54 protein-coding genes (1 of these 54 cut by a window edge) are annotated in these 56194 nt (G+C 68.0%); 34 read left to right on the plus strand and 20 right to left on the minus strand.

Annotated features, from left to right (window positions below; translation table 11 throughout):
• Positions 1 to 241 precede the first annotated feature (241 nt).
• The gene (locus QMO56_RS21300; RefSeq protein WP_283529157.1) at positions 242 to 1180 is read right to left on the minus strand and encodes a LysR substrate-binding domain-containing protein; all 939 of its coding nucleotides are present in this window, start codon (positions 1178 to 1180) and stop codon (positions 242 to 244) included.
• 115 nt (positions 1181 to 1295) lie between these two features.
• Here QMO56_RS21300 and QMO56_RS21305 point away from each other — a divergent pair, with 115 nt between their 5' ends.
• The 4 genes from QMO56_RS21305 to QMO56_RS21320 all read left to right on the plus strand — a co-directional run bounded on the left by QMO56_RS21305 (position 1296) and on the right by QMO56_RS21320 (position 5723).
• Complete coding sequence (locus QMO56_RS21305; RefSeq protein WP_283529159.1) at positions 1296 to 2804, plus strand: catalase; 1509 nt, start codon at positions 1296 to 1298, stop codon at positions 2802 to 2804.
• A gap of 84 nt (positions 2805 to 2888) precedes the next feature.
• Positions 2889 to 3851, plus strand: coding sequence for a hydroxymethylbilane synthase (hemC, locus tag QMO56_RS21310; protein WP_283529161.1), 963 nt, complete (start codon positions 2889 to 2891; stop codon positions 3849 to 3851).
• Positions 3848 to 4894 (plus strand): ferrochelatase, encoded by a 1047-nt coding sequence (gene hemH / locus QMO56_RS21315; protein WP_283529163.1) that lies wholly within the window; start codon positions 3848 to 3850, stop codon positions 4892 to 4894. Before hemC ends, hemH begins: the two co-directional genes overlap by 4 nt.
• A 361-nt stretch (positions 4895 to 5255) precedes the next feature.
• Positions 5256 to 5723, plus strand: coding sequence for a hypothetical protein (locus QMO56_RS21320; protein ID WP_283529165.1), 468 nt, complete (start codon positions 5256 to 5258; stop codon positions 5721 to 5723).
• Between the two features lie 229 nt (positions 5724 to 5952).
• Here QMO56_RS21320 and QMO56_RS21325 read toward each other — a convergent pair whose 3' ends face one another.
• Positions 5953 to 6333, minus strand: coding sequence for a helix-turn-helix domain-containing protein (locus QMO56_RS21325; protein ID WP_283529168.1), 381 nt, complete (start codon positions 6331 to 6333; stop codon positions 5953 to 5955).
• Positions 6334 to 6373: 40 nt separating this feature from the next.
• On the opposite strand from QMO56_RS21325, the gene QMO56_RS21330 reads away from it, so the two are divergent.
• A complete protein-coding gene (locus QMO56_RS21330; RefSeq protein WP_283529171.1) occupies positions 6374 to 7231 on the plus strand; it encodes an NmrA/HSCARG family protein in 858 nt (285 codons plus the stop codon).
• A gap of 97 nt (positions 7232 to 7328) precedes the next feature.
• Here QMO56_RS21330 and msrQ read toward each other — a convergent pair whose 3' ends face one another.
• Together msrQ and msrP are read right to left on the minus strand one after the other, a co-directional pair.
• Entirely contained in the window at positions 7329 to 7979 is a 651-nt protein-coding gene (gene msrQ, locus QMO56_RS21335; protein WP_283529173.1) for a protein-methionine-sulfoxide reductase heme-binding subunit MsrQ, read from the minus strand.
• A 59-nt stretch (positions 7980 to 8038) separates the two neighbouring features.
• Positions 8039 to 8977, minus strand: coding sequence for a protein-methionine-sulfoxide reductase catalytic subunit MsrP (gene msrP, locus QMO56_RS21340; RefSeq protein WP_283529175.1), 939 nt, complete (start codon positions 8975 to 8977; stop codon positions 8039 to 8041).
• An 803-nt stretch (positions 8978 to 9780) separates the two neighbouring features.
• Between msrP and QMO56_RS21345 the strand changes: the two genes are divergently transcribed.
• Entirely contained in the window at positions 9781 to 10095 is a 315-nt protein-coding gene (locus tag QMO56_RS21345) for an HU family DNA-binding protein (protein WP_075800909.1), read from the plus strand.
• Here QMO56_RS21345 and QMO56_RS21350 read toward each other — a convergent pair.
• The 6 genes from QMO56_RS21350 to QMO56_RS21375 all read right to left on the minus strand — a co-directional run bounded on the left by QMO56_RS21350 (position 10092) and on the right by QMO56_RS21375 (position 16111).
• On the minus strand, positions 10092 to 12014 hold the full coding sequence (locus QMO56_RS21350; protein ID WP_283529258.1) for a DEAD/DEAH box helicase: 1923 nt from the start codon (positions 12012 to 12014) through the stop codon (positions 10092 to 10094). The two genes, QMO56_RS21345 and QMO56_RS21350, sit on opposite strands and share 4 nt — an antisense overlap.
• 173 nt (positions 12015 to 12187) lie before the next feature.
• Positions 12188 to 12619, minus strand: coding sequence for a hypothetical protein (locus QMO56_RS21355; protein ID WP_283529179.1), 432 nt, complete (start codon positions 12617 to 12619; stop codon positions 12188 to 12190).
• Between the two features lie 83 nt (positions 12620 to 12702).
• Positions 12703 to 13176, minus strand: a complete 474-nt coding sequence (locus QMO56_RS21360; RefSeq protein ID WP_283529181.1) for a hypothetical protein — start codon at positions 13174 to 13176, stop codon at positions 12703 to 12705.
• Between the two features lie 218 nt (positions 13177 to 13394).
• Positions 13395 to 14723: a plasmid replication protein RepC gene (repC, locus tag QMO56_RS21365; protein ID WP_283529183.1), complete on the minus strand. Its 1329-nt coding sequence runs from the start codon at positions 14721 to 14723 to the stop codon at positions 13395 to 13397.
• 319 nt (positions 14724 to 15042) lie between these two features.
• A complete protein-coding gene (locus tag QMO56_RS21370; RefSeq protein WP_283529185.1) occupies positions 15043 to 15417 on the minus strand; it encodes a hypothetical protein in 375 nt (124 codons plus the stop codon).
• A gap of 289 nt (positions 15418 to 15706) precedes the next feature.
• Positions 15707 to 16111: a hypothetical protein gene (locus QMO56_RS21375; protein ID WP_283529186.1), complete on the minus strand. Its 405-nt coding sequence runs from the start codon at positions 16109 to 16111 to the stop codon at positions 15707 to 15709.
• Positions 16112 to 16708: 597 nt separating this feature from the next.
• On the opposite strand from QMO56_RS21375, the gene QMO56_RS21380 reads away from it, so the two are divergent.
• Genes QMO56_RS21380 through QMO56_RS21395 form a run of 4 tightly spaced genes read left to right on the plus strand, consistent with a single transcriptional unit; the run spans position 16709 to position 19795 of the window.
• Positions 16709 to 17122, plus strand: a complete 414-nt coding sequence (locus QMO56_RS21380; protein ID WP_283529188.1) for a hypothetical protein — start codon at positions 16709 to 16711, stop codon at positions 17120 to 17122.
• 48 nt (positions 17123 to 17170) lie between these two features.
• Positions 17171 to 18022, plus strand: coding sequence for a hypothetical protein (locus QMO56_RS21385; protein WP_283529190.1), 852 nt, complete (start codon positions 17171 to 17173; stop codon positions 18020 to 18022).
• A gap of 60 nt (positions 18023 to 18082) precedes the next feature.
• Positions 18083 to 19228, plus strand: a complete 1146-nt coding sequence (locus QMO56_RS21390) for a hypothetical protein (protein WP_283529192.1) — start codon at positions 18083 to 18085, stop codon at positions 19226 to 19228.
• 3 nt (positions 19229 to 19231) lie between these two features.
• A complete protein-coding gene (locus tag QMO56_RS21395; protein WP_283529194.1) occupies positions 19232 to 19795 on the plus strand; it encodes a hypothetical protein in 564 nt (187 codons plus the stop codon).
• 3 nt (positions 19796 to 19798) lie between these two features.
• Here the strand turns inward: QMO56_RS21395 and QMO56_RS21400 are convergent, their stop codons facing one another.
• From QMO56_RS21400 to QMO56_RS21435, 8 genes are all read right to left on the minus strand, one after another.
• Positions 19799 to 20110, minus strand: coding sequence for a hypothetical protein (locus tag QMO56_RS21400; protein WP_283529196.1), 312 nt, complete (start codon positions 20108 to 20110; stop codon positions 19799 to 19801).
• Between the two features lie 59 nt (positions 20111 to 20169).
• Positions 20170 to 20490 carry a hypothetical protein gene (locus QMO56_RS21405; RefSeq protein WP_283529198.1) on the minus strand — a complete coding sequence of 107 codons (321 nt, stop codon included), beginning with the start codon at positions 20488 to 20490 and terminating at the stop codon, positions 20170 to 20172.
• Positions 20490 to 22754, minus strand: a complete 2265-nt coding sequence (locus QMO56_RS21410; RefSeq protein ID WP_283529200.1) for a DotA/TraY family protein — start codon at positions 22752 to 22754, stop codon at positions 20490 to 20492. The genes QMO56_RS21405 and QMO56_RS21410 overlap by 1 nt, the downstream gene beginning before the upstream one ends.
• Positions 22755 to 22907: 153 nt before the next feature.
• Complete coding sequence (locus QMO56_RS21415; protein ID WP_283529202.1) at positions 22908 to 24326, minus strand: hypothetical protein; 1419 nt, start codon at positions 24324 to 24326, stop codon at positions 22908 to 22910.
• Positions 24327 to 24350: 24 nt separating this feature from the next.
• Entirely contained in the window at positions 24351 to 25523 is a 1173-nt protein-coding gene (locus tag QMO56_RS21420) for a hypothetical protein (RefSeq protein ID WP_283529204.1), read from the minus strand.
• Complete coding sequence (locus QMO56_RS21425; protein ID WP_283529206.1) at positions 25520 to 26053, minus strand: hypothetical protein; 534 nt, start codon at positions 26051 to 26053, stop codon at positions 25520 to 25522. The genes QMO56_RS21420 and QMO56_RS21425 overlap by 4 nt, the downstream gene beginning before the upstream one ends.
• The gene (locus tag QMO56_RS21430) at positions 26053 to 26523 is read right to left on the minus strand and encodes a hypothetical protein (RefSeq protein WP_283529208.1); all 471 of its coding nucleotides are present in this window, start codon (positions 26521 to 26523) and stop codon (positions 26053 to 26055) included. The genes QMO56_RS21425 and QMO56_RS21430 overlap by 1 nt, the downstream gene beginning before the upstream one ends.
• 56 nt (positions 26524 to 26579) lie before the next feature.
• Positions 26580 to 26984: a hypothetical protein gene (locus QMO56_RS21435; RefSeq protein ID WP_283529210.1), complete on the minus strand. Its 405-nt coding sequence runs from the start codon at positions 26982 to 26984 to the stop codon at positions 26580 to 26582.
• Positions 26985 to 27164: 180 nt separating this feature from the next.
• On the opposite strand from QMO56_RS21435, the gene QMO56_RS21440 reads away from it, so the two are divergent.
• The 23 genes from QMO56_RS21440 to QMO56_RS21550 all read left to right on the plus strand — a co-directional run bounded on the left by QMO56_RS21440 (position 27165) and on the right by QMO56_RS21550 (position 50381).
• Positions 27165 to 27743, plus strand: a complete 579-nt coding sequence (locus QMO56_RS21440) for a helix-turn-helix transcriptional regulator (protein WP_283529212.1) — start codon at positions 27165 to 27167, stop codon at positions 27741 to 27743.
• Positions 27744 to 27902: 159 nt separating this feature from the next.
• Positions 27903 to 28784: a hypothetical protein gene (locus tag QMO56_RS21445; RefSeq protein ID WP_283529214.1), complete on the plus strand. Its 882-nt coding sequence runs from the start codon at positions 27903 to 27905 to the stop codon at positions 28782 to 28784.
• 57 nt (positions 28785 to 28841) lie between these two features.
• Positions 28842 to 29471 (plus strand): DotI/IcmL/TraM family protein, encoded by a 630-nt coding sequence (locus tag QMO56_RS21450; protein WP_283529216.1) that lies wholly within the window; start codon positions 28842 to 28844, stop codon positions 29469 to 29471.
• A gap of 14 nt (positions 29472 to 29485) precedes the next feature.
• Complete coding sequence (locus QMO56_RS21455; RefSeq protein WP_283529217.1) at positions 29486 to 30475, plus strand: DotH/IcmK family type IV secretion protein; 990 nt, start codon at positions 29486 to 29488, stop codon at positions 30473 to 30475.
• Positions 30475 to 31755, plus strand: coding sequence for a DotG/IcmE/VirB10 family protein (locus tag QMO56_RS21460; protein ID WP_283529219.1), 1281 nt, complete (start codon positions 30475 to 30477; stop codon positions 31753 to 31755). Before QMO56_RS21455 ends, QMO56_RS21460 begins: the two co-directional genes overlap by 1 nt.
• Positions 31756 to 31825: 70 nt before the next feature.
• Entirely contained in the window at positions 31826 to 33163 is a 1338-nt protein-coding gene (locus QMO56_RS21465) for a hypothetical protein (protein WP_283529221.1), read from the plus strand.
• A 9-nt stretch (positions 33164 to 33172) separates the two neighbouring features.
• A complete protein-coding gene (locus tag QMO56_RS21470; RefSeq protein WP_283529223.1) occupies positions 33173 to 33706 on the plus strand; it encodes a hypothetical protein in 534 nt (177 codons plus the stop codon).
• 154 nt (positions 33707 to 33860) lie between these two features.
• Positions 33861 to 34304: a hypothetical protein gene (locus tag QMO56_RS21475; protein ID WP_283529225.1), complete on the plus strand. Its 444-nt coding sequence runs from the start codon at positions 33861 to 33863 to the stop codon at positions 34302 to 34304.
• A 6-nt stretch (positions 34305 to 34310) separates the two neighbouring features.
• Entirely contained in the window at positions 34311 to 34937 is a 627-nt protein-coding gene (locus QMO56_RS21480; RefSeq protein ID WP_283529227.1) for a hypothetical protein, read from the plus strand.
• Between the two features lie 11 nt (positions 34938 to 34948).
• The gene (locus tag QMO56_RS21485; protein ID WP_283529229.1) at positions 34949 to 38026 is read left to right on the plus strand and encodes an ATP-binding protein; all 3078 of its coding nucleotides are present in this window, start codon (positions 34949 to 34951) and stop codon (positions 38024 to 38026) included.
• Positions 38027 to 38156: 130 nt separating this feature from the next.
• The gene (locus tag QMO56_RS21490) at positions 38157 to 38813 is read left to right on the plus strand and encodes a DotD/TraH family lipoprotein (protein ID WP_283529230.1); all 657 of its coding nucleotides are present in this window, start codon (positions 38157 to 38159) and stop codon (positions 38811 to 38813) included.
• Positions 38806 to 39759 (plus strand): type IV secretory system conjugative DNA transfer family protein, encoded by a 954-nt coding sequence (locus tag QMO56_RS21495; protein ID WP_283529232.1) that lies wholly within the window; start codon positions 38806 to 38808, stop codon positions 39757 to 39759. The genes QMO56_RS21490 and QMO56_RS21495 overlap by 8 nt, the downstream gene beginning before the upstream one ends.
• Positions 39760 to 39781: 22 nt before the next feature.
• Entirely contained in the window at positions 39782 to 40933 is a 1152-nt protein-coding gene (locus QMO56_RS21500; RefSeq protein ID WP_283529233.1) for a type IV pilus twitching motility protein PilT, read from the plus strand.
• Positions 40933 to 41181 (plus strand): IcmT/TraK family protein, encoded by a 249-nt coding sequence (icmT, locus tag QMO56_RS21505; RefSeq protein WP_283529234.1) that lies wholly within the window; start codon positions 40933 to 40935, stop codon positions 41179 to 41181. The genes QMO56_RS21500 and icmT overlap by 1 nt, the downstream gene beginning before the upstream one ends.
• Positions 41178 to 41621, plus strand: a complete 444-nt coding sequence (locus tag QMO56_RS21510) for a hypothetical protein (RefSeq protein WP_283529235.1) — start codon at positions 41178 to 41180, stop codon at positions 41619 to 41621. Before icmT ends, QMO56_RS21510 begins: the two co-directional genes overlap by 4 nt.
• 101 nt (positions 41622 to 41722) lie before the next feature.
• Complete coding sequence (locus tag QMO56_RS21515; RefSeq protein WP_283529236.1) at positions 41723 to 42154, plus strand: lytic transglycosylase domain-containing protein; 432 nt, start codon at positions 41723 to 41725, stop codon at positions 42152 to 42154.
• A 2-nt stretch (positions 42155 to 42156) separates the two neighbouring features.
• The gene (locus QMO56_RS21520; RefSeq protein ID WP_283529237.1) at positions 42157 to 43341 is read left to right on the plus strand and encodes a hypothetical protein; all 1185 of its coding nucleotides are present in this window, start codon (positions 42157 to 42159) and stop codon (positions 43339 to 43341) included.
• Between the two features lie 70 nt (positions 43342 to 43411).
• Complete coding sequence (locus QMO56_RS21525; RefSeq protein WP_283529239.1) at positions 43412 to 43921, plus strand: hypothetical protein; 510 nt, start codon at positions 43412 to 43414, stop codon at positions 43919 to 43921.
• Positions 43922 to 43924: 3 nt separating this feature from the next.
• Entirely contained in the window at positions 43925 to 46228 is a 2304-nt protein-coding gene (locus QMO56_RS21530; protein ID WP_283529241.1) for a type IV secretory system conjugative DNA transfer family protein, read from the plus strand.
• A 14-nt stretch (positions 46229 to 46242) separates the two neighbouring features.
• Entirely contained in the window at positions 46243 to 46710 is a 468-nt protein-coding gene (locus QMO56_RS21535) for a hypothetical protein (protein ID WP_283529243.1), read from the plus strand.
• Positions 46711 to 46771: 61 nt separating this feature from the next.
• Positions 46772 to 47512 (plus strand): GntR family transcriptional regulator, encoded by a 741-nt coding sequence (locus QMO56_RS21540; RefSeq protein ID WP_283529245.1) that lies wholly within the window; start codon positions 46772 to 46774, stop codon positions 47510 to 47512.
• A gap of 41 nt (positions 47513 to 47553) precedes the next feature.
• Positions 47554 to 49965 (plus strand): DNA mismatch repair protein MutS, encoded by a 2412-nt coding sequence (gene mutS / locus QMO56_RS21545; RefSeq protein WP_283529246.1) that lies wholly within the window; start codon positions 47554 to 47556, stop codon positions 49963 to 49965.
• An 83-nt stretch (positions 49966 to 50048) separates the two neighbouring features.
• On the plus strand, positions 50049 to 50381 hold the full coding sequence (locus QMO56_RS21550) for a hypothetical protein (RefSeq protein ID WP_283529248.1): 333 nt from the start codon (positions 50049 to 50051) through the stop codon (positions 50379 to 50381).
• A 289-nt stretch (positions 50382 to 50670) separates the two neighbouring features.
• On the opposite strand, the gene QMO56_RS21555 is transcribed toward QMO56_RS21550, so the two are convergent.
• The gene (locus tag QMO56_RS21555; RefSeq protein WP_283529250.1) at positions 50671 to 51237 is read right to left on the minus strand and encodes a hypothetical protein; all 567 of its coding nucleotides are present in this window, start codon (positions 51235 to 51237) and stop codon (positions 50671 to 50673) included.
• A gap of 318 nt (positions 51238 to 51555) precedes the next feature.
• Between QMO56_RS21555 and QMO56_RS21560 the strand changes: the two genes are divergently transcribed.
• Complete coding sequence (locus QMO56_RS21560; protein ID WP_283529252.1) at positions 51556 to 53121, plus strand: MDR family MFS transporter; 1566 nt, start codon at positions 51556 to 51558, stop codon at positions 53119 to 53121.
• A 24-nt stretch (positions 53122 to 53145) separates the two neighbouring features.
• Here QMO56_RS21560 and mobF read toward each other — a convergent pair whose 3' ends face one another.
• Positions 53146 to 56194: the 3' portion of a MobF family relaxase gene (gene mobF, locus QMO56_RS21565; RefSeq protein WP_283529254.1), read on the minus strand. It continues 92 nt past the right edge of the window; the window shows 3049 of its 3141 coding nt (coding positions 93-3141); its start codon lies beyond the right edge, outside the window; its stop codon occupies positions 53146 to 53148.

The raw sequence follows: 56194 nt of genomic DNA on the forward strand, positions 1-56194 counted from the left end.
TCGCTCGGGCGGCAACAGCGGCTCAATGACCAACCAGAGTTCATCTGAAATCAGGGGCTTCGCCATGCCCTTCAGATCGGCATAGCCCTACCGCTTTTCCAGGTTTTGAAAGGTGCTCTTAGAATGTTTATCGCCACGACGTCGTCCCGGCGCCGCGCACCGGCAGCGAAGCACGAGCGCAGCAATCCCGCTGCCTCCGCGGCCCCGTGCCCGAAGGAATGCCGCTGGTGCGGGAGCGCCGCTATGCCGCGGCATCCACGGCGGCCGTGCCGGCGGGGCAGGCCGAACGGAGAAAGGTGGCCAGCTCCCTGAAAGCGGGAGCCCGCCCATCGGTGCGGCGCCAGGCCATGCCGATGGTCCGGCCTGCCGCGGCGCTGGCCAGCTCCTTCACCCGGACAAGCTGGCCCAGCCGGCCCTGCTCACGGGTTGCGAGGAGGGGAAGCAGCGAATAGCCCTCTCCGGCGGCGATCATGTGCCGCAGCATCTCGAGGCTGCTGGCAAAGCGCGCCTGGCGACCCGGCTGCCCCAGGCTGCAAAGCGAGAGGGCTTGTTCGCGTAGGCAATGGCCCTCCTCCAGCAGCAGCAGTTCGCTGCCCGCCAAGTCGTCCAGTGCCAGAGATGGCTGCTCCGCGAGGGGGTGCTCGGCCGGGAGGACAGCCCGGAAGGGCTCAAAGAACAGCGCCTCCCCGGCCATGCCCCCGACCGGAAGGGGCAGGGCGAGTAGCAGCGCATCAAGCTCGCCGCCTTGCAGGGACGAGATCAGGGCGGCGGTGTGCCCCTCCTGCAGGCGCAGCTGCAGCTCTGGATACCGCTCTCGCAGCGCGCCCAGCTGGTCCGGCAGGTAGTAGGGGCCGAGCGTGGCGATCACGCCGAGCCGGAGCGGGCCGGCCAGGGGCGCCGCTCGGCTGCGCGCCAGCTCCATCAGCGCGCGGGCACCGGTCAGCACCTCCCGGGCTTGCCGCAGCAGCACCTCGCCTTCCGGCGTCACCGTGATGCGCCGCGTCGTGCGCTCGAAGAGAGCGGTGCCGAGCAGGGCCTCGAGCTTGCGGACCTGCTCCGACAGCCCCGCCTGGCTTACCCCGCACCGCTCCGCTGCCCGGCCGAAATGGCCGAGCTCCGCGACCGCGACCGCATATTCGAGATCGCGCAGGGACAGGCCGGCGAGCGTCTGGGGAGGCATGGATCATAGGTATCGCCGAATAATCTGCCCGGAAAGATCGAATTTACCTGCTCCTCGCCTCATCCCAGGATGCGTCGTGCCGATGGCGGAAGTTTCAGAGAGGAAGAGCGACCCCATGTCCGACCACACCTCGCGCCCGGTGCTGACCAGCACGGCCGGTGCCCCGGTTGCCGACAACCAGAACAGCGTCACCGCCGGCCCGCGCGGTCCGGTCCTGCTGCAGGACTTCCAGCTGATGGAGAAGCTGGCGCACCAGAACCGCGAGCGCATCCCTGAGCGCGTGGTGCATGCCAAGGGCTCCGGTGCCTATGGCACGCTGACCATCACGGGCGACATCACCAGGTACACCCGTGCCAAGGTCTTCCAGCCCGGCAAGGTGACGGAGACGCTGCTGCGCTTTTCCACCGTCGCTGGCGAGCGTGGCGCGGCCGATGCCGAGCGCGATGTGCGCGGCTTCGCCCTGAAGTTCTACACGGAGGAGGGCAACTGGGATCTGGTCGGCAACAACACCCCGGTCTTCTTTATCCGCGATCCCATGAAGTTCCCGGACTTCATCCGCACCCAGAAGCGCCACCCGCGCACCAACATGCGCAGCCCGACGGCGATGTGGGACTTCTGGTCCCTCTCGCCGGAGAGCTTGCATCAGGTGACCATTCTGATGAGCGACCGCGGACTGCCGCAGAATTACCGCGCCATGAACGGCTATGGCAGCCACACCTATTCCTTTTGGAATGATGCCGGCGAGCGCTACTGGGTGAAGTTCCACTTCAAGTCCATGCAGGGCATCAGCACCTGGACGAATGCGGAAGCGAACGCCGTGATCGCCGAGGACCGCGAGAGCGCCCAGCGCGACCTGTACGAGTCGATTGAGAACGGCCGCTTCCCGCGCTGGCGCGTCTGCGTGCAGATCATGCCGGAGGCCGACGCCGACAAGCACTGGTACAACCCCTTCGACCTGACGAAGGTCTGGCCGCATGCGGACTACCCGCTGATCGAAGTGGGCGTGCTGGAGCTGAACCGGAACCCCGAGCATTACTTCGCGGAGATCGAGCAGGCCTCCTTCTCGCCCTCCAACGTGGTGCCAGGCATCGGCTATTCCCCGGACAAGGTGCTGCAGGGGCGTCTCTTCGCCTATGCGGATGCGCATCGCTACCGCGTCGGCACGCATTACGAGGCGCTGCCGGTGAACCGCCCGCGCTGCCCGGTGAACCATTACCACGCGGATGGCGCAATGCGCTTTGACGCGCCGAAGGGGACCGATGCGTATTACGAGCCGAACTCCTTCAACGGCCCGGCCGAGCAGCTCTCCGCCAAGGAGCCGCCGCTGCGCATCAGCGGCGATGCGGACCACTACGACCACCGCGACGGCAATGACGACTACCGTCAGCCCGGCGACCTCTTCCGCCTGATGACGCCCGAGCAGCAGAACCGGCTCTTCGAGAACATCGCCGGCGCCATGCAGGGCGTGCCGCGCTTCATCATCGACCGGCAGATGGAGCATTTCCGCCGCGCCGACCCGGCCTATGCCGCCGGCGTGGAGGACGCGATCCGGCGCATCCACACCGCCCCGGCCTCGGCGCCCACCACAGCCGCAGACGTCGCCCCGGTTCGGGCGGCGGAATAAGCGTTGCGGGCCGGGGAGGGGCCTAGCCTCTCCCCGACCATCGCCCGGTCTGACGTGCATCCCTCCGCCTGCGAGTGTCCCGCGATGTCTGCTGCTCTGAAGCCGGTCCCCCATGAAGCCGCCCTTCTGGCCGGCACCCGCGGCTCCCCCCTGGCCCTCGTGCAGACCCGCATGGTGCTGAAGGCGCTGCGGGAGGCGGGCGAGCCCGCGCCGCTCGATGCCCTGCCCCTCACCACGACGGGGGATGCGGAGCAGCGCCAGCACCTGGCCGATCTCGGCGGCAAGGGCCTGTTCGCCAAGGAGATTCATGAGGCGCTGCTGGACGGGCATGTGGACTTCGCCGTCCACAGCCTGAAGGACCTTGAGACCGAGCTGCCGCCGGGTGTCGTCATCGCCGCCGTGCTCCCGCGGGAGGATGTGCTGGATGTCATCATCCTCGCACCCGACTGCCCGCCCGACGAACGGCGCGTGCCCCTTTGCGGCCTGCCCGTCGGGGCACGGATCGGCACCGCCTCCGCCCGCCGCGTGGCGCAGCTCCGCCACCTCCGGCCGGATCTCCGCTTCGGCCTCATGCGCGGCAACGTACAGACCCGGCTGCGCAAGCTGGAATCCGGCGACTTCGCCGCCACCATCCTCGCCATGGCCGGGCTGCGCCGCCTGGGGCTGGATGGCCGGGCCGCCCTGGTGCTGGAGCCGGAGACGATGCTCCCGGCGGCGGGCCAGGGCATCATCGCCATCACCGCGCGGGCCGAGGACGGGGTCATGCGCGCAAGGCTCGCCGCCATCGACGATGCGCCCGCCCATCTCGCCGCCATCGCGGAACGCGCCCTGGTGGCAGCGCTGGACGGATCCTGCCGCAGCCCCATCGCGGCCCATGCCCGGCTGCTACCCGGGAACCGTCTCCACATCACCGGCCTCGTTGCCCGCGAGGACGGCTCCTTCCTCCTGCGCCGCAGCCTGGAGGGCGATGCCGCGGAGGCCGCGCGCCTCGGCACCGCCCTGGGCGAAGAGCTGCGCGCCGACAGCCCGGCGGATCTCTTCGGATGAGCCATATTCCACCGCGCCCCAGCTTCAGGCCCGCCCTGGATGCGCGGACCTCGTCGCATCAAGGGCGCATCGGCGTCCTGCTGGTCAATCTCGGTACGCCGGACTCCCCTGGCTACCGCGACGTCCGCCGCTACCTCTCGGAGTTCCTCTCGGACCGGCGGGTGATCGAGAACAATCCGCTCTGGTGGCAGCCCTTGCTGCAAGGGATCATCCTGACCAGCCGTCCCTTCCGCAGCGGTGCCGCCTATGCACGCATCTGGCACAAGCCCACCGATGAAAGCCCGCTGCGCCTCCACACGCGCCGCCAGGCCGCGCTGCTGCAGGAGGCCATGGGCGACGGCGGCCTGCTGGTGGACTGGGCGATGCGCTACGGTCGCCCCACTATCGCCGATCGGCTGAGCACGCTGCAGGAGGCCGGCTGCGACCGGATTCTCGTGGTGCCGCTCTATCCCCAGTACAGCGCGACCACGACCGCCACGGTGAACGATGCCGTCTTCCGCGCCCTGCTGGCGACGCGCCGGCAACCGGCGCTGCGGATCGCCCCCTCTTTTCCCGACCACCCCGGCTACATCGCCGCCCTGGCCGCCTCCGTGCAGGCGCACTTGGCGGGGCTGGAGGCACGGCCGGAGGTGATCCTCGCCTCCTATCACGGGCAGCCGCTGCGCTATGCCCGGGCGGGCGACTCCTATCCGGAGGAGTGCCTACGGACCACGGCCGCCCTGCGGACGGCGCTCGGGCTTTCCGGGGACGAGATGCCGATGACCTTCCAGTCCCGCTTCGGCCGGGAAGCCTGGCTGACCCCCGCGACGGACGAGACGATGCAGGCATTGGCCCGGCGCGGCGTGCGGCGCATCGCCGTCATCTGCCCCGGCTTCGTCGCCGACTGCATCGAGACGCTGGACGAGATCGGCCACGAGCTGCGCGACAGCTTCGAGGCTGCGGGTGGGGAGGCGCTGACGCTGGTGCCCTGCCTGAACAGCGGCCCCGCCGCCATCGGGCTGCTGCAGGACATCGTGGCACGGGAGCTCGCCGGCTGGACCTGAGCGGCGGCATGCGCCGGAGGCGAAGCGGGAACGTGGCGAACGCGGGATCTTGAGAGTGGACTTCGGCACGTCAGAAGGACCAGCGGAGAAAATTCTCGGTCTGATGGAATATTCGCTCTTGGCAGGAGTCTCACTCCACGGGCGCATGCCTGCCGCGTAGATACCCTGATCGGCTGGAGCTTCGAATGCGTATTACGAGCGACACGGCCACTGTCGGCCTTCTCTGCAGCCACGGCTTCTCCAGCGGCCAGCGAGAACGTCGTGGGGTCCCGGATTGCCGGCATCGCCATTGGCGCCGTGACAAGGGATAGCAGCGGGTAACCCAACCACCGAACATCGAAGCGTCAACCCGAAGGCTATCATGCTCACGACCTATCTCAGAACGCTGCTCGGGGGCGCCGTCGGCCTCTGCGCCAATTTTCTCCTGCTCGGCATCGCCGATCGGATGGGCGTCGTTACGGCTCGCGGTGGCTTCCAGCGGCTTGTAAAGATGTGGACCGGCCCGGCCTTGCAGACATTGGGTGCCGACCGAATTTGGGCTGCATGCCATCTGCCGGACCCGGGCGGGCCGGTATTCACGAACGGGTTCAAAATCGTCGTCGGCCTGGTGTTCGCTGTGATTTATCAATGGATCAAGCCGCTTTTGCCGGGTGTCCCCCTGCAAAAGGGGCTGATCTACGCGGTGCTGGTTTGGATGATCAATGCCGGCATTGTCCTGCCAGCGTTGGGTCAGGGATTTGCGGGTATCAAAACCCTGAGTGTTGCGGGCATCATTCTCTTCGCGATCGCCCATACAGCGTTTTTCCTGGTGCTGGCGGCGATCGCCTAACCTCGCGAACGAGAGAAGCCTAGCCGCTCCTGCAATTGCTACGCACAGACCAAGTCACTGGAAGCTCACGCGCACGCTCCGGCCTTCCGCGCTTGCGTAGTCGGAGGTCGCACAGCAGAATCGAACGGATCCCGGACCGCTCACATTGCCGCCGCCGTGGCAGGGCTCGCCGACGGCCGGGTGCGGGCGGTCGGTTACGCAGTTCTTGGAGTTGGCCGCTCGGCCCGCGTTACGTCCTGGCCAGCATCTCGCTGGAACGCGACCATTCCACCAGGGACAAGAAGACCGGTTTCAACGCGTAGGCCTTCTCAGTCAGCGCGTACTCAACTCGCGGCGGGTTTTCCGGATAAGCTGTCCTCGTGACCAACTGATCGGCCTCGAGTGCCCTGAGCTGCGCCGTCAGCATGTGTTGCGTGATGTCCGGCAGCGCGCGCCGCATCTCTCCGAAGCGCAATGGACCGGCAAGCAGCACCCACATGATCTCGGCCTTCCACCGCCCGGTGAGGGCCTTCATGGCATGGCGGAATGCCTTCAGTTCCGCCGCTGAGCATGCGCAGCCTTCTCTGTCGTTCGCACTGGCTTCCGCTTCCAGGGTGGTATGATTTTCCATCCTACTTGTCCGGCACCGTGTTGCAGGTGATTTACATACCATGAGCGACGCGGCATCGAAGACGATCGTTATCCTGGGAGCTACCGGGCAGCAGGGCGGGGGAGTGGTTCGTGCGCTCCTCGCCGATGGCCGGTGGAATCTCCGGGCCCTGTCCCGGAACCCGAACTCGGATGCGGCCCATCGCCTGGCGGCGCGCGGCGTCGAGGTTATCGCAGCGGACATGGATGATCTGGCTGCCATGCGGGCCGCCTTCAAAGGCGCCCATGGCGTCTACTCCGTCCAGGGCACCGACCAAGGAGGTGAGGCGGAGACGCGCCGCGGCATCGCCGTCGCGGAGGCCGCACGCGCTGCCGAAGTTGCACACTTCATCTATGCGTCGGTGGGCGGCGCGGACCGGCGCTCCGCGGTGCCTCACTTCGAGAGCAAGTGGCGGGTCGAGGAGCATGTGCGGCGCATCGGCCTGCCCGCGAGCATCGTCCGGCCTGTCTTTTTCATGGACAACTTCGTGAAGCCTTCCATGCGGGTCGTGCTACTGGCGCTCCTACGGAACTACGTGCCCGCAAACAAGCCACTTCAGATGATCGCGGTGGCTGACATCGGGCACTGGGTGGCGCGAGCCTTTGGTGACCCAGCGGCTTTCATCGGCAAGGCAGAGGAGATCGCGGGCGATGAACTGACCCGTGCGCAGATTGCCGCCGCACTCAAGCGCCATGGTCTGTTCGCCGGACTTCCGTTCGGCGTACCGAGGCTGCTGCTGCGTCCTCTGCCGGCAGACGTGCGCCGAATGTTCGAGTGGTTCGGCGAGTCCGGCTACGCGGCCGACATTCCGGCGTTGAGGGCACGCCACCCCCGCCCCATGACGTTCGAGGAATGGCTTTCCGCGCCGAGGACGTCATGATCGTCGAGACGTGTTCCCTGTGAGCAGCGTGCCGGGACCATCGACGATGGAGGCAAGGACAGCTGATCCATAACCACGCCTGCTCTAGACCCGGGCTTCACGCTGTCCTGCGCGAGGGGAGAGGCGGCCTTACGGAACTGACGCCGCTGTGACGCTCATCGACTGCCGCGGAAGCGGAGCTCTGCTTCTCCCGACGACGCTGGAGCCGAATGCGGCAGAGGAGAAGACCTGCCACAATGGCGGCGTAGATTACCGGCTCCATGGGCCAGGACTTCACCGACAATAGGAAATGTACCGCCGCTAGGGCGGCCACGACATAGACCAGTTTGTGAAGGCCACGCCACCTGTTTCCAAGCCGGCGGATAGCGTAGCGGTTCGACGTCACGGCCAGCGGCACGAGGAGTAGCAGCCCCACAAAGCCAATGGTCAGGTAGAGATGGTTGAGAATGTTGGCCCCGATGGCCGCCCAGTCCAACGACTGGTCGAGGATGGCGTAGGCAGCGGCATGCAGGAGTACGTAGTAGAAGGCGAGGAGCCCGACAGCGCGGCGGAAGCGCAGAAGGTTAACGCCAGCCAGCTGGCGCAAGGGTGTGATGGAGAGGCCGAGGATGAGCAAGCGCAAGGCCCATAGGCCAAGCCGGTATTCCAGCTCCAGCACGGGATCGGCGCCGAGACCGTCCGTGACGGCGAGAAATGCTGTCCAGATGAGCGGAAGGAAGCCCGCCGCATAACAGGCCAGTACCGGCATTCTCATCGTGGCCTGGTTGAGCCATCGTGATGTGTGGCCCGGAACGCAAGCTATGGCCATCAGAAACTCGCCCTCAGGTCCAGACCGGAATAGAGGCCTGCGACCTGATCGCCGTAGCCGTTGAACATCAATGTCGGCTTGCGTCGGCCGAAGAAGCCGGATCCGATGACGCGCTCCGTTGCCTGGCTCCAGCGTGGATGGTCGACCTGTGGGTTGACGTTTGCGTAGAAGCCATACTCGTGTGGCGCTTGGTTGTTCCAGCTGGTTGGAGGCTGTTGTTCGACAAGGCGGATGCCGACGATCGCCTTGATACCCTTGAACCCGTATTTCCAGGGCAGAACGAGGCGCAGGGGTGCGCCATTCTGGTTTGGCAGCGTCTCGCCATAGAGACCGACCGCCAGAGTTGCGAGCGGATGCATGGCCTCATCGAGCCGCAGCCCCTCGACATAGGGCCAGTCCAACGTCTGGAACAGCCCGGCCTGGCCCCGCATCTCGGACGGACGCACGAGCGTCTTGAAGGCCACGAATTTCGCCGAACCCTGCGGATCGGCGCGCTTCAGCACCTCGGCGAGCGGGATACCGACCCACGGAATCACCATGGACCATGCTTCCACACAGCGGTGTCTGAAGATGCGATCCTCAAGCGTATAGGGCTTGATGAAATCTTCGAGCTGATATTCGGCCGGCCTGTTGACGAGCCCGTCCACTTTCACTGTCCAGGGACGGGTGGTCAGCCCGCCGGCATGGGCCTTCGGGTCGGACTTACTGGTCCCAAACTCATAATAGTTGTTGTAGCTCGTGATGTCGCCGAGGCTCGTCGGGGCTTCATCCGTGGAGAAGTGGCTCCGCGCACGCTCAGGCTGCGCGGCCCGACCACCTGCCGGAAAGCCCGCACCGAGCGCCATCCCGGCGGCGGCCAGCAGCGTTCGCCGGGAGACGTAGGCCTCCTTGGGCGTGATCTCCGAACCGGGAATCTTGGGGACAGAGAAGTGCACCATGGCAGTAACCTCCGGTCGCTCAGGCGAGTGCTCGGCATGACGCTGAGCATCGTCAGAATAGATGCCGCTTTGATTGAGTTATTCCCGGCCGAACGGGGAAGCCGGGCTTCTTGTGTCGCGGCTGAGCCGCCGCCCGAGGTCGGCGGGAGACGTGGCCCGTCTCCCGCTTCACTTACCGGACTAGGCCGTCGGGCAGGGGCTGCCTCTCTCGGCGTCAGGATCAGGAGTTCTGCGGACAGGCAACGTCACAGGAGATGCGGCGTCAGGCGTGCTGACCGCCGCCACCCGTTGCCCCGCTTTGCTCGAGACTTTCCACGGGGCTCTGCTGGACCGCAGCTATGCTTGCCAGCGGAGTGCGGCTCGTATCCGTCGGCCAGGAACCGACGGCGGTCGGGCCGGGAATGTACTCTCCGTCGGCAAGGGCGTGGCTCGCGGCCAAAGGACTCAACAGCGCAGCGAGAAGCCCGAGGGCGCGGAGCGCGCGGGGGACGTTCAGGGAAAGCATGGGTCGTTATCCTGTGTAGAAGCGGCGGCAGCCAGTGCCGTCGCTGCAGAGACGCCGATCTCGGCGCTTCTATTCCGTCATGCCGCCGTTCATAATCGAAGCGCAGGAAGACGTTCCTGGTGGGCACCCCAGGTCGTCAATTTGCTGGTCGGTCACTGCTACGAGGGGGCGGTCATGCCGCTTCGCCCGGACCGAGGCTTCCGGCGAGGTCCGATGAGCGGTGTCCGCTGGACCGGTGGTATCGCTATCGATCGTCTAGCACCTTGTTGTGGCTCGAGCGGCACCGTAGAAGCCCGGCATGTCGAAGAAATTCCTCACCGACGTCATCCAGCAATCGTCAGGCCTGACGGGCGTTGCCTCGGGACAAGTGGCAGCGGATCTGATCGCAGCCATCAAGGCCGAGATCATCGAGACCGGGCGATTCTCCCTCCCCGACTTTGGCTCGTTCACGGTGCGGGAGACGCCGAAGCGCAGTGCGCTCAATCCGCGCACCGGCGAGAAGGTCGCGGTGAAGGCCGGGGCAACCGTCAAGTTCAAGCCATCGCCGTCTCTGAAAGAAGCGGCCTTTGCCGGCGTCAAGAAGGCGAAGCGGAAGGCTGCCAAGGCAGGCTAGGACGACCGCTCCGAAGCTGGCCGCCCGGCACCGGATGTCGCGCGGCGATCCGGCCGCCCGACGGGCGGTTTCCACTCGCTCCGCTGCCGCGCGGACCAGGCGTACCGGGCATCGTCCTCGAGCAGATGGAGATGGTCGGCGAGGCGGTTGCGCTCCATCCAGCCGATCGCCGCCTGCAGCTCCGCGAGGGTCATCTGGGCCCGGCTCTTGTTGCCGCTGACCCGCTTTAGGCAGGCATTGTAGCGGTGATACAGGCCAGGACCAGCGACGCCGCCTCGTAAGCCCGCTCGTCCTGCCTCGTCCTCAACCGCCTGAGCCGCCACCATCTCACCCAGCCGCACCCGAAGCCGCCGTTCGGCGACCGAGGGAGGCTCGAGCATCTCGCCCTGTGCCTCCTCCTGCTCCGGCCGCCGCATGGCTAACTCCGGACCTGGTCGCAGTGTGTCGAAACGCATGGCAAGGGCGTTGGAGGCGAGGGGGGTGATCCCCTCCTTCGGCGGCGGCAGCTGGTCCCGCAGCCAGAGCGGCAGCGCATCCTGGCTGCGCCGGGGCTTCGGCCGCTTGGCGAGCGTGCCCTGCTCCGTCTCCATGCGGCGGCGGAACTGCGCGAAGAGCGGGTCGTCCGGGTGGAACACCAGGGCGCGCTGATCTGCATAAGGCCCGGCATGCGGGTCCACCCGCGTCGCCCGGGCCACCATCTGCTCCAGCCAGGGACGCGAGCGGATATGCGTCAGGGCCGCGACGACGGCGACTTCCGGCGCGTCCAGCCCCTCATAGGCCATGGCGACCGTGACCAGGATCGAGGGCTCCGCCCGTAGCCGGAAGGCGGCGAGGACCTCGTGGGCCCGCGGGGTGTCGGAGGTCGCAATCTGCGCCACCTCCTCCGCCTGGGCGGGCGGGATCCAGCGACGGATCACCTCGAGGTAGTGCTTGGCGGCGGCCTGATCCGGCGCCACCACCAGCAGTTTCCCCAGGCCTCGTGCAGCCACGCCCGGGGCCAGGCCACGGTGCTCCCGGCGGCGGGATCGCAGGTCCCGGACCGCCAGAAAAGCCTCGCGGAGCAACGCCTCGGCGAAACCGGTGCGCAGCGCGGTGAAGAGGGCAGGGCGGGTGGTCTCCTCGGGATAGGCCCCGGCGAGGCGATGCGGGCCCAGCTCGACGCCCTCCTCGTCGCGCCAACTGGCTTCGCCATCCAGTGCCCCGAAGGTGACGGGCAGCACGGCCTTTTCGGCCAGCGCCTGCGCGCGCGAGTAGCCAATTACAGCCCAACCCGGGGCGTCGAGCTCGACCTCGCGGGTGCGAGCCTTCGGTCCCTTGCGGTAGGGCAGCCACAGGATCCCCCTCCCGTCCGCCCGCTCCAGCGTGCCCGAGAGCAGCAGACGGACCGTCGCGCATTCGAGGAGAGGCAGGATGGCGCGCGACCAGGCGCTGGCCTCGTCCTCCTCGGCCCGGGCGGCCTGTGCGGCGGCAGTAGGATCCGTTTCGGCCAGCGCCGGGAGATGGTGCATTTCGTCGATCACCAGCAGCGTCCGGTGCCGCCGAAACTCCTTGAGGTGCAGGTCGGGCGCGGCCGCGACGCCCTGGTAGGTGGTGACGTAGCCATCGAGGCCGCGCGATGGATCGGGTGTGTTGTCGGCGGCCCGGACGGAGAGGCTGTGGCCGAGCGTCGCGCGCCAGCTCGGGTCGGCGAAGGCCTCCTCCGCTTGCAGGCGCAGACTGTCGCGGGGAACAACCCAGCAGATGCGCTCGACGGTGCCGGCCGCGATCAGGCGCGTGCCGGCCAGAACGGGCAGCAGTGACTTGCCGCCGCCAGGCGTGACGGCGGCCAGGATGTCCCTGGCGTCTGTATCGCCAGTGGCGATCGCCTCGATGACGCCCGCGAGGCGTCTTTGATGCGAGCGATAGGACCGCTTCGTCAGAGCTGGGCACCCGGGATGGAAGGGCCAGAATCTTGATTCGCCAGGAATCCGCTGTCCACCCCCCGGGGGCCGAACGACGCAGAGCTTATGCGGTCGGCTTCCATGTTGACGGAGGCAGGACGGGCTCGGTGCGCGGCATCATTGCGATGCTGTGTGGCAAGCGCCGTCCAGGCTCAAAGGCGACAATCGGGATCGACCAGGGTCGAGAGTGGTCCAACATGCTCTGGATCGGCGACGATCGGTGTGTGCGTGAATCCAAGGTCCAACATCACGTAGAGGCGATGCCGTCCATCCATCACCGTCGTGCGGCCGCGCTCGAAATACAGCCACGGCATTGGGATTTCTTCCTCAGCCGAGATCGCCAGCTGCATCCGGAGATACCGCTCAGGCTTGAACGTCTCAGCGTTGCGCTCCTCAACGGTGTACGCCCACCCCGAATCACCGCGGAGTGCCGCGCTCAGCCACCCCAGATTCACGACCAGTGTCGAGGGGTTGGCACTGCAGGTCGTGGGCCTCTTGAAATGCCCGTAGATCTTTGGCGCGACTGGCGGCGACCTGGCGAGGAACGAGGCGATCGTCAGTCCATGAGCCTTCGGCTCAGACATGGCTTTCACTCCCCGTTCGGCGGCGTCGCGGTATGGGTCGCGCGGCCGGTGTGTTCAGAATGAACACAGGCATGCTCGACGCCTCAGCCCGCATGCTGCCGCCGCGCCATCTCCAGGATGACGGCGTCGGAGACGTCCTTCATATAGTTGATCTCCTGCTGGATGTTGGCGAAGTTGGCGGCGCGGTTGTAGTGCGCCCAGCGGCGAGTGACCGCCTGTTCGCTGGAGTAGGGCAGCTCGCCGCCCGGAAGGATGCGCGCGGTTTTCATATCCACGCGGCGCGCAACTGCATCGAGCGCCAGGCAATCCCGGAATTGCCGGGGGAGGGTTGCGGTCTGGTAGCAGGACTGGACCTCAGCGCTGACGCCGACCATGCCGCCTGTCTGGCGGGCCTGTGTGAACCGATCGGCCAGTCCGCCGATCATCTGGCGAACCGTGGTCGGGGTCACGACGCCGGCATTGGGCGGAGCGGCTGGGGCCACAGGCATCTGGCAAGCGGTCAAGGTCGCGAGCATGAGCGGCGCGATGCGACCGAACAGCGGTGTGATTCTGGGCATGTGTTCTCCTGCAGATCTGGCGATCACCGACCCGACTCGCGCCATGCCTCGGCACTGCGACATGAGCGTCGCTGTGCCGACCACAGGGCGGTCCTCAACGCAGTGCCAAAGCACGGCGGTCGCACAGACCATGGAAGCCGACCATCGTGCGAACGGCGAATGCCTTCTGTTATCTGCCGGTCGCGTGCCGAGTCGCGTCGTGCCACGCCACCAATGCGTTACGTCAGGAGCCGCCCGAAGGCGCCTGATGGTACGCCCGCCTTCCGCCTGCCCTTGCCGGGGCGGCCGGCCGCATCAGCCAAGCCATGCAGGGTTTTGTCGAGGCGCAGCTCGCCCGTGTGGTGCTTCTCCAACATCCGCCGGAGATAGCCCCCCGGGTTCTTGACCAAGCGGGCCTCATGCTTGGCCGCGATGGTGCCAATCGCGACCGATGCCCCGATCCCGCCAAGCACCAGCTTCGCCTGCCCGTAGAGGTGGGTGGACACGCCCATGTGCTGGCGCAACAGATCGCAGGCCTCTGCGATCTGGCCCCAACTTGGGGTGCTGGTGTTCACCCAGTCCCGATAAGCCGGGACGAGGTGCAGCAAGACCTGCGGGCTCACGGGGAAGCCGCGAAACAGATCCGCCTCAGCTGCACCGTCACGCTGCCACCTGTTCGGCCGTTCGGTCCCAACCTCACCGCCGACTCCACCTGCTTCCTGAGCAAGGCTTCTGCCTGCCGGTGCAGTCGCTTTAGCGATCTGGAGTTCATTGGTAGTTGTAATAGGGGGTCCCTCTGGTGACCCCTGGGGGTTACTATTTACGCAATCCACAGCGCTCCGAGCTGTCTGAACTCGCTGCTCGACCTGGTCATGAAGCAGGCGGAGCCGACCAGCGAGCGGCACCAGCTGCAGCAGGTCCCTCTGCACGCGGGCCGTGGCCGCGAGGTGTCGCACCGCATCAGCGAGCCCCTGCCAGTCAGCGCCGATAAGGCCCTCGTCCATGGCGTGGTCCGTGAGCGAGAGAGCGGCGCGAGCCGTGGCGCTGCAGGTCGCCCGGAGCGCCCTGGCCTCCTGCCGCCGTGCCTCGTGTTCGGCGGCGGCCGCCAGGAACTCAAGCATGCGTTCGCCGATGGGACTGAGGTCGAACCCACACGCCTGAAGAATGCGGCCGGTCTTCTTGTCCCGCCGGCCCCACCGGCGGCCCGTCCCGATGTCATGGGCACGGATCAGGCCAAGGTCGATGAGGCGGCGCAGGCGCTTCTTGATGCCGCTCAGGGTCAGACCCGTCTCTGACACCAGGGCCTCCTGGGATGGCCAGACCAGGCGCGGCCATCCCTCCTGCCAGTCGGTGCTCCAGGAGTAGCCGAACAGGACGTCCACCATGTGGACGACCGCGGGGCTGAAGCCCATCGCGCAGGCGGCCTGTTTGAAGGCAGACAAGACCCGCCCCTTGTCCAGAGCAGGCAGGGCCCCTCTCAGGCGGGCGGTAGCCTGCAGCTGGGCCGCGGTCGTGCGACGCCGCCCGGTAGGCCGGGGCACTAAGGCTTCGGGTAGCTCGGTCCTCATGTCTCGCTCCTGGCGAGCGCGCAGCCGAACCGGCGGACATAGCTCTCCCGTTGCCACGCGAAAGGTCGCTTGACGAAGGGACGGCTCGAACCTATCTTGGGGCTATCGGTATTTGGTTGCCCAAGACAGGGTGTCTTTCAGTTCGGAAAAGGTCGGTGCCTGGCAGCACCGGCCTTTTTCATTTCAGCGCGCCATCGTTGTTGCCTTCAGAAGGCGGTTGAAGAAATGCCCAGACGCGCTTGTTCCGAGTCTGGACGAGGAGAGGTTGCAGCCGATAGAGCGCAGTTGTCCAGCCATAATCCTCCCCAGGGTGGGGAGGTCAGGCGGCGTCGGCCTTGTCAGTGAGGTCGGCATGACGGAGGAAGTGGTGGAAGGCAGTCAGGACCACGGCCGACCGGTGGACACCATGAGCTAAAGCCAATCCATCGACCCTGGCTTTAAGCCCCTCATCCATCCACAGCGTCATCCGACCGACTCCGACCGGCGTTGCCATGAACAGCACTTTCTCGCCTCGCTCCGCCTGGTTCACCAGAGAACCGATCGCTTCCTCATGAAGATCCCGCGCAAACACGCGCTTCCCTCCCGTCCGACTCCGAGCTTCGATCAGGCTGCGGAAGGCCTCGCGAAAGCGGGGTGGCAACGGGACGGTCACCTTGGCGATGTTCGCAGAGCGTTCGGTCAGTGGGCGGACCATTTCAGCGCTCCAGGGCTCCTCTAGCTTTAACGTCGGTGGCGGCACCAAGGTGCGAGCAACGAAGCATGCCGCATCACGTCCGACCATACCAGAAACGGCTCACTCAACCGGGCTCATTTCGGGCGTCCCTCCTCTGTTCCTCATCAGTGTAAAGCGCCCTGGTGCGAACGAGCGCGGCCTCAATGAAAGCCAGTCGCCCCTCTACGGGGATGTTGCCATCCCCAGCCTCCGCAGACTAGAACAAACAAGGAACAACACTCGGTCGTTCAAGGTCGCGCCTGATTGGTAGTCACTGGTCGGTCCAGGTGATGTGCGCGGCGCCGTTGCGGAGGAGGGTGGCGTGACAGTGGCCGACATGCGGGACGTAGTTCGTCGGCTGGTGCCACTGCATCACCTTCGCCAGCATCCAGCCACGCTGCCCAGTGGTCAGCAAAACTGGAATGAAGCCGTCGGTCTCTGGGCCAGTCACCGCAACAGCGCCACGCTGGAACGCGATGCGGCTCCCAGGGTCAGCACTCCGGGAAGCGTAGACCCAATCGCCGTTGATCAGAGCGCGACAGCTCAGACCTGGCGTATCGCGTCCGCGCAGCGGCGGATGGCGGAAATTCAGGATCTGCACCGGGACGATCGGGTTCGGGTGGGCCGACGAGTGGATGGTCGCCGCCAACGCAATGGCAAAAATTGTGCTGAGCACGAGGATAGCCCCCTCCGCGTGTTGGTCCTTACAGTTGTGGTTGCCGCACTGACGCACAACGAAAGCGCAACCAGCCCTTGCACCCAAAGTCTAGATTTTGCCAAACTCCTATTGGGAGCGGTCCGTAAACTCGCGGGAGATGACGCTTCACACCCATGTGAAGGAACCCGTTGTGCTCAGTATGCTCGTGAAGCTTGTTCCAGACGCTCACCGGGTTCTACGTATACGGGAGAAAACGGGCCGAGAAAATGACGTCAATCTCGTTACACGATTTCTGAGCGTTCGGAGCGCGCCACAGTGACCTGTCAGCAGTAACGAACCTACACTCAGAACAATCTGATGTAGTTCTCCGTGCTTCTGCAGCGCGTTCTTGGGGATAGCCCAAATGAATACAGGTATAACCGTCGGTTCGCTTCAGAATTAGGATGGCGACGGCAGTACCGACCGCTGTCACTCATTGAGTGGCATTGCCAACGGGCAGGGGGAGAGGGGGTCACAAGCCGTGCGTCATCCGGGATACAATGCGCCTGCACGAGGCAGCTCTGGAGCTGCCTGCTGGGATCCTGGCAGCTGCGGGGGAGTGGCCGATCTATGGGAATGTTCGACGACTTGCCGGCCGGGAGCGTGTCCAACGCAAGCCAATCAGGGCCCGCATCTTTCGTTCCTGCAGACATGCCCTCCATCACGCATGCCGACGTCCTCGAGGGTATTGCTGCCGGCGGCTACATCCGCGGGATCATGGTCGAGGCGCAGGAGCCGGACAATCGGGCGACCCGCTATGCCCTCTACATCCTCACGTCATGGCAGCAGGGCTACCACGTCTTCCATATCGCATGGCCTTCCCGCCCACGGCTGTTCAAGGATCTTGACCGGCTTATGGAGATGCTCCGCTTCGAGTTCCGGTTCCGCGGCGCCGTCAGTGTCCGGCTGGCAGGAGAGCAGGTCGCGCAGAAGAGTGCCCGGCTCCGTGTCCGACGCGACGGTTCGAAATCCGGGGCTGTGGAGTCCTAGAGGAGCGACGCTCTGGCGCCAGGCTGGCGCCCTGCGAGAGGCCGAGTCATGCAGATGAGCGCTCTCCATGATGTCGTGCCTGTCGATGCACAAGCAGCGTCTGCGGCGTTCGATGCATCATCCATTATGGACGACGACCAGCTCGTCGCCTTCTGCACTTCCGTGATCGAATTGGATGATATCGTTTATTCCCAGGTCGAGCAGGGTGCGTGGATAACGTCCGGCGAGCACGACACCCTGATGCGGACTTTGTCGGACATGGACGTGGACAGAGTCGACAAGGTTTACCGCATTGCCGCCACCCCGGCTTCGAGCGAACGAGGTCTCAAGAGCAAGCTCGCCGTCATTGAACGATTGCTGTCGCGTCGGCTCGAGGAGCCGACGCCCGCACGGGACGCTCTGCTGCTCTCCTTCGTATCCGACATCGAGAGGGTATGCGACGCGGCGTTCACGAGCCGGAATTGCACGATCTCCAACGCGTTGGATGAAAACGCCGACATCCTGTCCATCAGCCAGACATGCTTGTCCCTGCTCGCCCAGCTGGAAGAGGGATATGCGCATCTTCAGGACGACAGCCTGCCTCTCGAGAGGCTCGACGCCCTGGCAGCGGAGTTGTGGCCCACCTTCCAAAAAGCAGAGGCCGCGGTCGAGGCTCTGATCGACATGCAGGCGTTGTCACTCCATGCGGCACAGGCCAAGGCCAGAGTATTGGAGCAGGCGCTGAGGCTGGACGACAGCGACACTCACGACCTCCGGGTCGATCTCGCCCGGTCCTATATCGCTGATCTTAGCTGGCTTCTCGCCGAGACTGATCGCGAATGCGAACTAGCGGGCCCCGCTGGCCACTGGTGGACCAGCCTCATGAGCCGGATCCTGCGACGCGGTTGTCCGCCGCGATAACCCGCGCGCCGTTCGCACGGCGGCCTCCTACCCTCCACTCATCGACGCAGTGGAGGTGTCATGCGATCCTACCTTCTAGCTTCCTGCCTGGTTCTCGTGCCTGAGCTTGCCCTGGCCGAGCCGCTTTGCAGCCTGCCACCTCTGCTGCCGGAGCGCGCAGTGGCAGCCGGCCCGCAACTCCGCTCGACGATCCAGGTCGGTGCTCCCGCCAATCCCGCCCAGATCCAAGTGCCCGCCGTTGCTCCGCCGCCGGTGCTGGCGCCGCGCGGCTCTGAAGCGCCAACCTCCGCGGAGGCGGTGCGGCAGCCGCCGGCCCTGCAGCGCATCGTCGCCTCGGGTGCCACCCTGACCGACCTCGGCCAGTATCACGGGATGCGCCGGGTGGTCGCCCGTACGGGCGACGAACTGATGGTGGTCTCCACCACGCCGGACGGGCAGGCGATCGTCGCCGGGCTGATGTCGGACCTGTCGGCGGCCGAACTGGCGCGGATCGCGGGTGGCAACCTGACGGAGCTCGGCCTCCAGCACGGCCTGCGCGGTATGCTGGTCAAGAGCGGGCCGCAGTTCCAGGTGTTCTACGCGACCCCGGACGGCGAGCGGGTCATCCCCGGCGTGATGTGGGACGCCTCCGGCAAGAACCTGACCCGTGAGCAGATCTCGGCTGTGCCGGGGGCCGTCCCGACCGTCACCATCGGCGACACCGGCGCTCCGGCGCAGGGTGCCACCCCCGCCGCGGCCACGGCGGCACCGGCGGGCTCGGCGCTGCACCTGGTGCAGGCGACCACCTTCGGGACGATCGGCAACGCCTCGGCGCCACGCCTGTGGATGTTCATCGACCCGCAGTGCTCCTTCTCGGTGCAGGCGATGCAGCGCCTGCAGCCCTACGTCGCGAGCGGCCGGGTGCAGCTGGCCGTCATCCCGCTCTCCGTACTCGACTACGAGGACCAGGGCCGGAGCACGACCAGCGCGCTGGCGATGCTGAGCAAGCCAGCCGACCAGATGGTCACGGCCTGGAGCCGGGGTGATCTCAACGGCGCGCCCGCCCCGGAGGCGGCGGCCCGCCTGCAGGCCAACATGGCGGCCGCGCACGCCATCCACCTGCAGGGCACGCCGACCTTCATCTGGCGCAAGGCGGACGGCTCGGAGGGTCGCGCCGACGGCGTGCCGGGCGATCTCAACGCCGTGCTGTCCTCGATCGGGAGCTAAGGCATGGAAGCCGGGCAGAGGCCGAAAATCGACCTCGGCGCACCTACCGCCCGGGCCACCCGGTCGGGGCGGGTCTTCCGGACGCTGACGGCGGGGCCGCGTTGGTTCTGGTCCCGCTCCAAGGAGGCGAGCGCGAGCGAGGAGATCCTGCATAGCGGCCGAATCATCCAGGATCTCGCGGCGGCCGTCCGCCAGGGGCCCGGAGCTCCGCGCCGGATCTACGTCGATGGGGATCACCGTCTCGACATGGAAGCCACGGCCCTGAGCCATGGCCTGAGCGTGGCCGGTCTCGAGGAGCGCGTGGCCAGGCGGCGACGGCAGACCATGCGACTGGCCTACCTGACCTTCGCGGGTGGCTGGCTGGCGCTGGGCTGGTGGCTGTGGCAGGTGCTGACCACGCCGTGGAGCCCCGGCCGGATGGTGCTGGGGATCGAGTTCATCCCCTTCTGCGCCCTGTTCTTCCTACTGGCGTTCAAGAATGCCTGGATGAATTGGCAGCTCAGGACGGGACGGCTGGGCTCGGCCATGGAGTATCTGACCACGGCCGAGTGCTTCTGGCCGAGCTGAGGCTCAGAAGGTGCCGGGCGGGGCGAACTGTTCCCCTCCGGCCGCCCCTGTCGCCCAGGGGGCGTGCTCATAATCAGGGCGCCCGGAAAGGATGGCTGGATCGGTCGGTCGCACGATCGTCCCGCGCCGATCGGTGACCGGCGGCACCCAGGTCGCGTTGGCCGTCCCATAGGTCGCATAGGGGCTGTAGGTCAGATGTCGCACGGGCGGGGCGGCCGGGGCCGAGTAGTCGCTGGCCGTTTTGACATTGCCGCCGCTGCAGGCGGACAGGGCGGCGGCCACGGACAGCAAAGCCAGGATACGAGAAGGGCGCATGGCGGAACTCCTGCTGAGGAGACCACCATGCGCCCTCACGGTGCGAACGGCGCCGCGTGTCAGTCCAGCAAAAGCCCAGCTTCGCGGAGCTTGGCCTCGGCTTCCCGAGCCCACTTCTTTAGCTCTGCGTAGTTGAATTCATACTCCGTCAGAGCAGATCGTGCGGCCTTCAGCTGCCGCCGCAGCTCCTGATTTTCGGCAAGCAGGTCCTGATTGTCGGCGATCAGCGCATTCACGTCGACGGTCGGCGCCTGCGGCTGGAAGCGCTGGCCGAACGTCCGAGCCAGGTTGCGAAGGGATTGCTCGCGCTGCATGGACATCCGGCCCAACGCGTATGCAGCAAGTGTGCCCATCCCTGATGAAGGCTCTTCGTCGTCCATCATCCTTCCTCCCGCGGCGGCGTAGTGTCGGACGCTGCTCGCACCGTAGAATCTAGCTCACTACCGGCGGCCGCCGAGCCTCCGGCCGATCGTGCTACCCTTGTGGAACGCGGCCCCGGAAGCGCACGGGTCGGCCCAGGGATTTGCCCCGCCCGAGCAGCCGCAGTCCCATCCACCAAGCCGTTCTGCAAGGTGGTGAGCGTACCACCAACGCCAACCAGGGCAGCGTCCCTGCTGTACTGGTCCATATCTACCCGGTTCGCCGACCCGAAGCCAATCAGCTTGGGGAGATGATGCGGCAGGATGGAGATCATCCGGAACGACATGATGGCAAGCGCCACGTGCATCATGACGAAGATCGAGACCATGACCACCAGCCCGAGCCAGTTGGTCAGGATCCCGCCGTTGTGGAGCGCGAAGCCGGCCGCGATGCCGAAGCCCTGCCGGATCAGCCAGGACCCGCTGCTGAAGATGAAGTAGCCGAAGAACAGGCCCAGCAGCATCAGGACCGGCCGGAACAGGACGTTGAACAGCAGGCTGTAGCCCTCGATCCCCCTCCCATGCAGGCCTTCGCCCTGGAAGGTCATATGGGCCAGCATCCAGAGCGGCACCGCGACCACGGCCTCGCAGACCAGGATGATCCAGCCCATGACGCCCGCGAACCAGATGGCGAAGGGGATCATCGGCAGCACGAAGGCGATGGTCAGGCCGGGGATGAGCATGCTCGCCGCCCCGAGAAAAATCGGGGTGGCCAGGAAGTTGATGACCGAATGGGCCACCACGGTCGCCGCCGCGCCACCCCACTGGAAGGTCAGGACCTGCCAGGCGGTCAGGGCGGTGCTGCCGGCGCTGGAAGCCAGCAGGGTGGCGCCGCCGAGCACGATCAGGGCGATGTTGATGAGGAAGTTGCCCAGCGCCATGAGGCTGCCGAAGGGGTCGGTCCACATGGTGCTGCTCGGCAGCATGTAGCTGGTGATCTTCTGCAGCATCCAGCTGCTGATGCCGAGCTTGCTGTAGAGGCGCTCCAGCACGTCGTTGCCGTCCTCGCCCGGCACGGCGCCGGAGAACAGCTCGGCATTGCCTCCCGGCGGGTTGAGCCCGTCCTTGGTGGTCACGTAGGACTGCAGCCGGGTCAGGAAGCTCTGGCTCGACTGCACAAAGGGCGCAAGGTCGAGTGAGAGGGACTGCCCGAGGCCCTGGTAGCTCGGCAGGTTGATCTCCGGCGTCGAGTTGACCAGCGAGAGGGTGACGCCGTTCAACCGGGCGAACTCGAGGTAGTAGGCGCCGGCCGAACTCCAGCCGAGCGCCGAGAGCTGCGTCTGCCCGGTGCTGAGGCCGACATTGCCGTTGCGGGCGTCAGCGGCGTTCTGCATGGCGCTGCGGAGCGCGGAGGCGGCATCGGTCGCCACCTGCGTCAGCCTCTGCGTGTAGTCGGAGGTAGCGCTGGTGAGCACGCCCATCAGCGGCTCCAGCGCCGAAGCCTTGCGGGTGTTGAAATAGTTCTGCGCGACCTGCTCCACCTGCGGCCGGATGTCGCTGGTCAACACGCTGGTCAGCGCGTTGCTGAGCAGCGCTGCCTTGTCCACGGTGACGCCGGCGATCGACGGTGCCGAAGCGTTGGTGTTGCGCAGCGTGATGCTGCCACAGACCGGCGTGCCGGTCTCGTTCCCGGCCGACATGGAATAGGACCAGGTCTGGATCTGGCTGCCGTCGAGCTGATTGACGGTCGCGGGATTCGGCGCCGGGATCAGGTTGCTGTTGTTGGCGATGGTGTTCACCAGGCTCCGGCACAGTTCCATCTGGATCAGACCGGAGACGACGGAGCGGGTACCGGGGATCATCGGCGGGTCGATCACCATCGCATCGGGTCCGACCGCCTTGATGGCGTTGGTGTAGACGGATCGCGCCATGCCGATGCCCCACATGGAAGCCTGCACCACGGCCGCCTGCCCGGCCCCGAAGCCACTCGACAGCGGGTACATCATGATGGCGGCGAAGCCGAGCCGGACCACGAACATGGACGTCATGTTGCTCGACAGCAGCCGGGCCGTCTCGGCACCCCGGTGGATCTGCATGATCGTCGCGTAGCAGAGCCAGGTCATGGCAATCGCGGCGACGAAGCCGGTGAGCTGGCTGACGATGAGCCCGATCACGGAGGTGGCGCTGCCGATGCTCGGCCCGCTGGAGGTGCCGATGACGGGGAAGAGGGATTTGAGGACCTGGGCGGCCCAGTCGTCACCGGGATCGAGGGCGCTCCAGCTCATGTTCATACCGGAGCTGGGGGCGGTCTGTGCCATGGCCGGCACGGCCAGGCACACCAAGGCGAGGCTTAGGAGTAAGGGCCAGTGGCGGCGCATTGCATCCTCACAGGATCAGGGCTCCTGAAAGGATGCGCCGCCGGTGTGCGAATGGGATCGTCAGGGGCTGGGCGAGGGGCTGCTGCCGGCGCGGGCGGAGGAGGAGAAGGCCGCCTTCACCCGGTCGAGGGCGCGGGAGATGATCTCGGCCGCCTTTTCGGCCAGCTCGTCGAGGGCGTTCTTGCCTTCCTTGCGGCCGGGGGTGCTGGAGGTAGCCTCGCCGATCTGCGCATCGAGCTTCTGGAAGCGGCCGGTGAGGGCCTCGGCGTCCGGCCGCTGGCTGATGATGGCCTCGACCGCCGTGCGGTCCTTGGCGTACTGCCCGGTCGCGGCCGCCGCGCGCTCGTAGGCGGCGGCGAAGCTCTTCTCCTTGGCCATGGCACCGTCGAATTGCTGGCGCAGGTCAGCGTAGACGCCGCCGGTCCGCATCTCGGACATGACGCCAGCGATGCCGCCCGGGTCAGCCTTGGCGGCTTCCCGGATGCGGTTCATGACGCTGGCCCCCGGCCCACTGGCGAAGGCCTGTAGCGCTTCCAGCGCCGCGCGGCCGGACTGCTCGGCACCGCGGAAGCTGTTCTCCTCCCGGCCTTCCTGCATCCGCTGCTCGAAGCGGCTGACCCGCTCAACCATCGGCGTTGGAGTTGGATCGAGCGTCGCTGCTCGCTGCTGGTCCGGCTTGTGCATTGCGGCCATGATTGACGCCACCAAGCCAGGGGCGCGGAGCTGGGCTTGAACACGGGACTGGTCTTGATCCGGCTCCGGCTGACGAGTGGCTTGTTGAGGCGGGGAACGCCAATCAGGACTGGCGGCCCGCATTGGCTCGGGACTGGCGGCCTCCTGGTGAGTGGCGGATCGAGCGCCCATGCCTCGCTCTGCACTTCCGGTATGAGATCCGGGGGTGCCAGTGCTTGCGGGATCGTTCACCGCTTCTGGCGTGCGCCGGGTGCTCTCTGCTTCCGCGTGAGCAGTGGAAGCCAAGGGCAAACTGGGAAGGCCACTCAGGCGTGCCCGGCTTTCCAGAACCTCAACCCGGTCCCGAATCGACGCCGTGTCCTGGGCTGGTCGTGTCGCGGCATCCGCTGCGATGACCCGGATATCCCGAACCAGACCGACGTCCTGAATCTCCGGCGTCCGCCGCATCAGCTCCTGCAGGCGCTCGTTCTGCAAGCCGGGCATGGTGGTGGCGAGGCGTGCCATCTCCTGGCGCATCGGCTCGCTCATGTTGACGACGGGACCGGCGAGCTTCTCCAGATCCTGCAGGGCATAGGCGACGCGGATGCGGAAGTTGGTGGACTCGGTCCGCCCTGGCTGCTCGGCCCGCTCCGTGAGGAGCCGGATGGTGTCGCTGAGGTGCGGGTCGATGGCCGCGACGTGCTCGCGCGCGCGGTTCATCCGGTCCAGCACGTCGCGCAGCGGATCGCGCCCAGCATTCTCGGCAGCGCCTTTCGGCCGCTCGGCGGCCACTGTGGTGTCGGACATGGCTTGGGGTTCCCTGGCTGGTGGTCAGTTGGACGCGATGGAGGGGGAGGGCATCTGCACGGGTGGCGCCCCGTTGCGCTCCGCCGTCGCGGCAAGAAGGGATGCCTGCAGGGCCGAGTTGTAGAGCTGCACCCGGTAGTTCTGCATGGCGAGGTAGTTGCTCATCGCCATCTCGAGCGCGATCTCCCGCTGGACCGAGGCGGGCGGCATCGCCTGCAGCGAAGCCGCCCAACTGACGCTGCTCACGCGCCGGTTCACCTCGAGGTCCATCGCCTGCAGCCACGATGCGGTGGTCACAGGCGTCTGACCCTGATCCTGCATCTGCTGCTGCTGGGCCGCGGTCAGCGTGACCGACGGCGCCTGGACGGCGATGCTGTAGTTCAGGACGTCGCGCGCGAGCGACATGCGCGCGGTGTAGGAGCGCCGCCGTGCCGCCGCGTCCTGCCCCGCGACCGAGGTCAGCTGGTCGCCGCGGAGGGCGGCCGGAACGACAGGCTGGACGAGGTTGGTGGCGAAGTCGTTGGCCGCGTTGACCCCGGTCTCGCCGTTCAGGGTACCCGAACTGAACAGGCTGGCGGCACGCTGATCTCCGTTGGGCAGCGGCGAGAGCGTGCAGAGCCCGGCCTCGGCTTCCCGCTGGTCGCAGTAGCGGGACAGATGCATCTGCGTCGATGCCGCGGCCGACTGCGCGGCACCGTAGTAGGCCGGAGTGCCCGGCGCGCCCTCGCTGCGGGGATCCATGACGTTGCTGATGGCGGCGGCCACGAGGGTGGCCTGGCCCGCTGCGGCCTGCAACGACTGACCATTGTCGAGCGCCGCGCAGGCCTGCGGGTTGGGCGTCTGCTCGTCGCGTATCTGGGAGTTGCGGGCATCGCGCAGCACGCGAGCGTTCGCCGTATTGGAGGCATCGGCGATCTGCTGCTGGGCCGCGACCTGAGCCTTGGCGTAGTTGGCGTTCTGGGTGAAGCCATCGCGCAGCATGTCGCTGACCGACGTCTCCATGTGGGTCACCGAGTTGGTGATCTGCGTTCCGATGCTGCTGATCGCGTTGGTCAGGGCCTGCTGCGCGGCCTGCAGGATGCCCATCACACCGATATCGACGACAGGCAGGTCCGCCCAGGCGGGAGCGGCGCCGAACAGAATGCCGCCGATCAGGATGCCAGCGGTGGTGGAGAGGAGTTGCTTCCTCATGGTCATGGCACCTGCTGCGGGAGGGTGTAGCCGGTCGGGGCGGTGGCTTGGCCGTTGATGTAGAGACCCTGGCCGCCGGCGAACTGCCCGGCCGTTATGCTGCCGATGGTCGGCCCGCCCCCTCCGAAGGAGAGGCGGGGGCACATCATGCCGCCGCCGAAGCCGCCGAAGCCCAGGTTGAAGCCGCTCACGGTCAGTCCGCACTGCGCCGAGCCGATGCTCGACTGCCAGGCCGACTGCACCATGTTGCAGAGCTGACCCTTGATCGAGTTGAGCAGGGCGGTCGGGTCGAGCAGGCTGGTGATGACGTTCAGCCCGCTCCCGTTGAAGAAGTTATCCAGGCAGGTCAGGGAGGTGACGCTCTGCGGCGGCCTGATGCTGGCATCATCGGCCTGGATGCGGGCCGTGGCACCGTCGATCGCCGCCTGGGTGATGACGGCACAGCCCTGGCTGCCCTGGTTGGCGGCCTGGGCCATGGCATAGCCGGGCAGCGCCGTGAGGACGAGAAGGGCGGCATAGCGGCGCAGCGGCGGCATCACACGGCCTCCCCCTGCTGACCCTGGCAGGCCGCCAGCAGTGCCTGCAACCGGCCCTGGCTGAAGATCCGGGCCAGCAACTCCTGCCGGTGCAGTTCTTCGACGAAGCCCCGAAGCGCCTGGCCGGCCCCGCTCGGATCATCCCGCAGCAGGCCTCCGAGGACCTGTCCGCTTCCCGGCAGCCCGGAAAAGGAGAGCCAATGAAGCAGGCGCAGGAGCCGGGCCGGGCCGAGCTGGACCAGCACCCGACGCAGGTTATCCTGCACGGGCTCCTCCCGCAGGGCGACGGAGAGCCCATCCGCGTCGTGGTTGAATGACTGGTCGAGCGTATCGCCGAGTTCAGCCAGCGAGGCGCGGACTTCCGGCTCCTCCTCGACCGGACGGACGGCCCCTTTCCAGCGGGCCGCAACCAGGGGCTCCCGATCCTGGAGCCAGGACGTTACCGTTGCCTTGCTGAGGTCCGGCATCATGAATGCTCCTTCAGTTCAGGAGCAGTCTGAGACGTCGGCGTGCGAACGGGATCAGGCTAGTTTCCGATGGTCAGGGTCCGCCCGTTCAGAACCACATGGAGCCCAAGCGGCCGTAACGCTGCCCCAAGTGCCTGATTCCAGGGCTTTCCGCCGCTCCAGGTGACCCGCGCATCCGGATCGACACCCGTTCGATAGATCACACGGAACGACGGCGGCACGATCTGCTTTGCCGCAAAGGACAGCGGTACGTCGTTGCCGAAGCCGCGAGCGATGCTGTAGCGGGGACGAGGAGGGGGCGGCGCTGGTTCGTCCGGGGAGGCATCCCCCGCCGGTCCCGACGCGAGGGGGGCAACCGGGGCAGGAGACTGCAGCTGGGCGCCCTGCATGAGTTGGAAGTCGATCGGATGCAGAGGGGAAGTCAGCAAGTGGATCGCAGCGAGCGATGTGGCCAGGGCGAGCATCGTGTCCTCCGTCTCTGGAGGCAAGCTTTCGCCATATCGGTGCGAACGGGGACGGCGGAATGCCGGTGACGGGCGCGTTGCTACAAACCCCCACCCAAAAGGCCAATTTCTGGAGCCTGTCCGGTGCCCATTCGCTTGGGGCGCCGTCCATCCTGACCTCAACGGATACAGGGGTTTGGGATGGTCATGCTCGATTGGGAAGCCTTCATGAGTAAGAAGCCAACAGGGCTGCCGTCCCCTCCGGACCTTGAGGCAGAAGGGCAGGAGGGCGCCGCCGAACAGGCCCCTGCTAAGGGTCAAGCATCCCCGCCTCCGAGAAAGCGGGGCGCCATCAGGGACAAGGAACTGTTTGTCAGGGTCGCACGGCGGATCGTCGAGCTTCGTAAGGCAAATCACATGAGCCAAGCCCAACTTGCCCGGGCGTCGGAGTGCCCTGTCTCGACCGTGTTCTCGGCGGAGCAGGGTGTTCACAACATCTCCCTCTCAACCCTGCAGAAGCTCGCCGAGGCCCTGAAAGTCCGGATACGCGACCTGATTCCCGAGCCAGAACCCCCGGCGCCGGCTCCTGCGCCAGCGCCGCCGCCCCCTCCTATGTCCGCGCCCCCCGCGATCAGCACGGAAACTCTCAAGATGGTCGACAGCGTCTTGGCGACGCACCTGACGGAGATGGGACGGGCCACGTATCTGATACAGCAGGTCCGTAAGGCCCTGGAAGAAGTAGGGAAGCCGGAGAAGACGAGCGATCGGAACCAGCCTTAGGAAAGTCTGGTGGTCTTGGTCGGAATCTCGATGAACGGCGGGTGAGATCGGAATTGTGCGAACGGGAAGGTCGGATTTCTCCTGAACGTCGTCATTTTCCACTCGCTTTATCGGATTGAACCGCGATAGAGAGCTCCGGCAGGCCGCCGGAGTGATCTCATGCTCGCATCCATCGCTGCTCCCGAAATCGTCCGCGCAAGTCGGGCTCCAATGGATGCCAGCCCGCCCGCGCACACGACATTCCGGAACGAGGCGGTGCTGCGGGGGATGGTGGCCCGCGGGCACGGCCTCGAGGCGATTTCGGCCTATCTGCAACAGAGCCCCGACGAGATCCTCGATGCGGTGGTCAGGCTCGATCTGCCGACGCCGCATGACCGGCCCCTGCGCCAGAGTTCAAGCCCGAAGGCCTGGAAGGCGAGTGACTATCTCCCCCTGATCCAGGACTGGCTCGCCGGATTCCACGCCGCGACCATCGGCGAGCGTTTCGGTCGCTCGGCGGGTGCTATCTGGGCCAAGGTGCGATGGCTCGGGTTGCCGAAGCGCGACCGGCGCAGCGTCGCTCGGCCCAATCGCGAGGCGGCAGCCGCACGCGAGGCCATCGAGGAGGTCGGCCAGTTCGTCACCGACGAGGATGGCAACCGCATTCCCCTCCAGCGGAAGCCGGGAACCGGCCAACTCTGCTGGATCCGCGATCTGGACATCGTCCTTGGCAAGCTGTGGCTCGGCAACGTCCATCACCGGGTCATCGCGAAGCTCTGGGGCGTATCCCCCGGCACGATCAGCTCACGGGCGAGCCGTCTCGAGCTGCCGCCGCGGGACCGCTCCCAGCTGGTCACGCAGTACGATCCGGCTGTCGCGGCCCGGAACATCGCCGAGGGCGGCTTCATCTATCGGGCGTGCAAGTCGAAGCCGGGCTGGTTCTTCTGGTGCCAGCGTGGCCGGACCATCAGCAAGCTCGGCCGGAAGGCCCTTCAACGCCGCAGCTCGGGCTTCTGCGAAGACTACAGCGTCAGCTACGACCTTGGCTCACTTGCGCTGTAGCCGTTCGCACGGGTCCCCCTGAGAGTGGATCATGGTTCCTCCTCGGAGATCGCGCGCATGCAGAACTCAACGGCCGCCGTCCAGCGCAGAATCTCGGATCCCGATTTCCAGGCCTCGCTGGTCAAGTGGTGCCTCGGACTGACCGTCACGGTGATCGGACTGCTCGCGGTCTCGCTCGCCCACGACGCCTACGTGTGGCTCAATCCGCCGGCACCGAGATACTTTTTCGTGGATGGTCGCAATCCGCCCCGTCCCGCCGTCGCGCTGGACAGCCCCATCGTCGATGACGTGCAACTGCTGCAGTGGACGGTTCACGCGATCCTCGCGACCTACAGCGTCGACTATCACAATTATCCGTCGCAGCTGAACACGGCCGGGATGAGCTTCTCGGAACAGGGATGGTCATCCTTCGCCAGGAGCTACATCAGTTCCGGCAACTTCGACCAGATGAAGAAAGCCCGCCTGCTCTGTTACGCGCAGGCGCAGCGCGCGGCCACTATCCCGAAGACGGAGATCGTCAACGGCCGGCTCGCCTATCATGTCCAGTTCCCGATGCTGCAGACCTGTGAGAACACGCAGCAATTCACCACGCAGACGCTGATCATGACGGCCACCGTCATGCGAACTGACGACCAGCGCCATCCGGACGGTCTGGTCATCGACGAACTGGTCGCATCCCCTCGCTAGAAGGAGTTGCAGTCTTGCTCGCACGTCTTCCCAAGGCGGCTGCCGTTGCGGGCATCTGCCTTCCCGCCATCTGCTTCGCACAGGTGCCGGGTCAGGCCCCGGCCGGAGCGCCAGCCACCACGACGCCTGACGACCAGAACGCCAGTCGCCAGCGCATCCTCGATGACGCGATCCCGCTGACGCCCGACATGATCCGCGAACTCGCGCGGCGCTACGGCGAGACGCAGCGGGCCCGCGAGGAAGGCGGCCTGCAGATCGCATCGCCCATCAGCCGGCCGCTGAACGTCACCTACGCACCGGGGCAGGCGACCGCCATCATCCAGACAGTGCGCGGCTACCCGACGGCGGTGTCGTTCTTCGACAGCACAGGCCAGCCCTGGCCCATCGCCTGGGACAGCAACAGCAACGCGGCCAGCGTGTCGACGGGCGGCGGCGGCAACGGCGAGAGCTGCAACACCGCGCCGAGTGCGGCCGGTCCCAACGGCCGCGCCGAAGTGACGGGCTTTCAGGTCTGCGTGCCCGTGCGGGGCAGCAACACGATCCAGATCACGCCGATGTCGATCAGTCCGCGCGGCGGACTGCTGGTCAACCTGCAGGGCGCGCCCAAGCCGATCGCCTTCATGTTGATGGCGGGGCGCGACCGCTACGACGCCGAGATCAGCGTCCATGTGGCCGCGCGCGGTCCGAACGCGCGGGTGCAGATCGACACCCGCCCGAATGCTCCCTTCACCGGCGCCCCGTTCCTGACCGCGATGCTGTCCGGGGTGGCCCCGGCCGACGCCGTGCCCCTGTCGGTCAGCGGCGTCTCGCCCGACGAGGCGCGGGCGTGGCGACTTGGTGACCACATCTATCTGCGCACCAGCTACACGCTGATGTCGCCGCCCTGGGACGGCTCGCAGAACGGCGAAGGCAACGTGACCATCTACGCGCTGCCGGTCACCCCGGTGGTGCTGCTGTCCGTCAACAACCGCACGGTCTCGGCCGAGCTGAGGGAGGAGCGCTGATGTCTGGCGCGTTGGGAAGGCTCCAGCTCGGCAGCGTGCTGGGCAGGATGCGCGTGTTCAACCGGGCCGGCGCAGCCGGTCCGCTGCGCCTGGCGCTGATCTCCGGCACGGCCGTTATCGTGTTCGGCACCGTGGTCGGCGTGTCCTTCATCAAGGGCAGCGAGCCGCCGCAGTCCCGGACGGCCCGCATGCCGGCCGTCAATCCGCTCCCCGGTGGCCCTCACAGCAACCCGAACCAGGACCGGCTGGCGCTGGAACATAACCAGCAGGAAGCCGACAGGGCGGCGCGGCAGGGACAATCCTACACGCCGCCGCTGACGGCGAGCCGGCCGATCAGCCTGCAGGCGCCAGCGCCGGCGCCCGCACCCGTTGTGGTTCCGGCCGCCGCTCCGGCCGCCCCGCCGAGCATCAGGATCGCTGAACCTCCTGCGCCGCGCCCTGTGCTGCCTGCGACCCGACCGGTCCAGCAGGCCGCGCAGACCAACCAGCAACAGTCGCAGCAGGACCAGATGTTCCGCGCAGCCGTGGCCGACGTCCTCAACGGCTGGGGCGCGCGGCCCAGCCGGACCGACGTGGTGCTTCCGCCAACCCGCAACCAGGAGAGCGGCGGCAGCAGCGATGGGGCGACCGGAGAGGGCGGGCTCGGAGGAAGCGGCGGTGGTGCCGAGGCACGGAACACAGCCGTCGCGCCGGCCTCGACCATGGCCCGTACCCTGCCGCAGCAGGTCCTGGTACCGGCGGGACGGGGGGTCTATGCCCATACCGTCGTGGCCGTGAACTCGGATTCCGGCGGCCCCATCGTGCTGCAGGCCGACAGCGGACCGATTGCCGGCGACCGGATCATCGGCAGCTTCGGCAAGGCCGGAGACGGCGACCTGCTGGTGGTGCGCGTCCAGAGCCTCGTCCACAACGGCCAGAGCATTCCGGTAGATGGTATCGTCATCGCGCCCGACAGCATGGAGACGGCGGTCGCCACCAGCGTCGACCAGCATTACCTCAGCCGCTTCATCCTGCCGGCGGCGGCGGCCTTCGTGCAGGGTCTTGGACAGGCCATTGCCACCACCTCGAACACCCAGTCGGTCATCAGCCCCTTCGGTGGCGCCGCCTACTCGACGCGCCTGAACCTCGACCAGCAGGTCGGCGTCGCCGCCGGTGTGGCAGGTGCCAGGGTCGGTGCCGCGCTCAACCAGGCGGCACCGCGCGGCCCGACCATCCATCTCGCCGCCAATGCGGGCGTCGGCGTCATGTTCCTCAGCAACGTCGCCCTGCCGCAGCGCTAGTCGAAAAACCCCGGCCCCGTTCGCACGGGGACCGGCGATCCTGTGAAACACCATCATCCGCAGGATCGTCATGGACACCCACATCGAGCAAACCCTGCCTCGTCCGTTCGTCCGGCCGGAAATGACCCTGCCGGGTGAGGACGAGGACATGCCGCCCGCCCCACGCGCCGAGCCCGTTGACCGGCCCGGCGCGGTTGCGGAGGAGGCTGCCGAGGCAGGCGACACCCCGCCCGAGGCGGCAAGCGCAGCCGCCGAACCGGCGCAGACGGCCCTCCCGGCCAAGCCCCCGCGCGGTCGTCGCAACGCCCTGATGACCGGCGCGGCGATGGCCGTGGTGCTCGTGGCGGCCGGTGGGGTGTTCCTGATCTCGCCCTACAACCACCTCGCCTGGCTGGGCGGCCATCCAGGTCCCTCGACCCACCTCGCGGGTGGGCAGACCATCACCCTCCCGGCGCCCGTCGCGCCTGCCGCGACCCTGGCGCGCGCGCCGACGCCGCAGACGGTCGCCAGTCCACCTCAGCCGCACCCAACACAGCAGCCAAAGCCGGAGGAGCTGCAGGAGATCGTCCGCCTTCGCTCGGGCGATGGGCCGAGGCCGACGCCGATCTCACCGCCCGCGCAGCGCCAGTTCGACGAGCGGCATTCGGCGCCGGCAACCCCCTCGAGCCCGCCCCCGGCGGCTGCGCCGGCGCCTTCGCCAGCAGCCCCCGCCCCGTCGGTGCAGGCGAGCCTTGCGGCGTCGGCGCCGGTTCAGGCGCCAACGCCGTCCCCCGCTGTGGCGCCTCCCGCCCCGCCGGTGGCAAGCCCTGCCGCCCCGCATGATCCGGTACAGCGGGCCGCCGCCCTGCAGGCCGCCCCGATGAGCACGCCGCAGCAGGTCGAGGTGCTCAATCTGGTGACGGAGCTCGGTGTGCTGGTGCGCAATCAGCGAACGGAGAACGCCCAGCTCCGGGCCGATGTCCAGCAGATGCGCGAGCGCCTCGATACCCAGCTCGGCGACTATGACCGGCGCCTCGCTCTCGCCGAGGCGCGTGGCGCGATCAATGCGGCGATGGGAGCCGGCGCCCCCCCAGTGGCCGCTCCGCCGCCCACGCCGGCCTCATCGCCCGTGACGCCGGTTTCCGTCACGGTGACAGCGCCCCCCAGCACTCCGGCTGCCCGGGGCGTCCGGCCGGTCGCCAGCGCCGCACCCGCTTCCTCCCCGCAGGACGCCGCGCCGAAGCGCTACCGCGTCCAGGCTGCCTCTCCCGGCCTGGCCATGCTGGCCGAGGTGGACCGCACAGGCGACGTGGGCAACCTGCTGCAGGTCAGCGTGGGTGACGACGTGCCAGGCTACGGCCGCGTGAAGTCCATCGCGCAGCAGGGCACGGTCTGGGTGCTGACCGCCGAACATGGCACGATCCGGTAGGGCGCCGTCATGCAGGGCCTCGCCAACTTCGCGGCGGCGGTCGGCCAGATCTTCCAGATCCTGTTGCCGACCTTCTGCTACATCGCCGCGCTCACGCTGTTCCTCTTCGCCGGCTGGGGCTTCTGGCGGCAGTCCCAGCCGGACAACCCGTTCCGCGGCAAGCCGTGGATCCCGATCGTGTCGCTGCTGTTCTGCGGTGTCTTCGCCAGCTTCGACCGGTTCCTGACGCTGGCCAACCGCAGCGGCGGATCGGCCGTCACGGTCAATCTGGTCGCCGGGCTGAGCAGCTACTCGGCGCCGAGCACCGACAACATGCTCGGCAGCACGCCGGCCGATACTGTCATCAACGTCGTGCAGATCTTCCAGCTGTTCTTCCAGGCCTTCGGCGCGATGATGGCCTTCGCGGCCATGTACGGGCTCTGGGCGGTGATGCGGGGCACCAGCCGGCGCACGCCCGGCGGCTGCCTCGTGCAGTTCGTGTTCTCGGTCATGCTGATCAACGTGCTGACCATCTCGCAATGGGTGGTCAGCTTCTTCACATGAGGCGTCTCCGCACCAATGCGGATGCAGCAGCCCGGCCGGAAGCGGCCGGGCTGATTTTCTTTCGGAGCCTCGAATTTTCCAGGGCCCGTTCGCACGGCACCTGACGATCCTTGGACTTGAGAGGGATGCACTCTCTCGGTCAAAGGAGATCACCGTGAATCTTTCCAAGATGAATGCGACCGTGCCGGCGGTGATGGCCCGGCGTCTCGGGCGCCGTGGCCGTGCGCTCGTCACCGCCGGCACCGGCCTGCTTGGCTCGGCAGTCCTGTCCGCCAGCGCCTTCGCGCAGGCAGCCGGCAACGGCATCGGCGGCCAGATGCAGACCATGGCGCAGGAAGCCTCGACCACCGGCGGCTTCGTCGCCTCGACGCTGATGTACTGCGCCGCCCTGGTCTGCTTCATCGCCGGCGTCTGGGCGCTCTGGCAGTCCCGCCAGCCGCAGAACCGGGAGGGCGGCCGGGTCGCGATGGGGCTCGCCGGCCTGGTGCTCTGCGGCCTCTTCGTCACCGGCGGCGCCTGGATCAACAAGGCGGCGCAGACCACGACCGGCACCGCCGCCTCGGTGACCAGCACCGCCGGCGTCGTCGCCTTCCAGTAGGCCGCCATGCGCCTCCTGCCGCTCCTCCTCTCGGCCCACCCCTCAGCCTGGACCGCTGATGCCGGACCGGAGGAGCGGCAGGGACCCTCCGTCACCGGGTGCTGCCGGTTCTGCGGCTTCGACGCCGGAGACCGGCGGGAGCCCTTCCACCGCAACGGCGACCACACCGACCCGTCCCCCGACAACGTTGTCGCCGCCTGCCCCCTCTGCCACCTGAGCCAGCATCCCGACCGTCCGCAGATCGACGCCGAGGCGGTCCTGATCTGGCTGCCGGAGATCTCACAGGCGGGCCTGAACTGCCTGGTGCGCGGCATCCACTCGGTCCTGCACCGGCACGGGGAACCCGCCACAGCCGCCCGCACTCCGCGGGGGGCCGCACCGGAGCTGGTGGCCGCCTTCCGCACCTTCCGCGCCCTGCGCGAGCGGTCCAGCACCGCGCTGGATCGCCTCGGCACCACCTCCTTCGCCGATCTCGGTGCGGCCCTGCTTCACCTGCGTCCAGCCACCTATGCCAGGCGGGCGGAGCTGCTCGCGGGACTGCGGCTGCTACCGCTCGGCCAGCTCTTCCGGGACGGACGGGACGTCTACCCCGAGATGCTGGCCGCCTGGGCCTCCCCGCAATCCCGCGCCTGAAAGGGCCCGCCATGTTCGGCCTCGACAAGCTGCTGGCCAGCGCCTCCCTGCTGCTCCGCCAGCCTCTTCCGTCCTTCTGCGAGGTGGAGACGACGCATGGCAATGCGCTCGTCACCAAACAATCCGACTACGTGAGCTTCCTGCGCATCGACGGCCTGCGCCGCCAGCCGACGCGGGCCGAGATCGAACGCATCGCGACCGCGCAGCGGATCGACCTCTCGGGCACGCTGGAGGACAAGGGTCACGCGATCGTCGGCTTCTACATCTCCGACCCTGACCTCGCGGCCGTCGAGATCGAGCGCGTTCACATGGAGAGTTGCCGGGGTGTCGCCCGCGAGCTCGGGCTCGATTTGACGGACATTCTCGCCGAGCGCTCCGCCCGCTGGCCGAAGCTGATGCGCTGGGAAGCCGCCTACTACATCCTCTGGACCCGTCGCGGCGTGCTGACCAAGGAAGAGCGCAAGCAGATGAAGGAGGAGCAGGACGCGCTCGCCCGCGAGTGCCCGCTCGTCGGCGAAAGCCAGCGCTACTTTCTCCGCAGCGAGATCATGGCGGCGCGCCACGCGGCCTTCCTCGCCCGCGTCGAGGCCTCGCTGCGCGGCCATGACATCGCCACCACGGAGCTGGACGCGCACGACGCCCTCAAGGTGATGCGTGAGACCATCTACCGCGAGACGGCCGGCTCGCCCTGGAAGGCGACGCTGCAGGGCGATCGGGTGATGGGGCGCCTGCCCGAGGAGCACGTCAGAAAGGTCAAACCCGAGGGGCTGCTCTGGCCCTCCATCCGCAGCCAGATCTTTCACGCCGATGCCGAGACCCTGGGCGGCCAGCGGGTCCGCATCGGCGAGTACGAGTATGCCCATGTCGACCTCAAGGTCGGTCCCGAGGACCCGCGACCCTTCCTCGAGCTGGCCGCCCCGCTCGGCCGGGACCGCATCCCCTGGCGCGGCGCGTTCGTGATCGAGGGTGGCGGCAAGGTCTCCATGATGTTCAAGGAAATCGGCGCCAAGTTCTTCGGCATGTTCCCGCAGAACGCGGACCTGCGCCGCGCCTTCGAGGCGCTGGAGCAGGCCCGCGCGGACAACCACATCAGCGTCCGCCTGCGCGCCTCCTTCGCCACCTGGGCGCCGATCGACGAGACCCGCAAGCTCCGCCGCCGCGCCTCGACCCTCTCCCAGCGGCTCGAGGGCTGGGGCAACTGCAAGGCGACCTCCGTCGCTGGCGACCCGCTCGAGGGGGCGCTGAGCAGCGTGCCGGGCCTCGCCCTGGCCTCGACCGGCGTGCCGCACGCCGCCCTGCTGGGTGACGCCTTCGCCATGCTGCCCTGGGCCAAGACGGCGGTCCCCTGGCAGCGCGGCGCCGTCCTGTTCCGCAAGCCCGACGGCGCCATGGCGCCCTATGATCCGACCGGAGGCGCAATCCGACCGCAGGTGCTCGACATCTTCGTCGCCCCGCCGCGTTCGGGGAAGTCGGTGCTCGCCAACACGATCAACCTCGGCCTCTGCCTCAGTTCGGCGGTGATGGGCACGAACGGCGCCAAGCTGCCGCTGATCGGCAAGGCCGATATCGGCAACTCGGCCGAGGGCTTCGTGCGCCTCCTGCAGGAGGCGCTCGGCCCGGCCCGCCGGCACGAGGCGATCTTCGTCACCATGCAGTTCGCGCCGGGGTTCGAGTTCAACGTCTTCGACCTGCAGCTGGGCTGCGAGTATCCCCTGCCCCTGGAACGCGCCTTCCTGCAGAACTTCCTAGAGCTCGCCACCCTGCCGCCGAACGAGACCAAGCCCTTCGAGGGCATGGGCCATCTCATCCATCTCGTGATCGAGGAGGCCTACCGCCTCTGCACCGGCGTGCAGGGCGGCTCTCCCAAGCGCTACCGCGCCGGTGTCGAGCCGGCGGTGGACCAGGCGCTGCGCCGGCACCGCATCGAGCTGCAGCACGAGGACCCGTGGTGGCGCGACGTGGTCAATGCGTTGATCGAGGTGGGCGAGTATCGCTGGGCGGAGGTGGCGCAGCGCCATGCCGTGCCGACCATCCAGGACCTCATCAGCGCGGTGCGGACCGAGCAGGTCCGCGACAGCTTCAACGGCCTCAAGATCGCCGCCACGCACGAGGAGCTGGGTAAGACCTTCGAGCGCTACATCTATGCCTTCATCCGCAACTACCCGACGCTGAGCGAACCCACCAGGCTCGACTTCGGTCCTGCGCGGGTCATCGTCATCGACCTGGCGGCCGTGGCGCCGACCGGCTCGGCCGCGGCGGACCGGCAGACCGAGATGATGTACATGATGGCCCGCCACATTCTGGGGCGGAACTTCTTCCTCCACGTCGATCATCTGGCGCATGTGCCGGAGCCGATGCGGCCCTACCATCGCGTCCGCTTCCAGGAGGCGATGGAGACGATCAAGCGCCTCGACTTCGACGAGTGGCACCGCACCCAGAACAGTCCGCAGGTGCAGGCGCAGGCCGAGCGCGACATGCGCGAGGGACCGAAGCACAACGTGCAGCTCGGCTTCGCCAGCCAGCGTCTCACCGACATGGGACAGGCGATCATCAGCCAGTCGACGGGGCGGTTCATCCTGAAGGCGGGCGATGCCAAGGAAGCCGAGGAGATCATCAAGCGCTTCGATCTGGGTGAGGCCAGCGCCCACAATGTGCGCCACACCCTGAGCGGCCCCGGCCCGGGCGGTGCGCCCTTCGTGGCGCAGTTCGCCGTGGATGCGGACCGCTGGGAGCAGATGCTCATCAACAGCCTCGGCCCGGTGGAGCTGTGGGCGCTCAGCACGACGCCGGGCGATAGCGCGTTGCGCAACCGGCTCTATGCCCGGCTTGGGTTCAGCGAGGCGCTGCGACGCCTGTCCAAGGTGTTTCCCTATGGCTCGGCCGAGAAGGAGATCGCGCAGCGCAAGGATGATCGCCTCAAGCGCGGCGAGAAGGAGGACGGCGCCGTGCTCGGGGTGCTGGACGAACTGGCCACCGAACTGACCAACGGCACCGGGCTCGGCATCATCCTGCGCGACGTCGACACCCGGCGCGACGCGGCCAATGACATATCGACGGAGGGTTCGCCGCAGCTGATGGCGGCGGAGTGAGGAAGCCGGGTCTGTGTTCAGGATGAACACAGGCCCTCGTAAAAACTTTCGCCGGCGCACGCTGATTGCGTGCGCCGTTCGCACGGAACCTCCGCAGTCTTGGATCGAAGACAGTTGGAGGGTTCCCCCAATGCGATCCCAGCGCCTGCGCCTCGCGGGCACACTCACCGGCCTCGCCCTGCTGGCCGGATGCGCCACTCATCCCGTCACCACGGACATCGAGGCCACGGGCATGGCGAACCCGGAGGTCGCGTTGCGGCGGTCGATGGATCTGGTGAACAGCCAGATGGCGGCCCTCGGCGGCCTGCGCGCCGTACCGCCGACGCCCGCCATGGCCGCGGTGCCGGCCTCGGTCGCGCCCGTCGCGGTCCGGCCAGGGCAGGCGGTCGTTGAGGTGCCACCCAGACCCGTGGCCTCGGCCAGTGCCGTCACGGTTTCGCCCGTGGTCGCCACCCCGCCGGGGATCGCGCCCGCCGGCTCACCGCCGATCCAGGCCTTCCCGCCGCCTGTCCGGTCCGGCGCGGTCGTGCCGGAGGAGCTGCAGCGACCGATCGGCTTTGCGTGGAACGGCCTGCTCGACGATGGCGTGCGCAAGGTCGCGGCCGAGGCCGGCTACCGGGTGGATGTGTTCGGCCCGACCAACATGCAGCCGCTGGCCGTGGCCGTGCCCAACTCGGCAACCACCCTGATCGGCGCCTTCAAGGCACTCGGGGATCAGGCTGGCAGTGCCGCCACGGTCCGCGTGGACACCATCAACCGCCGGGTGGAGGTAATCCACCATGTCTAAGCTGCAGCGTCTGCTCTGCGCCGCCACGGTGCTGGGCGGGTTGGGGCTCGCGGAGGCCAAGGCCGCCGAGCCGGGCTACCTGGCGGATGGCGCGACGCCGCCCATGCCGAGCGTCGAGCAGTTCGATGCGGCGATCCCGGCGCTGGCCAACCCGCTGAACCAGCCCATCACCGGCGCCCGGGAGGCGCCGGGCATCGTCGGGGGTGAGGCGCCGCCCTCGCTCGAGGCGCTGCAGGCGACCCGCCCCGGCGACGAGCCGGGGGACGGGCTGGAGCAGGGCCGGGCCGAGGTGCTGCGCCAGTCGGGCCTGACCTATGGTGCCCAGGGCGGCCTCGCCGCCCGGTCCTTCGCCATCAACGAGATGCTCCGCCGCTACGAGGCCGAGCTGACCACCACCTACGACTTTCGCGCCCTGGTGCTGCCGGTCGGCAACGGCCAGACGCTGATGCGGCCACCCATCGTTTCCGAGGCGCAGATGGCCTTTGCGCTCGGCGAGAACGGCCAGGTTGCCCGCGAGACGTCCTGCATCTTCGAGATCACCCGCGAGGCGCAGCTGACCTCGGCGCCGCCGGACTGGCGCACCTATCTCGTGCGCTCCTGGGGCAAGCCGCGCCGCCCGGCCGATGCCGGCCTGCCGCGCACCCGCAAGGAAGTCGAATACTGGAACCGCAATGTCGCCGAGGGCTGGGCCCAGGGCGAAAAGCAGGCGGTCGAGATCTTCCTCTCCGACCTCGGCCGCCTGCAGCGCGACATCATCGGCATGGCCCGCTACCGCGTGCTGCTGCGGGCCGGCCTGGTCGAGGAGCCCCGCATCTCCTTCGCCGATGCCGCGACCGAAGGCGGGCGGGCGCGCCTGAATATCGGCGACCGCACGATCCGCATCACCGATCAGCCCGGCCTGCAGGCGAACCGCCGCCGCTGGCAGCCCGGCGCCGGCTGCCACTGACCCGCGGCGGGGAGGACGTCGCATGAACGCCATATCGCCGCTGACCTGCCGGCCCTGGCCCGATGAGGGCCTGCGCTGGGTCACCGAGCCGCGCCGGCACGCGCCGGGGCTGGATTCCCTTCTCGCCTGGGCGAGCGGGGAGGGGGCCTCACGGATCAGCTTCCATACGGGCAAGCCGGTCTGGCTGCGCATCCATGGCCGCAACTATGCCGTGACCCAGCATGCGCTCGATCAGGCCGAGATCGCCGCCATCACCAATCACCTCTACGGAGCGGACGGCACCGCCCGGCTGCAGGGCGGGCAGGATTTCGACGTCGCCTATGAGATCCATGTCAGCCGCTCGCAGCGGCTGCGCTACCGGCTGAATGCCACCTCGACCCAGGTCAGTCGGGGATCGGGCGCCAACATCGTGCTGCGGCCCATTCCGGACCTGCCGCCGCCACTTGAGGATCAACTGGTCGAGCCGATGATCCTGGAGAACTGCCGGCCGGCAAGCGGCATGGTGATCGTCAGCGGCGCCACAGGCTCGGGCAAGTCCACGCTGATCGGCGGCATCACCGTCGCCAAGCTGATGGACCCGGAGGGCAACTACAACATCCTCGAGGCGGCGGCCCCCGTCGAGTTCCTGCTCGACCGGCTCAAGGGGCCGTCCTCGACCATGGATCAATGCGAGATCCCGCGCGATCTGCCGAGCTTCGAGGCCTTCATCCGCGGCACCACCCGGCGCGAGCCAACCGACATCATCGTCGGCGAGTGTCGCGACACTGCGACCATGAGCGCCGCCCTGAACGCCGCCATGCTCGGCGCGACGCTGACCACGACCATTCATGCCGACACGGTGCCGCTGACCATCCAGCGCATCGCGGCGCTCTGCGGCAACGAGGAGCGGGAGAACCTGTTGAGCTCGGCCGCGCAGTCGCTCCGGCTCATTGTCAACCAGCGCCTCGCCTTCTCGACCGACGGCAAGCGCACCGCGTTGCGTGAAATCCTGGTCTGCGACGAGGAGCTGCGCGCGCAGCTGATGCGGAGTGACGCGACGGATTGGCCAGACCTGACCAAGCGCGCGGTGCAGGAGCGGGGCCAATCCTACGAGGTGGCCATCCGCAAGGCACTGGCCGAGGGCCGGATCAGCGAGGCGACCGCGGCGCGCGAGATGAAAAGGACCAAGGGCTGATGTGGCGCTACACCTCTCTCCCCGTGCGGGTCGCGATCCTCGACGCCCGCGCCTGCATTCCGATGCTGGTCTATGTGGTCTACTGGTCCTGGACCACGGCCTCCATCGCGATCGCCGGCACGCTGTTCTTCACTGTCATCAGCTGGTTCGGCCTGACCCTGCCGGCGGTGTTTCGCGTGGTGCGGCGCTGGCTGGTCGGCAGGGTCCGGCCGGCCGTGCCGGCCTGGCAACGCCGGCGGCTGGCGTGACCGGCCCCGTCGACCTCGCGGTGGTGAGCCGCACCATGGAGAACCTGATCCGGCAGGAGGATAAGCCCCTCGTGCTGCAGGACCGCGCCACGGGACAGGCCCTCACCCTCTCGCCCGAGACGGGTGGTAGCCCGGACGGGCTGCTGCCCGTGTTCCTCGCCGCCGGCGAGGTGGTGTGGCGGGAGGCGACCGGGAAGGGGTTCGCGCTCGACGTCACGCAGGATCCCAAGGCGCTGCTGGGCTACCGGGTGCGCGGCATCGGTAACGGCCCGTTCTCGGCGGTGATGCTCTCGGTCATGGAGGCGACGGCCCAGGTCGCCCGGCCTGACATGCTGCTGGTCAATGACCTCGACGCGGTGTGGCAGGCCGCAAGCCAGCGCTTTCGTCACGCAGCCGCAGCCGCAGCCGGGAGCCGGCCTTCGGCGGGAGCCGCGCCGTGAGGCTCGCCGCCGGCCTGCTGGCCCTCGCCCTTGTCGCGCCCCCTGCATTTGCGCGTGACCAAAGTCCAAGCCCGCCATCCGACGCCAGCGTCAGCATGGTCATGAGCTGCCTGAGCGCCGCCGCGGCGGTACACCGCCTGCCGCCGGGCGTGCTGGTCATCCTGCTCAACGTCGAGGGCGGGCAGCTGGGCCGGGTCAGCCAGAACACCAACGACACGGTGGATATCGGCCCGATGCAGATCAATCAGATCTGGATCCCTGCCGTTGCCCGGCACTGGCGCGCCAGCCAGGCTGCGACGCGGGACGCCCTGCTCAACAACTTCTGCGCCAATGTCGAGGCGGGCGCCTGGATCCTGCGCACCGCGATCGACGAGGCGCATGGCGACTTCTGGGAGGGCGTCGGCCTGTACCACTCACACTCCAGCCAGCATAAGACGACCTATCTGCGCCTCGTGCTGCAGCAGGCGCTTCGCCTGCAGGGCCTCGCGACACGGAGTGCCACCCTGCAACAGACCGTCGCGGCAGGAGGCTGACGATGATTCACTCATCCGGCAGTCAGCGTGCCGCCTGGGCGTCGAGCGACGATTACCTCGCCATCAGCGTCGCCATCATTCTGATCGGGATCGGCTTCGGCGCCTACGAGCTCTGGGCCAACTACCACGCGGAGATCACCTGGGGCGTCTTTCAGATCCAGCACTGGAAGATGCAGCTCATCGCACACTTCACGGGCGACTATGCCGAGCAGGATGCCCGCATGATGGCCGCCCACCCCGAGCGGGTGGACATCTGGCAGCTGCTGCAGCTCCTGACCTATGTCGGGCGGTTCTTCCGCATCCCGGCGGTTCTGCTGATGCTGGCGCTGGCCGTGCTCTGCTACGTCCGGGCCGCACCCTCGCGCTATTGCCGGCAGTTCGACCTTGCCCGCCTGCGCCAGGAGCAGGCGCGATTCTTCCGGTCGGCCGGGGCGATGCTCGGGCGCATGTTGCACCTGACCCGCATCGGCAAGGGCGATCCGTTGCCAGCCGATCCGGCACTCCGGGCCGATGAGTGGATCGCCCGCTACGCGGCGCGCCGGGATGGCACACTGGACGAATTGAAAGCCAGGCGGGCGCTGACGCGCCAGCTCGGCCCGGCCTGGCAAGGGCTGGACAAGGCCGCGCCGCATGTCCGGGTGCTGTTCGCCGCCTTTGCCCTGCACCTCGTCCAACGGCGGGAGGACGCCTTCGACCTGCTGGGCGACATGGCCGAGGTGCTGCCGCGCGACCCGAAGGACAAAGGGGCGGGACCAGCGAAGCCGCTCATCCTCCCGCCCGCCCTGGTCGAGGAGGCGGACCGGGTGCTGCGGGACGCCGCGGTGCGCAAGCCGGCGCTCCGGATCGCGGACAGGCACGCCTACACCACGACGGCGTTGATGTCGGTTCTGAACGAGGCGCGACGCCGCTCCGGCGTTCTGCCGCCCGCCTCCTTCAACGGCCTCAAGCTGGTGGACCGGCCGCTCTGGTATGCGCTGCATTCCCTGGGCTTCCCCGGTGACGGCCCGGGGCAGAACACCCACCCGAACCCCCGCATTGAGGCCCTTGGCGCGCGCGACCATTGGGCAGCAGAGCGCGCGGCGCGCGCGCCGCTCGTTACGCCGATGCTGGATCAGGCCCTTGCATCCGTTCGCACGGCCCATCGGCAGGACAGCGAAGCACAGCGGGCCGCCACGCTCGACATCTGATCTGGCGAAACTCGCTGCGTCCATTCGCACGGCGCCCCCTCACCCTGAGGGGACACACGCAGGAGGCACCATGAACCCGTCCCATCTCAGCCTGGTCGTCGGTGGCGCCGCTGCGCCGGGCGCCGACCATCCCGACACCACGACGCCGCTGCCCGGAGCGGGCACGCTGCACCTCCACCTCCATGTTGCCAGCGAAGCGATGGAGAGGGCCCCCGGGGAGAAGGGCCAGCCTCTCAGTCGCTGGACCGGCCTCCTTGCGGGCATGGCCCTGGTCGTGGCCTTCGGCGGCGGCTACCAGCTCGGCCATCGGCCGGCGCGGGATGACGTGTCCAATCTGCGCCCGCCAGCTCTGGCCGGGTTCACGCCCCCGGTCGAGGCGGTGATGCCGAGCACCGCCGGCGGGCTGCCGGCCATCCAGCGCGAGTTGGCGCTGCCGCCTCGTATCATCCCCCCGCAGGGTGTCGCGCCGCACGCGGCCACCCCGCCCGCCGCTCAAAGCGCGCCCGGCACTCCCGCTGCCGTTGCCGCCGGCACAGGCCCAACCGGGCCCAGCCGCAACGCCTTCGGCCTCGAGAACTGACCCGTGATCCAGCGTGAGATCCTCGGGCCGCAGGAGCGGTTCGAACGCTCTGGCACCCAGGGTCTGCGTGACGTCCGGCCCTTCACCACCCGGTTCGTCGAAGGGCTGAAGAGCTCGGCCTCGGCCTTGGTGCTCGCGGGCATGGCCGGCGCCACGTTCTTCTACCCGGCCTGTCTGGACCTGACCTTGCCGGTGTCGCTGCTCTATGCGGGCTGGGTGCTGACCCGCCGGGCCACCCTGCCCATCCGGCTGCCACGGAGCGCGGGCGTCCTCGACTACAACTACCCAGACCCGGCCACCCGCCGGCCCCGGATGGCGGCCGGCTCCATCTTCCTCGGCTGGGACCAGGGCACCGGCCAGGAACTCTGGATCACCAACGAGGACGGCCGCCAGCACGGCACCATCCCGGGCACCACGGGCGCGGGCAAGACCACCGCCATCCTGAGCCTGCTCAGCAATTCACTCACCCACGGCAGTGGTTTCGTCCTGGTGGACGGCAAGGCCGACAACAAGCTCTACGGCGAGATCTATGCTCTGGCGCGGTCCTTCGGCCGTGAGGACGATGTGCTCGCGCTCAATTTCCTGACCGCGAGCGGGATCAAGGAAAGCAACACCTTCAACCCGTTCGCGACCGGCAACGCCGACGCGATCCGCGAGCTGCTGGCGAGCCAGCTCGGCGAGCAGCAGGCCAATGACAGCAACGGCGTGTTCCGGGCCCGCGCCATCGCGCTGATCGGCACCATGGCCCCGGTGCTAGTCTGGATGCGCGACCACAAGGGTGTGCCGATCAACATCGAGACGATCCGCTTCGCGCTGGAACTGCGCGGCATCTGGATGTTGGCCACGCAGCGAATCTTCTGCTCGCGCAACGCGGAGACGGGAGAGGTGATCGAGATCCCGGTCCCCGACATGCCGGAGGACATCATCTACCCGGCGAGCGCCTATCTCGGCGAGCTGCCGGGCTACGATACCTCCGTACCTTACAACGAGCAGAAGGGCGACGAGCCGTCGAAGCAGCACGGCTTCGCGCTGTTCTACTTCACCGCGACCTTCACCCAGCTCGCAGTGTCGCTCGGGCACATCTTCAAGGTGCTGAGCGGCGACATCGACATGCGCGACGTGGTGCTCAACCGGCGCATCCTGGTGGTGAACCTGCCGGCGCTGGAGAACTCCGACGACACCCTGGCGGCGCTCGGCAAGATCGTCGTGGCCAGTCTGCGCGGCATGCTGGCGCAGTTGCTCGGTGCCAAGCTCTCGGGTGATTCCAGTGAGATCTTCTCCCTCAAGCCCGGCATGGGCGAGGGGCCGTTTCACGTCGCCTTCGACGAGCTGGCCTATTACGCGACCAACGGCATGGATCGCATGCTGGCCATGGGCCGCGGGCTGAACATCATGTTCTGGCTCGGCTTCCAGGAGCTGTCCGGCATCTGGGCACGGCTTGGTGAGAAGACCGCTTCGCTGCTCGGCAACGCCAACCTGACCATCGCCATGCGCCAGCAGGACGCGCAGCGCACCCGTGAGTGGATCGAGAAGACGGCCGGGCAGACCTATGTCACGCAGGCCACGTCCTTCCAGGGCGGCAGCGATGGCGTCTACCGCGAGGCGCAGCACGCCGAGATGCGCCAGGTCGGCCGCGTCGAGTGGAACGACCTGCAGCGCCTGCTCGAGGGTGAGGCGATCGTGCTGTTCGGCGGTCGGCGCATCTACGCCAAGCTGTTCCACGCCAAGGTCGACAGCAACGGACCGATCCGCCTTAACGTGCCCCTGATGCTGGCGGCTCCCCCTGGCGAGGCGGTGCGCAGCCGCCGGGACGGCGTCGCTGCGCTCTCCGAACTGATCGAGGCCGGCGAACTGGCCCGCGGCAGGTCGGAAGACCTGCCGCCGGTCCTCCGCGCCGTGATCGACGGCTTCAAGGCGTCGGACGCCCCCGACATTCCAGGCCGGGTCAAGGCGGCGATCGCCGCCGTGGAGGCGGTGCCCCCCGATCCCCGACCGGACGGCACCCATGCCGAGCCGCCGGAGGGAGATTTCCGCCAGATGCTGGGCGAGGCCGCCGAAGGACCCGACGATGGCGACATGGGGCAGGGGCTTCCGGGAGGAAACGTCGATCCCGAGGCCATCCCCCTGCTGACCGAGATCGAGCGCCACGGGGGCGCGACGGGCGCCGCCGCGCGGCGCAACAGCCTCGCCGCCGTCGGCGCCGGGCAGGAGGCGCAGAGCGCCATTCCGCCCAGCTCCCACCCGGCCATGACCGCAGCCGAGTTGCGCGTCCGCATCGACCAGATCATCGAGCGGATCGCGGCCTGACTATGGAGACGCAGATGGACAGCACCACCAGGACCGCACCGCGGAGGCGCGCCCAGCCGGTCCGTGACCAGATCCTGGCCTACCTGACCGAGCCGCGGCACGCCTATGAGATCGCGGCTCATACCGGCCGGAGGACCGCCACCATCACCGGCCATATGCAGGCCATGCTGCGCCTCAGGCTGGTGGAGCGGGTCGCCTATGGTGTCTACGCCAGGGCGGGCACCCTGCGCGGCCCGGCGCCAGCCGAGGCGCTGGCCCGCCCCCACCCGATCCGGAGCGAGATCTTCCGCTTCCTGGCCGAGCCGCGGCACATCGATGACATCGCCGCCCACCTCGGCCGCTGCCACGACAAGGTCACGCCCGAGCTCAGGACCATGATCGGGAATGGCCTGATGCGCTGCATCGGACCGCAGGTCTTCGCGCGGGCGGGTAAGGGCACCGGCCAGGAAAGTAGCCGCCGGTTCGTTGCGGCTGGTTGGTGAGCCGGCCTATTCTCGCCGCCCTGGCTGGGCGGGTTCAGCCTGGCAGAGGAACCGTCAAGCCGTGCCCAATTTCAAGGCGGGGGTGACCGCAGCGGTCGAACGGGTCCGGGGCAGTGAGGGCCAGAGCCTTGTTCAACAGGCATGTGACGCCATCGTCCACGCCATCGCGCGGGGCGTCTTTCTGCCCGGAGACCGGATGGTGGAGGCCTACATTGCCGAGGACCTTGGCTTCAGCCGCGTCCCGGTGCGGGAGGCCCTCCGGGGATTGGAGCATCGCGGGCTCCTGCATTCACCGGACAAGGGGCTGCGGCTGATCGTCCCGACGCAACGCGATGTGGAGGAGCTGGTCGAGCTGCGGCGCATGATGGAGAGTGCCGCCCTCCGGCACGCCATGGCCCGCCAGGGCGGTCCCGACCGCTGGAACTCTCTGCGGGACGCCCTGAGAGAGGGGAGGGCGGCCGCGGCCGCCCGGGATGCCACCAGGGCGATCGTCGCGGACCGGCGGTTCCATGAAGCCCTATGGCGGGAGGCTGGCCACGAGCTGCTGCTGAGCAGCCTGATCCAGCTCTGGCAGCGTCAGCTGGTGATGTGTACGGCCATGCGCGAGCAGATCGACTTCAAGACTGGTCAGGCCGATCACGAGGGCATCCTGGCGGCGATCGAGGCCGGCGATTGGGAGGAGGCGGAGCGACGCCTGACGGCTCATGGCGGCTGGCTCGCTCAGCAGGACTTCGCAGCGGCGCTGAAAGGCGCGCGGGAGGCCCGAAGGCTCGCGGCACTACGGGCCAAGTGGCGGACGTAAAGGTGAAGGAAGTAGCCCCGACCCAGCCCGGAAGCCCAATGATGGCCGCCCACGCCGCCGCTGCCGCGGCGGCGCCCGGGCACCTCATCCTGTTCCGGGTAGGCGAGTTCTACGAGGTGCTCGGGTCCGATGCCCCTGTTGCGGCACGGGTTCTCGGCCTGCAGCTGACGCGGCGGCGCCAAAAGGACGCGGCCGACGTCCCGATGTGCGGCATTCCTGCGGCAACCGCTTCAGCCGCCGTGGCGCGCCTCCTCACTGCCGGGCACAAGGTGGCTCTCTCCGAGCAGCCCCCCGAGCCCGGCGCGGATCGCCCGCTCCGCCGCATGACGCCCAGCACCTCCGTCGATTCCGAGGTGCTGGTCGAAGGGCGGCCGAACAACCTCTGCGTCGCCCTGGCGGAGGGGGACGCGACGGCCTTCGCCTGGACCGATCTGTCGACCGGAGAAACCGGCACGGCCATGTCTTCCCTGAACGGCTGTGGCGCCGCGCTGGCCCGGATCGCTCCCTCCGAGGTCCTGGTGGGGCGCTGGCCCGAAGCTTCGGACGCCTTGGCCGTCGCGCTCCGCGGGTCGGGCATTCCCTTTTCCAACCTGGACCGGCCAGTGCCGACGCCAGATCAGGCAAGGCAGGCTCTGCTCGACTGTTACGGCGCGGACACCGCTGAGCGGCTTCAGGGCTTCTCGCCCGCCGAGCTCACGGCCCTCGCGGGCCTGCTCGAGTATGTCCGCGCGATCGTCGGGCGCCTGCCGGATGCCATGATGCTCCCGCGGCGCGCCGGCATGGGCGACACCATGGAGATCGACGCGCCAACCCTGCGGGGGCTCGAAGTTCTGTCCTCGGCATCGGGCCGGGAAGGCTCGCTTCTGTCCGTGCTCGATCGGACGGTGACGGCCCCGGGAGCCCGCCTGCTGGTTCGGCAACTGGCGGCACCGCTGACGGAGCCGGCCACGATCGCGCGCCGGCTGGCCATGGTCAGGTTTCTGGTGCGGAACGCACCTGTCAGGACCGGCTGCCGGGAAGCGTTGTCCGGCATGCCGGACGCTCTCCGCGCTTGCGGGCGCCTTTCTCTGGGCCAAGGCGGCCCGCGCGATCTGGCCACGGTTCGTGGCTTCCTCGAGCGCGTTGCCCAGGCAGCCAGCCAGTTGCAGCAGGCCACTGACCTGCCGCCCGGCCTGCTCACTGCTGCCCGTGAGCTTGCAGGTGGAAGCTCCGGTTCGTGCGGCGATCTCGGCGCAACGCTGCGTCGCGCGTTGGTCGCCCTTCCGCCAGCCGAGGTGGGGGCTGGCTTCGTCGCGGAGGGCTACGACGCCAAACTCGACGCAGCCCGCCAGGTCGTCACCGAGGGGGAGGGGGCGCTCGAGGCGCTCCAGACACGCTACGTCGGCGAGACCGGAGTGAAGAGCCTCCGCATCAGGGTCAACACGGTGCTAGGCTACCATGTCGAGGTGCCGGCCGCGGCTGCCAAGGCGCTCGGAGCCGAGTTTGTGCTGCGCCAGGGACTGGCCAACTCCAGCCGCTTCGCGACGGCGGAGCTGGACCGCCTTGCGGCCGAACACGCGGCGGCAACGGAAACCGTACAGCGTGCCGAGCAGCGGATCTTCGAAGCGCTCCGCACGGCGACCCTCGCCAACAGATCAGCACTGACCCGGATCGCCCATGCAGCGGCTGCGCTGGATCTGGTCTGCGGTCTCGCGCAGGCGGCCGCGGAGGGGCTATGGGCGGAACCTGAGCTGTCCGACGATGCGGAGTTGCACATCGAGGGCGGTCGCCACCCCGTAGCCGAGGCGATCCTGGACGCGGCAAGCCGTTCCTTCGTCCCGAACGACTGCCACATGGGGGATGGTCAGCGCCTTTGGTTGCTGACAGGTCCGAATATGGCGGGCAAGTCGACGTTCCTGCGCCAGGTCGCTCTCATCGTGCTGATGGCGCAGATCGGCTCTTTCGTCCCCGCGCAACGTGCGCGCATTGGCACGGTCGACAAGCTGTTCAGCCGGATTGGCGCCTCGGATGACCTGGCTGCTGGCCGCTCAACCTTCATGGTGGAGATGCTGGAGACGGCGGCCATTCTGAATCAGGCAACCCCGCGCTCGCTCGTGATCCTGGACGAGGTGGGGCGCGGCACGTCGACGCATGACGGACTTTCCATCGCTCAGGCCTGCATGGAGTATCTGCATGATCGGGTCAGATGTCGGACGCTCTTCGCGACCCATTTCCACGAGCTGGCAGACGCGGCCGAGCGGATGAGCGATGCGATCTGCATGGCGATGGACGCCGCGGCCGGGCGGCACGGTGACATCTTCAGCTACAAGGTGCTTCCCGGTCGTTCTGGCCGCTCATACGGTCTCAAGATCGCGGCGCTCGCCGGGATACCGGATCCTGTTCTGCGGCGCGCTGAAGAGATCCTCGCTCAGCACCTTGGCGATGCCGCGGAGGCACCAAATTCCGCTCCGTAACCGCGTCGGCGGGTTACTTAACTCTGGCCATCCCAAGGCGTAGGTTCAGCGGTCTTCTCGCGCAGTGATTTGGATAAGGTGGAATGTCGAGAGAACTGGCTCAGAAGATCACCTTGGCGATTTGCATGGGGATCGGTCTGCATGCATCCCACGCGATCGCGCAGATTCCATCCATCAACGGCCCGAATTCAGGCGGCCAGCCGTCCCGCCCTGCCACCCCACCACGGCCGGCCACGACCTGGGATTTCGTCGAGCAGCCGGTCAGCGCGCTGCTCAACGGCGGATACCGGGTTGCCGCCATGTCGGGCCCTGCGCTCACCCTGGAGAAGGACGGGAAATACCTTCTGTGCGAAATCCGGCCCGCCGGCTTTGGTGGGACTGCACAAGCAACGTCCGAATGTCACCGGCTCAACTGAGGATCCAGGAGGGCGGCCGGAGGGGCGGTTCAGCCTGCCTCTGTGCACCACGCTCCGCCGGGAGCTTGTAAGGGGCCGGCAGCGTCTGGCTGTCGATCCAGCTGTCGATGATGCGCAGCCACCCGCCCCACCTGCCGTGCCACGATCCGTCGAACGGGTGCCCGGGCATCACCAGTCTGGAAAGATGCCCCTTCGCCTCCACTTCGATGCGTGCGCCACGATACTCATAGGTGACGCCGCCCCAGCGGTTCGATGGCATCCCTCCGCACGGCCGACACCGTTCCGCCTGTCAGGCCGAACGAGCCAGTCCGAAGGCCTCCGCGAACTCGGCATCGCGGTCGACCGGCGCCCAGGTCTCGCCGCGCTCGGCGATCCGTACCGCCCGCGCCGCCCCCTCGGCTTCCTCGCTGCACAGGTGCGCCTGCACCAGCAACTCGGCCGCACGACCGCTCAACGCCTCGGCGCGCGTCTGGAGCGGCTCGATCCAGTAGCCACCCTCGGTCTGCGCCCGCACGAGTTCCTGATGCACCTCGCTGGCAGCGACCGCCGCATCGTGGGCCTCACGACAGGCCGCGACCGCCTGCGTGAGCAGCGGCTCCAGCACACGTTGCAGGGCCGCCCGGCGCACCTCGCCCGGCTCGTTCGGCACATGCTCACGGATGTACTCGGCCGTGCCGGCGTCCGCCGCGTCACGAAGGCCCGCGACCGGGTAATCGAGGCCGAACGCCTCGGCCACGTTGCCCACCTCGCGCGGGTCCGGTGCGATCTCGCGCAGGAGATCCAGCGTCGGCCGGGCCCGACGCTCGACCGGGAAGCGGATGACGTTCGTCAGCCCGGGCAGCAGCTCAATACGCATGGTCAGCTCCTCCGTTAGCGACAGAATCCTAGGCCGAACAGGCCGTGAACACAAGCTAAATATATGAAAACAATGGATTATTTTGCCGGATGGGGGTCTTCGAGGAAATCGCAGGGGAAGCGCCACCCGGGAAATGCCGCCAGCGGCAGGGTGCCGCCTGGCAGGCCCCGGGTGGGCAGGAATCGCGCCGGAGCGGGTTGAGCCGGCCGGGATGGGGGACCATGCTGCATTGCAGTGTAACTATCGGCAGCCAACAACCCTGAGAGGTGGCCGCGCGGCGCTCCCGGAGCGTCAGTGCCGGATGAGGAACGAGGTTCGATGCAAGATCAAGGTGAAGTGCAAGGGGAAAGCCCTGCGCGCACAGGCTTCACCCATTCCCAGGTGCTTCGGGTTCTGAGCGGAATCCTTCTCTGCCTGTTCTTATCAGCAATTGATCAGACGGTCGTGATCCCCGCCGTTCCCGCGATTGCGAGCGATCTGAACGGCTTCGGTCATCTCTCCTGGATCGTCTCAGCCTATCTGCTGACCTCGACCACGATGACCCCGATCTATGGCAAGCTGTCCGACATCTACGGCCGACGCCTGCTGCTGCTGATTGCGCTGGCCGTGTTCGCGGTGGCCTCCGCGCTCTGCGCCATGGCAGGCAGCCTGACCCAGCTCATCGCGGCGCGAGCCCTGCAGGGGGTCGGCGGCGCCGGGCTGATGGCCATGTCGCAGGCCGCGATTGCCGATGTGGTGAGCCCGCGCGAGCGCGGCCGGTACCAGGGTTACCTGGCCTCGACCTGGGGCATCGCCTCGGTGGCCGGACCGATCATCGGCGGCTGGGCCACCGAGGCGCTGTCCTGGCGCTGGATCTTCTGGATCAACCTGCCGATCGCCCTGGTCGCCATGCTGCTGTGTGACCGCTCCCTGCGACTGCTGACGGTAAAGGCCCGGTCCGTGCGGATCGACTGGCTGGGAGCCGGACTGCTGACGGCCGCGATCAGCGCTTGGCTGCTGGTGCTGAGCTGGGGCGGGGTGGAGGTGCCCTGGACGTCGCCGATGATCCTTGGCTTGGCGGCGGCGGGGCTGATCCTGGTCGTGCTGCTGGCCTTCCAGGAGCGGCGCTATCCCGAGCCGCTGCTGCCGCCGCGGCTCTTCGCCAATGGCGTGTTCGTGCGCGGGGTCGTCGTCGGCGCGATCGCGGCGCTCGGCATGTTCGGCGCCAGCTTCCTGCTGCCGCTGTTCTTCCAGCTGATGCAGGGGGTGGATCCCGGCGTGTCAGGGGCGCTGGTGGTGCCCTTCATGGCCGCCAACTGCGCCGCGTCCTGGGTCGCCGGCGCGCGGGCCCGCCGTCGCGGCCGGTTGAAGGGCATCATGATCGCGGGGCTGGTGGCCTGCCTGATCGGCTTCGTGCTGCTCGGCCTGGTGGATGCCTCGACGCCGCGTGCCGTGCTGATCGCGTGGCAGCTGGTGCTGGGCTTCGGGATCGGCCTGGTGATGCCGACCTGCCTGATGACGGCGCAGAATGCGGCCGAGCGCCGCGATCTCGGCGCCGCGACCGGCTGCCTGCTGTTCCTGCGCTCGATGGGGGGTGCCTTCGGGAGCACACTGGTCGGTGCGCTGCTGGCCAGCGGCTTTGCGGGGCGGGTGGCGGAGATGCACATCACCGTGCCGGTCGACCTCAACGCGGTTCGCTCGGCGGACGGTGGCCTGGCAAGCGTGCCGCCGGAGATGCTGCCGCAGCTGCACGCGGCGCTGGCCTGGGGATTCCACCTCGGTTTCTTTGCCTGCGCCGCAGCGATGGCTGTGGCGATCGTCACCGCCATTGGGATGCGAGACTTGCCGCTGCGGACCGTCTCAGCGGCCGAGCCAGCGCCGGAGACCGCGACCCTGGCGCATTGAAGCGCCAGGGGAGCAGCGCGCCCGTCAGATCCCGGGCGAAGGCGAACGCCGCGGGGCCGGTTTTGGGGCAGGTAGGACCCCGTCCAGCTTCCGCCTTGCGATCTCCGCCTCAACCCGCAGGTGCCGCAGGTGGTCCTCGGCCGCCCGCGGCCCGGAGCTCGCAAGGTTGCGCCGCAGCGCCTCGTCGAGGGCGGCGATATGCCGGGGCAGGCTGGCCCGGACCGCCTCGGCCTGCAGCCGCTGCCGGGCCTCCCGGCCGAGATTGCGGCCCCCGGCTTCCAGGGTCTGGAAGCGGTGGCTCTGCGCGATGAAGGCGTCGACCGCCCTCTCCCGGCCTTCCCGCGCGCCCCGCAGCAGGTCGATGCCGAGTGCCTTGTAGGGCTTGGCCGCCATATCCTCGCCGACCCGGTCCCAGAGGGTCTGCATGGTGATCGGCGTCGCATCCCCGAGCGGCCGGCTGCGCTTGACCGCCTCGAGCGTCGCGGCTTCCGACACCATGGTCCAGGTCGTGCCGGTCGCCCGGCTCTCGGCGACATAGGCCTTGAAGGCGGTAATGCCGGCGGATCCCCGCGGAAGGGCGTTGATGTGCTCGTCGGAGGTGATGCCCTGGGCGGCGTCGATGGTCATGGCGTGCCCGAAACCAAGCTTCAGGCGGCCGGTGTCGCCGTCATAAAGGCGGCGCCACTCCACTGCTCCGACCCGGCCCTCCTTGTTGCGAAGGACGAGGGCTTCCTTCGTCCGCCCTACTACCTCGACGATGTCACCGTTGCTGCCGATCCAGCCGCCCTTGCCGTCTATCTTCGCCCAGGTCTTGGCGAAGAGCCGGACCCGGTCGCCGGCGGCGATCGGCAGCTCGTACTGCTCGCCGCGCTGGTCGACAGCCTTGTAGACGACCTCGTCGGCCCCGAGCTCGCCCCGCTGGCGCATGCGCTCCCGGACGGCGCGGCTGATATCGGCCGCATCCTCGTTGGTCAGGGCCGAGATCGTGATGCCGCGCTTCGAGCCGGCGGCAGCCAGGGCGTCGCGGCGACGCATGTAGAAGTCGGCGATCCGCTCCACAACCTGATCGTGGTCGCCACCGAGCATCTGGACGGATTCGGCGTTGCGGGCCCGCTTGAGCTCCAGGGCCTCCGCCGCCCGGCTCTTGTTCTGGTCCTGGTTCTCGCGGAAGAGCCCGACGATCCGCCGGTCCTCACGGTCGCGCTGCCGGACCGTGCTGAGCAGCTCCGGCATCTCGGATTTGGGGAGGGCACGGCGCAGCAGCTCGATGGAGTCCCCGGCCTCGATGGCCTGGGCCTGCTCCCGGTCGCCCAGCGCCTTGATGGTGAAGCCGATGCGCGCCTGCAGCTCCAGCAGCTCCAGCATGGCGCGCGGGCCGACCTGGCTGACCTCGTCGATCACCAGCACGGTATTCCGGGTTGGCTGGAACTCACCCGACCGGATGGCGGCCAGCAGCGGGTGCATGGCCAGGGTCTTGTCCACCCCGGCTTCTCTGAGCGCGTCGGCCTGCCGCCACGCGGTCGCAACGCCGACCACCTCCCGGCCGCCCGGATCGAAGCGGGTGTCTGCCTTCCAGGCCGCGACGAGTGGCTTCATCAGGGTGGTCTTGCCGGCGCCGGCCACACCCGTCAGTACCGTCAGGGCACCCCCCTGACCCATGGCATAGATCGCCGCCAGCTGAGCCCGGCCGTGCTCAGGCTCGCTGGCGAAGTCCAGGCCGGAGGCATCCACGGCCGCCTTGATCGCCGCAGGCGAGAGGGCGCCTGAGCGGTCGGCGGCCGCCCGCCGGCCATGCTCGCCCAGGGCCTGCTCGACCCGAAGCTGGGCGGTGTTGGTGACCCGGACCTTCTCGCCCGAGTGACCAACCACCAGGGCGACATGCTCGCCCCGCAGGTCGATGCCGCGCTCCTCGATCAGCGCCACCACCCGGTCGATGTCGTCCGGCCCTCCCGCAATGCCAGTGCCGATCAGCCCCCGGGCGGCGTACATGCGCAGCTTGTCATGGTCGATCACGGCCGCGGTCTGGAACTCCTTGGCGAGATGCCGGGCGGCGAAGGCGTAGGCCTGGTCGAACCGCTCGGCGTCGGTCAGTTTGGGGTGCTCGACCTCGTGCATGACCGTCTTGTGGTGCCAGCCAATGCCCTCGGCCTGCTCGCGCCAGATCTCGCGGTCGTTCTTGTTGCCGTGCTTCTCCTGCCGGGAGGCGAGGCCGGTCACGGAGAGGATCTTGAGCTTGCCCTCGGCCGAGATCTGGTCCCATTCGAGGCCCTGTCGCCTGGCATAGGCCCGGGCGCTGCGGAGCACCTGCTTGCGGCCCTTGCTGAACAGGTCGTTGGCCTTCTGCGGGATGTCCTCCAGCACCACGGCCTGCTGATCCTTGTCGTAGGCCGTCCGTGCCCCGAGCCGGCGTAACTCCTCGGCGAGCCTCGCCTGGAAGTAGGCGCCGAACTCGTGGACGCGGGAATGGAGTCGCTGGGTATCGAGCGAGCCGACCCGGCCGTCATCGGTCACGACCACGTTGAACAGGGCGTTGTGGATGTGGGCGTGGGGGTCCCCGTCGGTCGGCACCGACGCAAGGTAGGTCGCACCCCCTGGCCCGTCCTGGACCGGCAGGGTCGGCCGGGCGGTGTGGTGGCGAAAGCTGACCCAGGCGACGGCGCCGGGGTCGGCCCCGTCCTCGCCAGCCTTTCCCTTCCTGGCCCAGCCGAGTTCGCGGGCGACGTAGCGCATCGTGGCATCGTTGGCCTTGTCGATGGCGTGCCAGATGGCGGCGCTCTCGGCCGGGGTCGCCGCGAACTCGGCCGCCAATGTCACGGATTTGTGAGGCGCCATGGTCAGATCGTAGGCGCTGATCTTGCGCTCCTGGCTCGACCAGGCCTCGCCGGTGTCCGCGCGCTTGGCCTCGAACAGCCGGTCGAGCTGGGCGTCCTTGGGCATCCGGGTGGGGTCGATGCCGAGGACCTTGGCCACGGCCTGGGGCATGTCGGGCCGCCAGGTCGCCCGGCTGTCCCGGCCGGTGTAGTAGGCCGTCAGCCGTCCGCCAGGGTCGAGGTGCTTGCCCGGCGTGGTAGCG

Source organism: Roseomonas sp. E05 (assembly GCF_030063475.1).
Classification (GTDB): domain Bacteria; phylum Pseudomonadota; class Alphaproteobacteria; order Acetobacterales; family Acetobacteraceae; genus Pseudoroseomonas.

Bases quoted from the DNA above. Each gene is read 5' to 3' on its own strand.
- QMO56_RS21420 (WP_283529204.1), bottom strand. From the start codon at position 25,523: ATGACCATGAGGAAGCAACTCCTCTCCACCACCGCTGGCATCCTGATC.
- QMO56_RS21560 (WP_283529252.1), top strand. From the start codon at position 51,556: ATGCAAGATCAAGGTGAAGTGCAAGGGGAAAGCCCTGCGCGCACAGGC.
- icmT (WP_283529234.1), top strand. From the start codon at position 40,933: ATGTGGCGCTACACCTCTCTCCCCGTGCGGGTCGCGATCCTCGACGCC.
- QMO56_RS21495 (WP_283529232.1), top strand. From the start codon at position 38,806: ATGTCTAAGCTGCAGCGTCTGCTCTGCGCCGCCACGGTGCTGGGCGGG.
- QMO56_RS21355 (WP_283529179.1), bottom strand. From the start codon at position 12,619: ATGTCTGAGCCGAAGGCTCATGGACTGACGATCGCCTCGTTCCTCGCC.
- QMO56_RS21400 (WP_283529196.1), bottom strand. From the start codon at position 20,110: ATGCGCCCTTCTCGTATCCTGGCTTTGCTGTCCGTGGCCGCCGCCCTG.
- QMO56_RS21370 (WP_283529185.1), bottom strand. From the start codon at position 15,417: ATGGTCCGCCCACTGACCGAACGCTCTGCGAACATCGCCAAGGTGACC.
- QMO56_RS21465 (WP_283529221.1), top strand. From the start codon at position 31,826: ATGGACACCCACATCGAGCAAACCCTGCCTCGTCCGTTCGTCCGGCCG.
- QMO56_RS21325 (WP_283529168.1), bottom strand. From the start codon at position 6,333: ATGGAAAATCATACCACCCTGGAAGCGGAAGCCAGTGCGAACGACAGA.
- QMO56_RS21480 (WP_283529227.1), top strand. From the start codon at position 34,311: ATGCGCCTCCTGCCGCTCCTCCTCTCGGCCCACCCCTCAGCCTGGACC.
- QMO56_RS21460 (WP_283529219.1), top strand. From the start codon at position 30,475: ATGTCTGGCGCGTTGGGAAGGCTCCAGCTCGGCAGCGTGCTGGGCAGG.
- QMO56_RS21555 (WP_283529250.1), bottom strand. From the start codon at position 51,237: ATGCGTATTGAGCTGCTGCCCGGGCTGACGAACGTCATCCGCTTCCCG.
- QMO56_RS21380 (WP_283529188.1), top strand. From the start codon at position 16,709: ATGTTCGACGACTTGCCGGCCGGGAGCGTGTCCAACGCAAGCCAATCA.
- QMO56_RS21395 (WP_283529194.1), top strand. From the start codon at position 19,232: ATGGAAGCCGGGCAGAGGCCGAAAATCGACCTCGGCGCACCTACCGCC.
- hemC (WP_283529161.1), top strand. From the start codon at position 2,889: ATGTCTGCTGCTCTGAAGCCGGTCCCCCATGAAGCCGCCCTTCTGGCC.
- QMO56_RS21515 (WP_283529236.1), top strand. From the start codon at position 41,723: ATGAGCTGCCTGAGCGCCGCCGCGGCGGTACACCGCCTGCCGCCGGGC.
- QMO56_RS21440 (WP_283529212.1), top strand. From the start codon at position 27,165: ATGGTCATGCTCGATTGGGAAGCCTTCATGAGTAAGAAGCCAACAGGG.
- QMO56_RS21425 (WP_283529206.1), bottom strand. From the start codon at position 26,053: ATGCCGCCGCTGCGCCGCTATGCCGCCCTTCTCGTCCTCACGGCGCTG.
- QMO56_RS21415 (WP_283529202.1), bottom strand. From the start codon at position 24,326: ATGTCCGACACCACAGTGGCCGCCGAGCGGCCGAAAGGCGCTGCCGAG.
- QMO56_RS21470 (WP_283529223.1), top strand. From the start codon at position 33,173: ATGCAGGGCCTCGCCAACTTCGCGGCGGCGGTCGGCCAGATCTTCCAG.
- QMO56_RS21390 (WP_283529192.1), top strand. From the start codon at position 18,083: ATGCGATCCTACCTTCTAGCTTCCTGCCTGGTTCTCGTGCCTGAGCTT.
- msrQ (WP_283529173.1), bottom strand. From the start codon at position 7,979: ATGCCGGTACTGGCCTGTTATGCGGCGGGCTTCCTTCCGCTCATCTGG.
- QMO56_RS21435 (WP_283529210.1), bottom strand. From the start codon at position 26,984: ATGCTCGCCCTGGCCACATCGCTCGCTGCGATCCACTTGCTGACTTCC.
- QMO56_RS21410 (WP_283529200.1), bottom strand. From the start codon at position 22,754: ATGAGCTGGAGCGCCCTCGATCCCGGTGACGACTGGGCCGCCCAGGTC.
- QMO56_RS21550 (WP_283529248.1), top strand. From the start codon at position 50,049: ATGTCGAGAGAACTGGCTCAGAAGATCACCTTGGCGATTTGCATGGGG.
- QMO56_RS21500 (WP_283529233.1), top strand. From the start codon at position 39,782: ATGAACGCCATATCGCCGCTGACCTGCCGGCCCTGGCCCGATGAGGGC.
- QMO56_RS21345 (WP_075800909.1), top strand. From the start codon at position 9,781: ATGTCGAAGAAATTCCTCACCGACGTCATCCAGCAATCGTCAGGCCTG.
- QMO56_RS21305 (WP_283529159.1), top strand. From the start codon at position 1,296: ATGTCCGACCACACCTCGCGCCCGGTGCTGACCAGCACGGCCGGTGCC.
- repC (WP_283529183.1), bottom strand. From the start codon at position 14,723: ATGAGGACCGAGCTACCCGAAGCCTTAGTGCCCCGGCCTACCGGGCGG.
- QMO56_RS21445 (WP_283529214.1), top strand. From the start codon at position 27,903: ATGCTCGCATCCATCGCTGCTCCCGAAATCGTCCGCGCAAGTCGGGCT.
- QMO56_RS21405 (WP_283529198.1), bottom strand. From the start codon at position 20,490: ATGGACGACGAAGAGCCTTCATCAGGGATGGGCACACTTGCTGCATAC.
- QMO56_RS21385 (WP_283529190.1), top strand. From the start codon at position 17,171: ATGCAGATGAGCGCTCTCCATGATGTCGTGCCTGTCGATGCACAAGCA.
- QMO56_RS21450 (WP_283529216.1), top strand. From the start codon at position 28,842: ATGCAGAACTCAACGGCCGCCGTCCAGCGCAGAATCTCGGATCCCGAT.
- QMO56_RS21490 (WP_283529230.1), top strand. From the start codon at position 38,157: ATGCGATCCCAGCGCCTGCGCCTCGCGGGCACACTCACCGGCCTCGCC.
- QMO56_RS21320 (WP_283529165.1), top strand. From the start codon at position 5,256: ATGCTCACGACCTATCTCAGAACGCTGCTCGGGGGCGCCGTCGGCCTC.
- QMO56_RS21525 (WP_283529239.1), top strand. From the start codon at position 43,412: ATGAACCCGTCCCATCTCAGCCTGGTCGTCGGTGGCGCCGCTGCGCCG.
- mutS (WP_283529246.1), top strand. From the start codon at position 47,554: ATGGCCGCCCACGCCGCCGCTGCCGCGGCGGCGCCCGGGCACCTCATC.
- QMO56_RS21520 (WP_283529237.1), top strand. From the start codon at position 42,157: ATGATTCACTCATCCGGCAGTCAGCGTGCCGCCTGGGCGTCGAGCGAC.
- QMO56_RS21360 (WP_283529181.1), bottom strand. From the start codon at position 13,176: ATGCCCAGAATCACACCGCTGTTCGGTCGCATCGCGCCGCTCATGCTC.
- QMO56_RS21430 (WP_283529208.1), bottom strand. From the start codon at position 26,523: ATGATGCCGGACCTCAGCAAGGCAACGGTAACGTCCTGGCTCCAGGAT.
- msrP (WP_283529175.1), bottom strand. From the start codon at position 8,977: ATGGTGCACTTCTCTGTCCCCAAGATTCCCGGTTCGGAGATCACGCCC.
- QMO56_RS21535 (WP_283529243.1), top strand. From the start codon at position 46,243: ATGGACAGCACCACCAGGACCGCACCGCGGAGGCGCGCCCAGCCGGTC.
- QMO56_RS21485 (WP_283529229.1), top strand. From the start codon at position 34,949: ATGTTCGGCCTCGACAAGCTGCTGGCCAGCGCCTCCCTGCTGCTCCGC.
- hemH (WP_283529163.1), top strand. From the start codon at position 3,848: ATGAGCCATATTCCACCGCGCCCCAGCTTCAGGCCCGCCCTGGATGCG.
- QMO56_RS21300 (WP_283529157.1), bottom strand. From the start codon at position 1,180: ATGCCTCCCCAGACGCTCGCCGGCCTGTCCCTGCGCGATCTCGAATAT.
- QMO56_RS21330 (WP_283529171.1), top strand. From the start codon at position 6,374: ATGAGCGACGCGGCATCGAAGACGATCGTTATCCTGGGAGCTACCGGG.